Genomic DNA, 57,671 nt, shown 5'->3' with positions numbered 1-57,671 from the left:
ATATTCGGTAAATGATTTTTTATGACCTTCACTATAGCCTTTTGAGGTAATGGTTCTATCATTTCGTTTACCATGAATGACCATATCTGAAACCACAATTTGGGTGTCTGAATTAATATTGTCATCTACTTTGTTGATGATTTTTTCAGCAGAAATTATTTGTGCTTGCATTACAAAACCAAAAGTTGCTATGGTGATAATTGCAAGTATGTATTTTATTTTTTTCATTTTTATTGGATTTAAAATTTTAGTCTTATTCATGAAATCTCCGCTTTTGTGAAGATTACACTTCTAGCTCTTTAAATAAATTAGCGGTTTCACGTTTATATATACCAATACCTGCAAGCATGGTTCCAAAAACCATAGCCAAAACACCAGGGATAAACCCAATGTAAAATAAATTAGGCATTACTTTGGCTCGTAAAACCGATGGCATAATCATAGACGAATTTTCCAAATAACTACTAATGTCAATACCGACTACTTGCATATAATATGTGATTCCTGGTCCGATAATAGTGCCTAAAATTGAACCTATCACTCCAATTAGAACTGCTTCTAAAACCATAGACCAATATATTTGTACTTTGGCTTCACCAAGTGCTAAACGGATTCCAAATTCTTGATAACGTCTTAAACCTCCTAACAAACCAGTATTCCATAGCACGATAGACATGGCTAACACAAAAACAAAGATGAATAAAGCCGACATCACATCTGCATAATCCAATAAACTAGCTAGATTATTTTGCTCTCTTAAAGTGAGCATTTCTGGAGAAAATTCATCGGTAGATAGTTTGTGTTTGCTATTAAATATTGTTGCTATAGTATTTACTTCAGTTTGATCGTACACTCCTGATTTTAAATAACCTAAAATTTCACCTGTCGCATCATTCATATCTAACATCAATTGTGCATCGGTTATATCTACAATTAAAGCCCCTTTATCCATGGCAGATGTTCCAAATCTTATGGTACCACTAATATTAAACGTCTTAAAAGTCATACTCCCGTTCATGGTCGATCCAAAAAAGGTGATCTCGTCTCCTAATTTTAAATTTAATTTTTCGGCAAAATCATGTCCAATAATGGCTTCTCCAGAATGTTTAGGAATAGTACCCGTAACTAAAGAGGCTTCAATATTCATGCGTTTATTTTCGCCACTTTTTCCTGAAAATAAATCGAGAGCCATTCCTGTGGTTGGTCCTTGCGCCCGGGTATTTCCGTTTTTATCTGGCACGTCTATCAATCCACCGAACTTAATGCGTTCTATCCATTGCATTTCTGGGATTTCGGTATGAAGCGTATCCAGCCATTCCGAAGCATCCAATAACGCCAAATCGTTTGGAATTTGATCTTTGTTTTCAGCATAAGCTTGTGTCATCACTTTTACATGACCCGTATCAAACCGTGCATTTTGGTCAACAATATCGCCAAAAGCACCCTTTAAATAACCACTTAATAAAACGGTTAAACCAACACCTAAGGCTGTGATTATGATAGGAAGCAAACTTCGGCTTCTATCTCTTAAAATACCTTTTAATAAAAATTTTATCATTGTAATTTTCCTTTTAAAGCTAATACTGGATTCATTCTAGCAATTTTTCGTGCTGGTAAATAACTCACAATGGCTGAAGCTAAAATGATAAACAATATGGTTAATAGTATAATACTTGGGTTGTACACTGGAAATATGGCTTTGTCGAGACCAATGCCCATGCTTCCAGCAAAATCAGGCATGGTTATTCCAGATTGATTGAGATATATAAAAATCGGCACACCATACATGCAACCTACAATAATGGCGAAAATGCTATGCATGGTGCCTTCAATAGTAAATAGACTAACTACTTTTGGACGGGTCATACCAAGTGCTACATAGGTTCCAATCTCTTTTTGTCTTCTGAAAATAGATAATACTTGTGTGTCAAAAATGGCCAACAATGCAATTAATAGAAAGACTAAATACATGACTGCCGAACCAATGGATTCTGTTGCAATAACGTCTTCAATATCTTTTAATAATGTTTTTTGTTTGACAAATTTCCAATTATCTAAAGTGTTTTGTTGGTAGTTTTTATTGACCACAAATAGAGTGGCTTGGGTTTGTAAATTAGTCATTTTTTGAAGTTTTTCAAGCGGAAGCCATATTTGACCAGCATCAATTGATGGTACTGTTGTATCAAAAACATCAATAATGGAAATATATGAAGCATCAAAAACACCATTCTTATCACGCCAACGCAAAATAACTTCGTCACCAACCTTTAAATTAGCTGATTCAGCCATGCGTTTGCCAATAATTGCAGGAATAGCGGCTGTAGTGTTTTTAAATTTAGCTGAAGGGATTTTAAGAATGTCTTGGTTGGTATCAATTCCTTTTAAAAGTACGGAAACCAATCTGCCATCAGGATAAATGGAGCCTTGTTGAATTAGAATAGGCGTAGTATTTTCAAGGTTTTTTGGAATGATGTCGTGTCCATCTTGAATGGTAAACGCATCATAAGGGTCGTAATTTCTGTTTAAAATATGACCATAGCCAAAATCCCAAGCAATGCCATCTTCCTTGGCTTGATTGCTCCAACCTTGTAATAAGGCATTAAAAAAGATGATAATTATAAATGCAAAAGATAGAACGATTACGTTTAGCCAAGTACGTAAACCTGCTCCTATTAAATTTTTATATGCTAATTGAATGGCTAATTTCATCTATATTATTTATTGTAGTTTTCCTTTTAAGGCTAAAACCGGATTCATTTTAGATATTTTTTTTGCTGGTAAAAAACTCACTATGGTTGCTGAAATGGTTACCAATAAAATGGTTCCAATGATTAATTGAATTCCAAATATGGGGTAAATTTTATCTGCTAAAGAGAAGCCCATATCTTGTGAAGCTTGTGGCATACCAATGCCTGTTTTATTTAAATAGATAAACAAAGGGACTCCATAAATGCAACCAACAATCATGGCTAAAATGCTGTACATACTGCCTTCAACCGTAAATAATCTTACTACTTGAGTTCTTGTCATGCCCAAAGCTATGTAGGTGCCTATTTCTTTCTGGCGTCTAAAAATGGAAAGCACTTGGGTATCAAAAATAGCCAATAATGCAATGGCCAATAACAATAAATACAATATGGCCGTGCTATATTTTTTCATACTTATAATGTCGTCCAAATTTTGCAACATGTCTTTCTGAGTTTCAAAATTCCATCCTTCAACAGCTTTGTATGTATAATTGGAATCTGCAATGGCAATGGTTGCATGATTTTGCAAACCTGTCATGTCCCAAAGTGTTTCAATGGGCATCCAGATTTGCCCGCTATCTACGCCTGCAACTGTGGTATCGAATATGTCTATAATCGTGACATTCGAAGCGTCAAAAGTGCCATTTTTATCTCTCCAGCGTAGCAATACCTCGTCCCCTATTTTTAGTTTTGCAGATGATGCCATTCTGTTTCCTATAATAGCAGGAAATCTAACCGAACTTGTTTTAAATGATGCTGTTGTGATTTTTATGATGCCTTGGTCTGGACTAATTCCCTTTAATAACACAGAAACCATTCTGCCTTCAGGATAAATGGTTCCTTGTTGAATAAGAACTGGTGTGATGTGGTTTACTCCTGAAGGAATTTCGGCATGACCATCTTGCAAAGTAAATGGGTCGAACGGGTCGTAATTATTATTACGTAAATGTCCGTTGCCATATTCCCAAGCAATGGAATCCTGTTTGGATTGCTGGTTCCAACCGTCCATTAAACCATTGAAGAAAATAATAATAACGAACGCAAAAGACAGAACTGCTACATTCAGCCAAGTACGAAGTCCTGCCCCTAGTAAGTTTTTATATGCTAATTGTAAAGCGAGTTTCATAGGGCATTCATATCAATTATCGTTTTTTATTTTTCTTTTAACCATTGGATTGCTTCTGCTTCTTCGTTTTCAGAAAAGCCTTTTAATGTAATACCCGGAAGCACTTTAGATTCAAATTCAGCCATCATTTTCACCCATTTTTTATCGGTAACAATGGCGAACTTTTCCAAGTTTCCAAATGAAGCCATATCCACTTTAACGCCTTCGCTAAACGCTTTAAAGCTTTCAAAACCATCAAAATCTTTATAATAACCTAATAGGTTTATTTTACATTGTTGGCTTTTGTCCTTTAAAATATTATAAAGTGCTGTCATGCCGCCTTCATCAATTTTTCCATCCACCGTAAACTTAAAAATATTGGTGTCCTTGATCTTTTGTATGTTCATTTTAGAAAGATAATCGGCTTCAGAAACAGAACGCTCTTTACCCTTTTTTAACCATGTGATTGCTTCTTCGCGCTCATCAAGGTCAAAATATTTAATGGGGATGCCTGGTGTTACAAAATTGGCAATGGGCATTAGGGTTTCCATCCAATGGCGGTTTGAAAGCACTGCGTATTTATCAATGCTTGTAATAGCTGCTGCTTTCATTTTAAAGGTTTCACCAAAGGCCTTAAAAGATTCGAAGCCATCTATATCATGGATCTTGCCCAATAATTTAATCTTTTCACTGTTCTTTGATTTTAGCTGGAAAAGTTTATAGATATTTTCAATACCTTCTTTGTCAATTTCTCCATCAATGGAAAATTCATAAATATCCGTTCCTTCTATTTTATTCAGATTTATCATAAAATTTAAATTTTGTTTTTTTTAATTTATTACATGTAAGCTTCTTTAGCTATGATTTCGTCTTTTTCAACACTACCATCACGCAAAGACACCATTCTATTGAGGTATTTCATAACCTTTTCATCATGTGTAGAAAACAAAAAAGTGGTATTTAATTCTTTATTTAATTTTTTCATCATTTTTAATATGATGTGCGCATTTTCGGCATCTAAATTTGCTGTTGGTTCATCAGCAATTAAAATTTCAGGTCGTTTAACCATGGCTCTGGCAATAGCCACACGTTGCCCTTCGCCACCAGAAATTTTATCTGGTTTTTTATCGGCCATATCTGTTAAACCTACCCATTCCAAGGCCTCCATAACCATTTTTTTACGTTCGGTTTTGGTATAATTTTGAAGTAGCAGAGCAAACTCTACATTTTCATAAACCGTATATACTGGCAGCAAATTATACACTTGAAAAATAAATCCAATATGATGGTTACGAAGTTGTGCAGATTCCTTATGTGACAATTTTGATATGTCATTTCCCATAACCAATGCTTGACCTTCCGTAGGGCTATCCAAGGATCCAATAATATTTAACAAAGTTGTTTTTCCAGAACCACTTGGACCAACTAATCCAGCAAACTCCCCTTTTTTAAATTCGAGATTGATATCTTTCAATGCCGTAAATTCGCCTTCGCCTACTTTAAAACGTTTGGTGATATTTTTTAAACTTATAATGTGATTTTCCATATTAGATTTTTTTTAATGATTATATACCAGCATAAACCGGATGCCTGGACCTGAAAAATTACTTACCAAATCATTTTCTTGGATGGCTTGTTGTGTTTCAGGATTATAAAGCAGCATCAAATAGCCAGTTAATTTCTTGAATTGATGTTCATAATTTACAAAAAACGTCATGTTTTCAGATTCCCAATCATAATATAAAATAGTACTTAGGTTGTCGAATATATTAAGAGGATATGAAGCTGTTAGAGCAGAAATATTACTCGTGTTATTAAAACCAAAATCTTTCTCATCAAAAGATGAAATAAGGTGTTCTCCCGCTATATTAAGCCCATTACCAATTCCAAAAGTATAGTCACTACCCATACTTAACAGTGTTTGATTGGTTAATTGTCCAATGTTTTTAGTTTTTTGGGAGTGAGCAGCTTCAAACCAAAGCCCCACGGTGACATCCCATTTACCATCAATACCAAATTTATTTTCTTCTACTTCTTCATATTGAGGAACCCCAACCAAATTTGTTGAGTTAGCGGTACGATGGTGATAAGAAAAGGCTATCTCACCTTTTGGCACAGGATACTGGATTCTACCTCCAAATTCTGGGATTTTCTTATTGGTTTCAACCACATCGTAACCTCTGGTTTTTTCATTCCCAATTAAACCCCAAACCCAAATATTGGCGTTGTTTAAAAAATAATAACGTGCCAAGGCACCATATACCCCGTTGGTTAATTGCAACGGGTCGCGAGGATCAATCTGGTTAAACCATTGAACTGGTCTAAGCATAGTTGCAGAGCCAAAATCTATTTTTTGAAGCCCCAAACGTAATTCTAATTGATTTCTTGAATATCTGGCCCATAAACGATAAGGTTCGATATCGCCCTGCGTATCAAAAGCATTAAAAGGATGAAAATTGGTAGTGCCCCATATATTAGCGGCAGCATTAAAATCGACAAACTGCATGGTGTCTAAAGGGATTTTATAAGACAGCTCAGGTAAATAACGAGCCCCAGCAAACCAATCCAAATCATTGTCGGGACTAAAACTTGTAATACCCGAAAGTTGACCTTTAAACGCCACTTTTTCTTGTGAAAAAATGGCAAAAGGCAAGAGTATTACTAGTATGGTTTTATTTAATTTCAAAGTTTTAGTTTATTAAGGTAGTATGCCATAAAAAAAGAAATTGGTCAATTGCATAATCAAGTCTTCTTTTTTAGGAAACATTTTATTTAGTTTTTCATCTAAAATTTTATCATTTATATCATTAAGCATGTAAAGCATAAAGTCCAGATTCAGGTCTTTTCTTATTTCGCCTTTAATTTGAGCTTGTTTAAACTCAAACATCATATCACTAATTACCGTGTTCCTGAAATTTTCAAGCTTATCAATTAATTTATTATGATCCTTTTGATATATATCTTTGATAAATTCCTGACTGATGCCAATAACAGTTTCATGTTCTAGCTCAACTAGTTTTTGAGCTTTGAATTTAAAAGGAACATCATTATCCATAATGCGCTGATAGTTATCCAAATAACTTTGTGTAAAATTTTCGATTACTTTTTCGGCTACTTCATCCTTGTTTTTAAAATATCTGTAAAAAGTCATTTTGCTAATACTGGCTTCCTTACAAATTTCTTCAACCCTTACTTTATGAATACCATATTTCCAAAATAATTTTTTAGCCGATTTTATAATGATGTCATGGCTTGTCATATCTGATTTCATAACTATAATATTACTAATATTATATAAAGTTACGAAAAAAGTAACATTAATATATAAAAGTAACATTATTTTTAACATTGTTAAAAAAATCCTCATATATTGACATAGACTTAATATGTTTGTCTTTGACAAATAATGTAAAAGTTCCATTTTGTATTCTATTATGTTAATTGACATTTACATTTTTACAAGCATAACGGGAACATCTATTAGATTGAATTTATCTACATATACACATATATAAGTATATAAATAAACCCATTTTCAATAAACGGAAGAAAACGATAATGTTTCCATATAATTCAACATTTTTGTTATCTTTGCTAAAGTAAAACGCCAAAAGAACTGAATGAAACCAAAATTTGACGTTGTATTTCTTGAACAAGCTATTGACTTTATGTCCAAATTAGATTCAAAAGCCAAAAAAAAAATCTATTACAATCTGGATAAAGCAAAACATGAAAATGACCCAAAAATATTTAAAAAACTTACGGACGATATATGGGAATTTAGAACACTTTACCAAGGAATTCAATACAGACTTTTTGCTTTTTGGGACAAAACCGACAAAACCGAAACACTTGTTTTATCTACACATGGAATGGTTAAAAAAGTGATTAAAGTACCAATATCAGAAATTGAAAAAGCATTAAAAATTAGAGCGGAATATTTTGACGAATAAATTCAAAGTTATGGAAAAAAACAAAAAAAGAATGAAGATGATGACACTTGACCAAATGAAGGACAAGGACATCGGGGAAATTGGAACTCAAGAGCGAGATAAATACGAATTTGACTTGAAAATGGAAGTTCTTGGAGATATGATTAAATCTGTGCGAAAACAACGAAATTTAACTCAAGAGCAGCTCGGAGAGTTAATTGGAGTTCAAAAATCACAAATATCTAAATTAGAACGAAATACTAAAAATGTGACTGTCGAGACCATTTTAAAAGTGTTTAAAGCATTAAAAGCAAATGTTCGATTTAGTGTTGAAATGAACGAATCTGAATTCAAAGTTGCATAAAGCATTACTCTTTATCTTTAGAAAAATATATTTTTACAGAACAAAAGCATATACAAACCAGAAGTCTTTGTCTGTTTAAAATACTATTTTTAATAAATAAAAAAAACAGACACAAGTTAGAACTAATATAGAACTAATAAATATTATATATTACATAAATATTTGATTTTAAGATGTTAATGTATAAAATAACGATATACAGAATGTATATCACACCATGGAGGAAACTGAAGAGTAATTGAATTAATTATATCATTATAAACAAGAAAGAGCGATGAAAAACGCTCTTTTTTTTGTTTAAATATTAAATTATGAAAAACATATAAAACCCTATTTAGGTTATCTTCTCTTATAGCTAATTATAGAGTCGCAAATATTTTTACTCAATAATTGAGCAGAATTTGTATTTAGATGATGCCCATCAAATGCAAAATAAGTACTATCAGTTGTTCCAAAATTAAAATAAGCTATATCATTCTTTTTGGCAACAGCTTCTACGCTATCGTTGAAATTTTTAAAATAAAGATTTTCTAATTCTAAAAAATCTTGATCAATTGGTAACCGAAGTAAATAAACATCTCCAAAGTCTTTAAGCGTTTTAACCAAAGTATCTAAACTTTTAATACGATAATCGGATGGTTTACTGCTTTTAGCCATCTCTTTAAACCTGTCCATTTGTGTGCTTTTCCACGATTTAAGTTGGTAGGGATCATCTGAAATATGGTTGATTTCCATCCAGCCATCATTATGTACCGTAAATTCTTTTTTAAATATTCCTTTAAACTCAAAATAATTAATGTTCTTTATAAAGTACTCGTAATTAGGCTTTTTGTCATTAAAACACATATTATGTGGAGGTGCCCCAGTTTCAATAAACTCACCATTATCGTTATTATTTTCAATGCTAGACGATAACATTAAAGGCGTTAAAGAAATTAAAAACAAACCTTTTGTTTCCTGTTGTGTTAACTTCTTTAAAATACTTTTTCTATAAAGTGGCCCTATATGTGCTTGATCGATTGTAAAAGCATAATTATAAATGGGCAATTTATAATCTGAATTTGCCAATGAATTGTTAATTATACTGGGCATTAAATCTTGAAAACCTCTTGAGTCTCCAACTATAATTGAGTTTACTTTTGGCGTTGTAAACTTTTCATAAAAAGCATCAACATGGCCGCCGTTAGTTTCCAAAATAAGCGTTACGATTGCTAAGCATATTAAAATGTATATTGCCAATTTCTTTATAAGCTTGAGTACCATAATTTTTTAGAATTGAAAATAAATAAATGCCTCGGCTGTTCTACCTGCAAATAATAATAAAATAAATATTATAATGTAGAAAAACCATCTAATATACAGGGGCTTACCACTGATGTCAAATTCGTGTGATTTTGTTTTATGAAACCATTCAACAGTTATAAAAAAGGCAATGAACATGAAAATTAACGCATTTCTGCCATTGATTATTGAGCTTGGTAATGAGATTAACGATTTTGAAAATATTCTGGACAGATAATTTATGGCTTTAATGACTGTTTCTGATCTAAAAAACACTGAAGCTAGCATAACCTGAACTAACAAAACTAACATTTTAAAAAGTTCTACTACAGAAGGTAAATACTTGTTTTCTGTCATGGTGTTTGATGCTTTATTTACAGAAGTTCCTTTTAAAATAACGGGTATAAAATAAATACCATGAATAAGTCCAAACACAATATAAGTCCAATTGGCTCCATGCCATAACCCAACAATCAAAAAGGTAATGATAACTGATATAATTAACCCTATTTTTTTATAAGCCCGGAGTATAAATGATAATGGCGTAAAAATATAATCCATCATCCAGCTGGTTAAAGTCATGTGCCACTTTCTCCAAAACTCGCTAATATTTAATGAAAAGAAAGGCGTTGCAAAGTTTCTTGAGAGTTTTATGCCTAAAAGTTTTGCGACACCAATAGCCATATTTGAATATCCTGAAAAATCAGCATATAATTGAATCATATAAAAAAAGCTAACAAATAGTAAGGTACTCCCCGACTCATTGTTATAGTTTTCAAAAACGGGGTCTACAATAACGGCGCAATTTTCGGCTATTACAAGCTTAGCAAATAAACCCCATAATATTTGACGTAAACCATCTGCTATTAATGGATAATCAAAAACGCGTTTACTTACTATTTGTGGTATAAATTTCTGAACTCTTTCAATGGGGCCAGAGAGCAATTTCGGAAAAAACACCATATAGGTGGAAAACAGCATTAAATCATTGTAAGGCTCAACTTCCTCATAATAAACATCAATAATATAACCCAATGATTGAAAGGTGAAAAAACTAATACCCAAAGGAATAAGCAAATCTAAAGCTGTAAATGTTGTTCCAGAGCTAAAGATGTTAATTAAGTTTTCATAAAAGAAGTTGAAATACTTATAATAACCTAAAATACCTACATTAATTAATATACCAAACCAGAGAATTTTCTGTTTTACAGCCACTTTGCTTGCCTTAAAGATACTTTTTGCGAGATAGTAATTAAATAATATATTGAATATTAATATGCCTAAAAATCGCCAATCTGCCCAGGCATAAAAAAATAAACTAGAAATTAATAACAGTACGTTTTGTGCTTTAGCAGTTTTATTAAAAACAAACCAATAAAGAATGAAGACTACTACAAAAAAAACAACAAAATCGTAAGAATTAAAAATCATAATTATTTAGATTATAATTTGGTTTGAATAACATCAATTAAAGCACCTACATTATCAAGTTTGTTTAAATCCCTTAATTTGAATTTAATACCAAATTCTTTTTCTATTTGGGTTATAATTATCATATGTGATAATGAATCCCAACCATCTACATCCTTTGCTGTTAAGGCATCATTGATTTCAAAATTAGTATGCTCTAAGGTTTCAGCTAATATGTTTTTTAACTTCAAGACGATATCGTTTCTTTCCATATTTTATTTATTAAATAATGTTCTTAATTTATTTCTATCAATTTTTCCATTGGAATTTAAGGGAAATTGGTGTATAAATTTAATTTGAGTTGGTATCATGTACTGAGGTAATTTTGTTTTTAAAAACGATAATAAAGGTGTTGTTTGAATGTCCTCAGATTCTATAACCAAACCTATTTCGGTATTGTTTAAATCATTAGTTATGGCTACACATACTGCATTTATTTTATTTAAATATGATTTTACCTGAAATTCAATTTCAGATAATTCCACTCTATAACCTTGAATTTTTGCTTGAAAATCGACTCTTCCTACATATAAAAAATCTCCATCTTCATCTTTAAAGCAGGCATCACCAGTTCTGTAAAACCTAATATTTTCATCATTATAATTTTTATAAAAAAAAGAGGCCTCGTTTCTTTCGTCATTTTCCCAATAACCTGGTGTTACTTGCTTTCCGCTTATACATAATTCTCCTGTTTCACCTACTGCAAGTTCCTTTTCATCATCTCCAACAACAATACTTAATGTGTTTTCCATATCCTTTCCTATACAAACAATTCCGTTATGGGTTTTATTCTTTTTTGAATTGCTGAAATGATAACTTGTACAAATAATTGTTGTTTCAGTTGGTCCATATGAATTCACTATGGTGGCATTAGGCAAGCATTTTTGCCATTCCTCTAATACATCTAAATAAAGAGCTTCACCGGCAAAAAGATTGAATCGAACATCTGGACAGTTTATTTCATCAAAATAAGGTCGTAAATAATTTATAATGGAAGGCACCATAATAGTTATGGTTAGTTTATAATCTTCCATCATTTCAAAAATATGACTGTATTTAATTTTGTTTTTAGGAATTGTATAAACGCAAGCACCGCCCAATAATGGTGCTAAATATGAAACCACAGACATATCAAAAGTTAATTCAAACATTTGAAGAAACCTGTCTTTACTATTTATATTAGGACATAATTTATTAAATGCATTTATAAAATTTGACAAATTATCAAAAGTTATAGGAACGCCTTTAGGCGTACCCGTTGTGCCAGATGTAAAAAGTATATAGGCATTCGTGTTTTCTGAAAATTGAATTGGTGTTAAGTCAATTTCACAATTGGGTAATTGTTTTGTAAGTATAGATGACATACCAGAATTAAATACAGCATTAGATGATGAATCTAATATTGTTTTAATATGAGACTGGTTTATAATATTCTGATTTCTACTTTTAGGGAATTCTGGATTTAATGGCACATAAGTTTTACCTTCCAACCATAAAGCTATGATAGATGCGTAGGTTTCAATATCATCATTAGTTACTAATCCAACATTAAAATTTTCATCGCTAGAAATTTTTTTTATAGATTTCCTTATGTTGGAAATAATTTGAGAATACTCTTGGTAAGTATAATATTTTTCATTTATGAAAAAAGCATTGTTGCTTAAATTATTCTCAATGGCATTTTGTATATCAAAAATTAATGGCATATTAAAAGCACGTTAATGAGTATTAAATTATATTCCTGAAAAAAAATACTTAGTGATTAATTAAACCAACAAACATGACACAAAAATCAAAAAAAATCAAAAATCTTCTTTAAAAAGGCAATTAAAACTTTAATCTACATAATATCAAATGAAAAAACATAAAAAAAACCTAATTATGAAAGGGTTTATTAAATTCGAATATTTTTAACAAGTTTGCTGTTAATTGTTTTATAAAGCCATTGAATATTAAAAACACTCTATAAAATAAACTACCTCAGGGCAAGCCCATGAGGTATTAAATTCCAAAAAAAAAAAAGGAAATTCCAAATTCCATAAATGAAGACGAGGCAAGTCTCGGGGTATTAAACCCTAAAAAATCAAAAAAATTAAAATCTTAATGCTTTTTTTACAATACTCTTTAATTTATAAAACACCATATAAGCCATGGGCAATAGGTCTTTTTTATAAAACTTTAAAGGTGTATTATTTACTAAAAATTTGAACTTGAATATAAAAAACAGATTTTTTTTAATTGCTTTGTTTAAACCTACTAAGTTTAAATATCTAATATTTTTATATTTAGGGACTTCAAACTCCACTCCTTTGCTAGCTAAACAATAAAAATGGGTGAAATTTACACCAGCCATTAACGATGCGTCTAAGCTTAACCAAAACCTAGGGTTTATTTCAATAATTTTATAGGAATTGTCATTGGCATCATATCTCATATCAACATGTGCAACACCAGACCAATTAAGAGATATCATTAATTCTTCAATTATAGCATATACTTCTTTGTTATATAAAAATTCAACACCTAATGGCGGCATAAAATCACTTATATCTTTCATTGTTGCTTTTTGTATTGTAAATGCCAAAATTTCGCCATTTTCACATAAAACGCTACAATCTATGTCATAACCCTCAATATAATCTTGAATTAGATAAGGAAATTCAATTTTATTATTTAAAAAATAGTGATTTAACGATTTTTCATCATTAAACAGTATAATTCCAGCACCTCCACCTATATAATCCTCAATTAATTTCATGATTACGGGGAAATTTATTGGAGACTTTTCACAAATTTCATGCTCAGAAAACAAAAAAGTGGTAGGAGAAGGTAACTGATTATAAGTGAGGTATTTTGATAACTCTCCTTTATTAATAGCCTTATTAAAACTCTCAATTGGAGGCACTAGCCCTAATTTATTAGGTGTTACATGCCATTTGTTCTTCGATAAACACCTAATAGCCTTTTCATCAATGGGTAAAATAATATCAATATTGTGTGTTTCTACAACATTATTAATGCCATATATCCAGTCTATTTCGTTTTCTTTATTAAGATTTGGGAGAGCATGTATTTCAGTTATTTTATTTGAACATGCTATAGTCTTAGGCAATTCAGATGCAATAACGTGTATCTTCCAGTTTTTGTTTTCCGACAGACAATTAAGAACAATCCTCAACGTGTAACTATCTCCATCTGGTATAAGTACAGAGAGGTTTCTGTTTAATGCTCTCATATTGAATTGATCACTTTAATTAATTTACAAGATTAAATTTTGAAAATAATATAGATGTTTGCAATGCAAATATGCATCCATAATTGGGTTTATAAAAAAAATAATCTGTTAAAAAAGCAAAAAAAAAAGCCGCTTCAGTCAAGAAACGGCTTTTTTTTTAATTATTACAATCTACAATTCATTAAAAATAGAGTGCATTAATCGTTTTTTATCGTTAATACTTTCTTCTAAGGAAATCATGGTTTCTGTTCTATAAACGCCTTCAATATCATCTAACTTAAATATAATTTCTTTAGCGTGTTCTGTACTACGGGCTCTAACTTTACAGAAAATATTAAACTTTCCAGTAGTAATATGCGCTACAGTTACAAATGCAATTTCATTGATACGTTCAAGTACAAATTTTGTTTGCGATGTATTATTCAAATATACCCCCACATAGGCTATAAATGAATACCCTAATTTTTTATAATCTAACATCAATGAGGAACCTTTTATAATACCTTGCTCCTCCATTTTTTTAACACGTACGTGAACTGTACCTGCCGATATTAATAATTTTTTCGCAATATCTGTGAACGGAATTCTTGTGTTATCAATTAACATGTCAAGAATTTGATGATCAATTTCGTCTAATTTAATTTTACCCATAATTAACTATTCTTAAATATTAAGCAAAATTAATACATTTTCATTAATAATTATGCATTTAACGTACACTTTATTTCGGTAATAATGAGATTTTTTCATTATTCATTATTACGAAAACGTTTTCGTAATCTTGATTCAATAATTCTCCTTCAGAATTAAATACCTCTAAATTATTAGCTTGAATTGTTTTATGTGCAAAATAAGCCTCTAAATTTTCAATTTTTTCAACTTTGGGAATAAAATGAATTTTATTGTCAATTAATTTTTCTTGATATAAAATACCAATATCTGTAATGGCCTCTCCTATTTTGGCATTTTTTATAATAATGTCTAAAAATAATTTTTCATTTTCTGGAATTTTCAAATAAGAATCATAATGAACCCCCGTTACCTCGTTTTTTGAAATATAATCCAACGAAGCTATATAGGCTATATAAATAAAGCTTCTCGTTTCTTCTCTTGCATAATCGTTTGGATAATGTCCCGCTTCAAAAAGAATAGTTGGAACGTTTTCGCTTTGAAATGTATCTCCAACACAGTTAATATTAAAAGCATCATCATAAACCCCAACTTGATGGGGTATCAATTCTTGCAAAGCCTTATCCATAACCGCGATAATCTCCATCGCTATTTTTCTATTGGGCGTTATAGTACATGCTTTGTCTTGAGCAGGCGCTAAAAATGATACGGTGGCAGGGTTATTAGTCTTTCCTGCACTAAAAATAGTGCGTTGCCCATGTAGATTATAGCAATAATGAGGTTTAAAGGCTTCAAATGCGCTTCTTAGCACTTTGCTTTCTGGTTGGGTTAAATCTTGAGCATCTCTATTTAAATCTATTTGATTCGCGTTAATACGTGTATACGCTTGGGCGCCATCAGGACTCAAAATGGGTATAATATATAAAGTACATGAATTTAATATATTTTTTACAGACAAATCATCACTTAAAAGCGTGTTCAAAAGGTCGAACAGCGCTTTTGTGGTTGTAGATTCATTTCCATGCATTTGAGACCACATAAGAATACGTTTGTCTCCATGACCTATTTTAACTCCATAAATATGTTGGTTTAAAACAGAGGCACCTATAGTTTCAACTTGCAATTTATTAGCCATGTTTTTCAACAAAGGTTCGATATGTTTATTGGTAATGTAGCGGTGGTTTAAACCTTGTTCTTTATACTTTGAAAAAAGTGCTTTAATATGTTCAGTTAGCATGATAGAAATTTAGAATACAAATGTAAACAATTACAAATTTACAAATGTAAACAGATTAAAATAGATATTTGTTTACAATGTTATACAGTGGTTAGTTGGATTTGTTTAATAATGTAAACACTTAATCGAAAAATCTTTTAAAACAATGTTAATTAGCTAAATTTCAGCTATTTAAATAACTTTATATGAAGTTTATATTTATATATGCAAAATTTTAATTAAAAACTCATCGCTATGTTTGTTTTTAATTGGTTACATTTGTAACAATTAACACATTTGTAACATTTACAATGATAAACACAGAAGCTTTTACTAAAAGACTCCAACAAGTCATAGATTATTATGGAGAATCCGCTTCTTCTTTCGCTGAAAAAATTGGCGTACAGCGCTCTAGTATTTCACATATTTTGTCTGGTAGAAATAAACCTAGCTTAGAGTTTGTTTTAAAGATACTCTCTACTTTTCCTGAAGTTGAATTATATTGGCTATTAAATGGTAAAGGCGAATTTCCAGCAACAAAAAAAACCATAGTACAAAATACTATACCCTTCACTTCTTCAGAAGCACCACCACCATCACCAATAATTGAAAAAGAAATCGCTTCAGAAATTACACAGGACAAAACAATTGAAAGAATTGTTATTTTTTATTCTGACGGAAGTTTTAAAAATTTTCAGAATTAACACATTAAGTTTAGTATTTTTACTTCGAAATAATAAACTCATGAAATTAGTATATCTTTTAGTTTTATTGACTTTTTTTAGTTGTTACGAAACACAACGCCGTTGTACCGATTATAAAACGGGGGAATTTTATAGTGAAGTAACTATTGATGGTGAATTGTTCAAATCTAAATTTAAACGTACGGAATCACTTCAAATTGAAGTTTACAACAACAAAACCGATTCTTCTCAATTACGTTGGATAAATGATTGTGAAGTTATTTTTAAAACCATAAACCCAAAGAATATGGCAGAACATAAGGATATTCACCTAAAAATTCTAACAACAACTGATTCTTCATACACCTACGAATATTCCTATGTAGGCGAAACAATAAAACAAAAAGGCGTTGCTTATAAGGTACAGGCTAATTAAAAGGGTATAGAAATGATTCTACCAAACTAAATGTCAATTGTTTATCTTGGTTTATTTGGTAGGTTATAAATAATTCACCCCAATAATGGCCATCTGAAAAATCGGCAATAATCCATTTGTGGTTCAACAATTTAATGGTATTGATCATCATGCGTTTCCCTTCTTCAGAAGCATATGGAATGATAGGGTGTTCTCCTTTTTCTTCATTTAATTTATAAAGTTCATCTTTTATTAAAGGAACCAATTCTGCCACATTATAGCCTTGATTTTCAAAATAGCTAATAGCATCTTCGTTTCTTTCAAAATTAAAATGTGATAAATCTAAATTTTCATCTTGTAAAACAGATATAGAATCCTTATAACGCTCTGCTTGCGCTTTGTAACCGTCTAGTTTATGGTTCATGTCTTCAAAAACCCGTTTAGAGTTCACATATTGGAACAATATCAATAATATGGAAAAAACGAATAAATAAATAAAAATTTTCTGTTTCATTTGATTGTGTTTATTGTTTTATTGGACAAATTTTGTTTGCTATGAATTAAACCTTTAATACTAATCCTTTTAGCATGCCCGTTTCATTTTGTGAATTTTAGATTGTTATTTCTAAACCATCGTAAGCTAAAAACACATTTTTTGGTAATGTTTTTTCAACAGCATCATGAAATCCTAACATATGGCTAATATGAGTTAAATACGCTTTTTCTGGTTTTACTTTATTAATAAATTCAAGTGCTTCTTCTAAATTAAAATGCGAGTGATGTGGATCAATTCTTAAAGCATTAATCACCAAAATTTTTACATGTTTAATTTTTTCAATTTCTTTATCACTCACCGTTTTCATATCGGTTAAATAAGCAAAGTCATTAAATTTAAAACCAAAAACCGATAAAGCATCATGCTTACCTTTTATAGGCATTACCTCTATGTTTTTCAAAATAAAAGGTCTGTTTTTAATACGATTTGTAATGACCGTTGGTGCTCCAGGATATTTGTTTTTTGTAACAAAAATATAATCAAACCTTTTTTTAAGCGATTTCAATACCCGTTTATGTGCGTAAATAGGGATATCACCTTGTCTGAAATAAAAAGGTCTGATATCATCCAGCCCCGAAGTATGGTCTGAGTGTTCATGTGTAAACAAAACGCCGTCAATTTTTGTGCAATTGGAACGTAGCATTTGATACCTAAAATCGGGACCACAATCAACAACATAGGTATATCCATCCCATTCTACTAAAACAGAAACACGTAAACGTTTGTCTTTTTTATTTGTGCTTAAGCATACGGGGTGCGTGCTTCCTATTATGGGGATGCCTTGTGAAGTTCCAGTACCTAAAAATGTTATTTTCAAAAAAATTAATCTTTAATTTATTTTCACTTAATAAGTTGTTTTTTAAAATTTAAATCATTAAAAACAGATATAATTAATATAATCCATAATTATGGTCAAATATTTACTAGAAACCAAAAAATGACACTTTCATTTTATATGTTCACTAAAAGGATTCAAATCTACCAACAAAATTAGAGTTATTTTTTTATTTGTTCTATTATTTGATACCTTTGTTAGTATAATTTTGTAACCCAAATAGTAACATGGAAATTACCTTAAAGGGAGATAGGGAATTTGAAGAAATTCCGTCATTAAAAACCAAAGCTCTACGTATAAACCTAAATGAAAACATTTACGGTACTTTTGCTGAAATTGGAGCTGGACAGGAAACAAGTAGGCATTTTTTTAGAGCAGGTGGTGCTTCTGGTACCATTGCAAAAGCGATGTCTGCTTACGATAAAGCTTTTAGTGATTCTATTTACGGGGCGGAAGATGATGGACGCTACGTTACGGAAGCTCGGTTAAAAAAAATGCTTAACCATGAAATTGAGCTTATTGAAAAACGTCTTAATAGAAAAGATTATCCTAATAAAATGTTTTTCTCATTTGCAAATACGGTAACTACTATCGATTTTGCAAAACAATTTAAAGGCCATGGATGGCTTGGTATTAAATATCAAATAGATCAAGGTCAAGAATACAACGAAATTCACTTACACATACGTTTTAAAGAAACCGATGCTAGATTACAACAAGAAACACTTGGTGTTATTGGTACAAACCTAATTTATGGTGCTTTCTATAAGTACAATGAACCAAAAAAATTACTACGCTATTTATACGATCATTTAGATAAAGACCAACTTGAAATTGATACTGTAAACTTTTCTGGGCCTCTATTTAAAAATGTTGATAACCGATTAATGAGTTTACAACTTGTTAAAAATGGGATGACGGATGCTGTAATGTTTGGTTCTGATGGAAAAAATGTCCTTCCTGCTCGTGAATTTTACAAGAAAAACATTTTAGCTTTTAGAGGTAGTTTTAGACCTGTAACCCAAGTTAATATTGATATGTATGAAAATGCATATAAAATGTTTATTGAAGAAAAGAAAGTTGATCCAGATAATACAGTAGTGGTTTTTGAAATTACACTATCAAATTTACGTGCTGAGGGTGAAATTGACGAACAAGATTTCATGGATAGAGCAGATTTGTTATGCTCTCTAGGACAATCGGTTATGATAACCAACTTTCAAGAATACTATAAGGTAGTCGAGTATTTCTCAAACTACACAAAAGCACGAATGGGACTAGCTATGGGTGTTAGTAATTTGGTAGATATCTTTGATGAAAAATATTATCGCCATATGAGTGGTGGTATTTTAGAAGCCTTCGGCAAACTGTTCTTTAAAGATTTAAAAGTATATCTATACCCAATGATAGATGTAGAAACGAACGAGTTGATAAATAGTGAAAATTTAAAGGTATATCCACGTATGAAAGAATTATATAAATTCTTTAAATACAACGGAAAGGTTATCGATATCAAAGATTATGATGAAAAATGCCTTACCATATTTTCACGAGAAATTATGCAGCAAATTGCCAATGGTGAAAATGGTTGGGAAGATAAACTCCCTGAAGGCATTGCCGATTTAATTAAAGATTATCGAATGTTTGGCTATACACGAAAACCTTTAGTATTACAAAAACGAAGAAAAATAACTAAATAGAAAAAAAAACCTTCTTTAACTCAAGAAGGTTTTTTTTTATTCTAGTATTTGGGCTGCGTGAATTTTTGCTTTTACAGCATCAATAACACGATCTACCACACCTGCTTCATTAATAACAAATGTTTTACGATGGATACCATCAAAAGTACGTCCCATAAATTTCTTAGGACCCCAAACTCCAAAGGCATTAATCATAACTTTATCTACATCAGCAATCAAAGGGTATTGAAATTCATGCTTATTTTTAAAATTTGATTGTTTTTTCTGAGTATCAGCACTCACACCTAGTATTTCATAGCCAGCATCAGACAATTCCTTATAATGATCACGCAAATTGCAAGCTTCAACAGTACAAGTTGGTGTACTAGCTGCTGGATAAAAGAAAACAATTAACTTTTTTCCTTTATAATCAGATAATTTTATAACATTTCCTTGTTCATCAAATACTTCAAAATTTGGTACTTGGTCGCCTTGTTTTAATGTGTTCATAATAGTAACTTTGATTTTAACAAAAATACAACATGACAAAGGAAAATAAGGTAGAATTTGTAATTAAAACTCTTAAGGAAATTTATCCAACCATCCCTATTCCGTTGGATCATAAAGATCCTTATACACTTTTAGTAGCTGTTTTACTTTCAGCGCAATGTACCGATGTTCGCGTCAATCAAATTACACCTCTATTATTCAAAAAGGCAGACAACCCATACGATATGGTAAAATTTTCGGTTGAAGAAATTCGAGAAATCATAAAACCCTGTGGACTTTCACCAATGAAAAGCAAAGGTATTTATGGACTTTCAAAAATTTTAATTGAAGAGCACAATGGTGAAGTACCTAAAAGTTTTGAGGCTTTAGAAGCGTTGCCTGCTGTTGGCCATAAAACCGCTAGTGTTGTGATGTCACAAGCCTTTGGAGTGCCTGCGTTTCCTGTTGATACACATATACACAGACTTATGTATCGTTGGAATTTAACAAATGGTAAAAATGTAGTGCAAACAGAAAAAGATGCTAAACGTCTATTTCCTGAAGAAATCTGGAACGATTTACACCTTCAAATTATTTGGTATGGCAGAGAATATTCTCCTGCTCGTGGATGGGATTTGGAAAAAGATATTATTACAAAAACTATTGGTAGGCAATCTGTAATTAATGATTATTATAAATTAAAAAGCCCTAACAAATAATTGCCAGGGCTTTTCACTACTCAGTTTAGAAGCGCTTCAAACTTCATTTTATTACAATTTATAACACTTAAAGCTTTTGAGTAATTTAAAATAAAATTAACCGTTTCTTTTCTCGGTTCAAGTTCGTTCAAATTTTTAATAGAATTTTCAGAGTAAATTTTTGCCATTTTAATAATTTAAGGGTGAATTTAATTTATTAACGCAGCTAAATTTACTTTATTGCACTAATTCGTTAAAATTATATTATGCTTTTCTATAATTTTTCTAAGGTTGATTAATGCATAACGCATCCGCCCCAATGCCGTATTAATACTAACACCCGTTTTGTCTGATATTTCTTTAAAACTTAAATCTTCATAAATACGCATTAACAACACTTCTTTTTGGTCTTCGGGCAGTTCTTCAACCAAACGCCTTACATCTGTTTCTACTTGTTCTTTAATAATACTGTTTTCTGCATTTAAGCTATTGTCACTTAGCACAGAAAAAATATTAAATTCATCGGTATTGGCAAATTTTGGCATTCTGTTGTTCTTTCTAAAAAAGTCAATTACCAAATTATGTGAAATTCGCATAACCCAAGGCAAAAATTTGCCTTCTTCGTTATAAGCACCTCGTTTTAAGGTGCGAATTACCTTAATAAAAGTGTCCTGAAAAATATCTTCAGCAACATCTCTATCATAAACTTTAGAATATATAAAACTGTAAATTTTTTGTTTGTGCCTATTAATAAGAATTTCTAAGGCACTCTCATCACCTTTAATATAACTGCTAACTAACGTAGCGTCTTCTATTAGTTCGTATTGCATAATCATTACTTTTTAGGGCATAGAAATGGTTCTCTGCTTGGGGTTATTAGTCTAAAAGTAATGTTTTGCTATAAGCGTTAGGTGTTTAAAGTATTGATTAATAGAATCAAATATACCAATAATCATTCCGAAAAAACAAAATTATTTTAAATTATTTATAATTTAATTGATTTTTGGTCGTTGCTTACTACTTTTTTTCTTTCATTTTTAATTCGAAATTCATAATTCGTAATTGTTATAGTATCTTTGCAAAATTATTCCTTTAAAAACCTATGACTACTAACATTTCCGAAGTAAACCCGAAAGAAAACATCATTATAAAAGGTGCAAAACTGCACAATTTAAAAAATATTGATGTCGTGATACCCAGAAACAAATTAGTGGTTATTACAGGTTTATCAGGCTCTGGAAAATCAAGTTTGGCGTTTGATACGCTATATGCAGAAGGCCAAAGACGCTATGTTGAAAGTTTATCGAGTTATGCGCGCCAATTTTTAGGCCGACTTAACAAACCCAAAGTAGATTATATAAAAGGTATTGCACCTGCCATTGCTATTGAGCAAAAGGTAAATTCTACCAATCCACGCTCTACAGTTGGTACCACTACCGAAATTTACGATTACTTAAAATTACTGTTCGCTAGAATTGGAAAAACCTATTCGCCTATTTCTGGTTTGGAAGTTAAAAAAGACACAGTAACTGATGTTTTAAACTATTTAAAAACATTTAAAGAAGGTGAAAAACTACTGCTCCTCGCTCCTATTTATTTAGAAAACGGACGCACTATGGAAGACAAACTTAAAGTCTTACACCAACAAGGATATGCTAGGATTAAAGTTAATGATGCCGTTGTTAGAATAGATGGAGTGGGTGCTTTTGATAAGAAAGACTTTATTTTATTGGTTGTAGATAGGATTATTTATAAAGATGAAGAAGACTTTCAAAACCGACTTGCAGATGCGATTCAAACAGCTTTTTTTGAAGGTAAAGGCGAATGTTTAATCGAAACATTAAGTGATAACAAACAGCGTTCATTTAGTAATAAATTTGAAGCAGATGGTATTCTTTTTTTAGAACCAAATGTTCATTTATTCAGTTTTAACAATCCATATGGCGCTTGTCCAAAATGTGAAGGCTATGGTGATATTATTGGCATTGATGAAGATTTAGTGATTCCAAATACCGGACTTTCAGTTTATGATAATGCAATTTTTCCATGGCGTGGTGAAAGCATGAGTTGGTTTAGAGATCAATTGGTTAATAACTCCCATAAATTCGATTTTCCCATTCACAAACCTTACTTTCAGTTAACCGATGCACAAAAGCAACTTATTTGGGATGGCAACAAACATTTTGAAGGTTTAAATTCGTTTTTCGCCGAATTAGAAGCTAAAGCCTATAAAATTCAAAACCGTGTAATGTTATCGCGTTACCGCGGAAAAACCAAATGTAAAGCCTGTAATGGTAAACGTTTAAGAGTTGAAGCTAATTATGTAAAGGTTGGAGATGCTACCATCACCGATTTAGTAGAAATGCCGTTAAATAAATTGGCAAACTTCTTCAATCTATTAGAGCTAAATGATTACGATACACAAGTAGCGAACCGTCTATTAAAAGAAATTAATAACCGTTTATCATTTTTAGCAAACGTTGGGTTAGATTATTTAACACTAAACAGAAGGTCCAATACGCTTTCTGGTGGTGAAAGTCAGCGTATTAACCTCGCTACTTCTTTAGGTAGTAGTTTGGTGGGTTCGATGTATATCTTAGATGAACCGAGTATTGGCTTGCACCCAAAAGATACGGAACGCTTAATTGTGGTTTTGAAACAATTACGCGATTTAGGAAATACCGTTATTGTTGTGGAACACGATGAAGATATTATGAAAGCTGCCGACACCATTATAGATATAGGTCCGGAAGCTGGTACTTTTGGCGGCGAATTGGTTGCTCAAGGTACTTTTAAGGATATTCTTGCTTCAAATTCATTAACTGCTCAATATTTAAATGAAACATTAAAAATTGAAGTTCCTAAAACCCGAAGAACTTCAAAATATTATATTGATATTATTGGTGCTCGTGAAAACAACCTAAAAAATATCGATGTTCGTTTTCCTTTAGGCATGTTAACTGTTATTACAGGTGTTTCTGGGAGCGGAAAAAGTACCTTAATTAAAAAAATATTATTTCCTGCACTTCAAAAAAAGCTAACCGATTTCTCCGATAAACCTGGTCAGTTTTCGAGTTTAGAGGGTAATTTCAGCAATATAAAACATATTGAATTTGTTGACCAAAACCCTATTGGAAGGTCTTCTCGCTCCAATCCGGTAACTTATATTAAAGCTTATGATGATATTCGGGCGTTGTTTGCAAACCAGAAATTAAGCAACATTCGTAACTACCAAGCGAAACACTTTTCTTTTAACGTAGATGGCGGACGCTGTGAGACTTGCAAAGGTGAAGGTGAAGTAACCATTGAAATGCAATTTATGGCAGATGTGCATTTAGAATGTGAAACCTGCAAAGGAAAACGCTTTAAAAAAGAAGTACTTGAAGTCACGTTTGCAAATAAAAACATTGATGATATTTTAAATCTAACCATTGATGATGCCATCACATTTTTTGAAGCTAACAAACAAACAAAAATAAAAACCAAATTACAACCGCTTCAAGATGTTGGTTTGGGCTATGTTACATTGGGACAAAGTTCGTCTACCCTTTCTGGTGGCGAGGCGCAACGTATAAAATTGGCAACCTTTTTAGGAAAAGGTGCTAATAAAGATAATGCTCTTTTTATTTTTGATGAACCTACTACGGGCTTGCATTTTCATGACATTCAAAAATTATTAAAATCATTTTACGCCTTAATTAAAAACGGACATTCCATTATTGTTGTAGAGCATAATTTGGAACTTATTAAATGTGCCGATCATATTATCGATTTAGGACCAACTGGTGGTGAAAATGGCGGGAATTTGGTTGCTACGGGCACACCTGAAGCTGTTGTTAAAGTAAAAGCTTCGGAAACTGGCAAATACTTAAAAGATAAACTTTAACAAACAGAATCATTCTTATTATATATTTCTTTCCCTTCATAAAGAGGCGAAATTGAGACATCTTTCACGGTGAATCTTAATCATTTTATACCTTTAAACTATTTAATTCCCCCTAACGTCGAAATTAACCCACTTTCAAATATCTAAAAATATTTTTGGCACGCATCTTGAAAACTACTTTGCAATAGCGTACGCCGAAAAGCTAAAAGAGTAGGCAAATATTAAATATTTAAATTATGAAAATAAAAATTACTCTAATCACTTTTTGCTTTATTATAGCTACAGGTTTCACTTTTGCTCAAAAAAAAGATGAACAAAAAAGTATTATAAGCCCAAAAGTGCAAATTAACAAATATCATCAAATAGATGAATTAGAAAAGCTGCCTAAAGGAGAATTACTACATCTATACACAGAAAGAATTCAAGCCTTAACTAATGCCATACCTTATTTAGCACTTGCAACAAAACCAGGAGCTACTATGACTACTCTTGGTATCCCTAGTACAAATGAAAACATAAAAGCACTTGAAAATCAAATAGAGAATACGGATGATTATGTTGAAAATACTTTAGAATTTGAAAAAGTAATTCTACCTTATTCAGACACCAAAAACTTAATGCGTGCAATCATATTTTATGAGGACATCATGAAATCGCTTAACACATATGATGATCTTTATTGATTAGGGAAAAATCGATTTTATCAATTAATAAAAACCCCAAATAAACTTTTTATTTGGGGTTTTATATTTATAATTTATTTTTCAAAGTCGCTAATAGTCAACCCATTATTAAATTTAATATCAGTCCAAGTTACATTGATCCATGGTTCTTCATTTACATCGGCATTCCAAGTAGATTTTTTGTATTGGCGTTTTGTTGGAATTAACATGCCTTCTACTTCTTCGTATTCAAGTTTCATCAAATTCGGAATTTCCATAGCCCCAAAATCTGCTACAGTAAACAGGAATTGATCTACTAATAAGGTTTCTTTGTTAATATAAAGCTGATAAATATCCGTAGGCTTATCATTAATGGATTGAAAAGTGATTTTAACAACCTCGTATACTTTATTATTTATTGTTTTTTCTCCAATATATTCATAATTCAAACCTGGATCCATTAATTTTTGAAACATGGCAAACCAATAAAAATTAGTAGGTCGGTTGAAGGCGACACGTTTCAATCGAACGCTATCCGTTAAAATTTCACCATTATGCTTCAGCCAATACTCATTACCATCATAACCCTGCTCAATAACCCCTTCTAAATCAGGAAACGTGCGTTCATGCTTGTTGTAGGCGCCGTAAGACAATTCACCTTTAAATAAATATTTTTCTGTTGAAACATCTATTTTTCCATCTGGTGTTAGATAGGTATAAGTATAAACAACGTCCTTTTTTTTAAGTAATGTTTGATAATTGCCTACTTTTTCAACCATGTTATATACCAATTCTTGACCTTTATTTTTATAGGTTGGTATAGGTTCTAGAACTGTTTCGGACTCTTTTTTGTCTTTACAAGACAGAAAGAATACACTTAAAAAAATAGTTGATAATAAAGTAAATTTCATATTATATAATTTTAGTTATTAAAATTAAACCAAAGCACCATTCGCGCCTATTACTTGTCCAGATATCCATTTTGAATCATCACTTGACAAAAACAATACAACACGTGCAATATCAATAGGTTTTGCAATTCTATCAAATGCCGTCATAGCTCCTAATTTATCAATAGTTTCTTGTGATTTTCCTGTTAAAAATAATTCAGTTTCTGTAGCTCCTGGAGCTAATGCATTTACGGAAATTCCTCTGCCTATTTCTTTTGAAAACACACGCGTCATTTGCTCAACCGCTGCTTTTGATGCTGAATATAATGCATAGGTTGGAAACATTAATTTTACGGTACTCGATGAGAAATTAATAATATTTCCATTATCGGCTAATTTTTTATCGGCTTCTTGTAACGTATTGAAAATTCCTCTAACATTCACATCAAATTGTTTAGTGAAATCTTCCTGTGTATTATCTTTTATTTTTTTGGAAATCATCACACCGGCATTGTTGACTAAAACATCTATTCTACCATAGGTTTCAATAGCCTTGTCAAACAAGTGTGTAACCTCTTCCCTATTACTTACATCTGCCTTTACAGCAATGGCGCTACCTCCATTATTTATTATGGTTCTTACTGTTTCATTCGCTTCTTTTTCACTATTGGAATGATTTACAATCACTTTAGCACCATTTTTAGCTAGAAGGATCGCAATTTCTTTTCCTATGCCTTTGGAAGCACCTGTTACGAGAATAACTTTGTTTTCTAATTTCATCATGTTATTTTTAGGAATTACTAAACTTTTTTTAATTGTTTTAAATATAATGCCAATCCTGAGATGTATTCATCAAGAATCAGATCGTCATCATACAATTTTCTAATACCTCGAATACCTTCAAAAGCACTAATTAAAAACACTGCCACAGCACTACTTGAAATATATTCATGAATAACACCTTCCTTTTTCCCACTTTCAATCAATTTTATTAATGCTAATTTCCAGGACTCTATAATATTTTTTAAAGCAAATTGGTAGGCTATTTCAAAATCACCAATCTCATTAATAAGATTATTCATAGGGCAACCATGTTGCTTATCATATAATGAAAAGGTTTTAATGCGGTGCAAAAATGTATTTTCCAAAACATTAAACACATCCCCAAGTTCGCCCAATGGTTCTATCATAGCTTGATGTACCCTACTTTGCAATTTTGAACTTATAACTTCTAGCCCTAATTCCTTTTTGCTTTTATAATGATGATAAAATGCGCCTTTGGTAAGTTTAGTGGCTATCATTATTTTATCAATACTCGTGGTTTTAAATCCATTTTCATGAAATAGACGAAATGCTTCATCAATAATGACTTGTTTAGTAAGCTCCGACTTTAAATCTTGTTGCATCCTGCAAAGGTATTTAAAAAAGATACTAACTAGTATGTTTTGTGTTTTATTTAACCTATCTCCTATCAAAAAACATAAATATAACTGATTATCAGCAACTTAATATGTGCCTAACATTTTTGGCACGCTGTTTGTAATTATCTAATCGTATAACAATTAATACCCACAATCATGAAAAAGTTTATATTCTTATTAGCAGGTTTAATCCTTACCGGATTCACCGTTAATGCAGCCACAAATATTACCGACAATACAAATACGATTAATAACAGAGGATATGGTAACTCATTCATTTTTGTTGAAGATGGTATTGAGTTTTCAGTTTTCCCTGATGGACAATTCGATTTTAATATTTTAAGAGGTAATTCCAACTTAAATGTCTCCATTGGTTCGCCTCATGTAAATATCAGTTTTAACTCTGGTTACGATTATAACGCATATGTGCAATACGATGAATATGGTGCCATTATTCAAATAGAAAACACACCATTATATTATGATTATTATGGACGTATTACACAAGTTGGAAATGTAAATATTAATTACAACAACAATGGTTATGTAAACCGTGTAGGTGGTCTATATGTTCATTACAACAATTATAATGTGTTTTCATACTGTACTGGCTATATAAATGTTTATAACAGAAACTATATTTACAGACCTTGGCATAATTATTATAGCATACCTGCATATAATTACCGTGTAGTTTACAACAGGCCATACAGACAGTATTATACGCCTGTTCGTTATACCTACTCTAGACCTTTTTATAACAACCACAGACCTAAAACTGCTGTTTATAGCAGACGTGGTGAAACTATTTCAAGAAATAGAGATTATGCAACCGTAAACAGAAGTTCTAGAAACGTAACTCAAATTAATAGAAATGTAGCTTTTAATAGATATGAAACTTCGAGAAATGACATTGGTAGACGTGACAATAATAATAGAAATTCTGAAGTAGTAAACAGAATTGATAATTCTAGAAATAATTCGGTTTCTAGAAGCAATGATTCAAGAAATAACAATTACAGAAGTAATGATGTTATAAGAACAAGAGAAACCGGTAATAACAGAACCGTTATTCAAAATAACAATACAAGAACAAATGATGTAAAACGCACAAGAGAAAACACTGTTACACAAAAACCAAATAACAATAATACTCGTACATATACTAAAAGCAATAGCACAACCCGAAGCACACCTAATGTAGCACAGCGTACAACAAGAACAACAGAAAGTCGTACTGTTACTAGATCTACTCAAGGCAAGCCAATGGCTACACAAAGTAGAAGTAATTCTGGAGATAATAATACAAGATCTGAATCTACATCAAGAAGAAGATCATAACAAGTTTGGTTGGTTAGTTTGGAAATCCCTGCAATAAGTTTGCCTCAAAGCAACATTGCGGGGGTTTCTGTTTTTAATTCCAACGAAAGTGGGAATCTCTTTTTTAGAAAAAGGCGATTACTTAAGTTTCAAATACTTTCTAATAACTCCTGAAATGTCTTCGGAAACATTCAGCTTCAAAACAATTAGAACATAAACGAAGGTTGCTAATAACGATTTTAAAGCTATATTTATAATAGGATGAAAAGGAAATTCCCAAAAGTAAAAAAGTAAAACACTCAACACAATCAACCCTAAAACTTTGGCGGTATCTTTATTAAAAGGCATCATGTTAAACTTCACTTTAACAAAATAAATTTTAATCGTATTATAAATAGAAATAGCTAAAAATGTAGCAAATGCCGACCCATTAATTCCATACAAGGGAATAAATAAAATGTTTAGAAATATGGTTAAAATAGTTAAAACAACACCAAATAACAGCACCATTCTGTAATAATCACTATTAAATAATACCACATTATTACAACCCATCAAACAATCGTAAAGTTTCGCTATCCCCACCAGAAACACTACTAAAAGTCCATTACTAAATTCTTTAGGAATTAAAAGGTATAAAGTGTTTATGTTTATGATGATAATTATAAAGATGAATCCACCAATAATAAACAAGGTCTGTGAACTTCTTACATATAAATCGTTGAGCGCTACTTTGTTTTTATCGTTTAAATATTGTGCTGTTAATGGTTGAAGAATTTGCTGCATAGAGCGTGATGGCACTACAATAACCGTTGCAATATATATGGCAACACCATAATAAGCTACTTCTTGAATTGGGATATACATGCCCAACATAAACGAATCGATATCCAAAATAATAGTCGCAATAGAACCCGCTATAATAATAAGTGATGAGTATTTTAAAATAGCACTCAATCCTTCTATTCTGTAAAACTTTAACACAGGGAATTTGATGGTGAAGGCGTAGAATTTCATAATAATCATTCTGATAATGTAAACCCAAACCACGCCCACAACAAATTGTTCTACATCAAGCCATTTGAAATACACAGCAAACAATAAAAGCATGACGCCTACTCTATGAAATACTTCTTTCATAAAGTTACCAAACACCGTTTGCAATTGCGTTTTAGACCATGCAAAAAACACTTCGAAATACGCCATGGCTACTGCCGAAACAAAAATGTACCACACATAACCTTTAACAATCTCGTTTTTTTGTGATAACAACTCACCAATAGCTTCATAAGTAAAAACACCAATTAAGCTAACAGGAATAATCATGGCTAGAGGCAAAAACAGCATCAATGTTAAAAAGCTATTGAGGGAATTTTTTGTTTTAAAAGACGAATAGAATTTTATAATGGTATTATGAGCACCAAAAGCCATTAACGGCATTACAATATTGGCTGTAGATAAAATAAAAGCCACCAAACCATAATAAACATCGGAAATAAAATAAGTGTATAAGAATAAGGTATTAAGTGCACCAATACCAAAACCTAAATAGGTTGAAACCGTGTTCTTAAAAGATTGTGATGTTACAATACCCATTTATAATAATTTCGATAATGTTTCTGTGAGTGATTTCCGGCTGTATTTTTGTAACCCAATGGGGTGTACTTGTAATGTGTTTTTTTGATATGAATTATAATGCTCTAAGATAACAGTTTTTAAAGAATCATAATTCTGATAATTAAAGTAGTGTCCCGTGTTGGTTTCTTTAATTATTTTTTCAACATCGGAATCGTTTGGACCGATTGCAATTATTGGTCTATTGGAAACCATATATTCAAATAATTTACCTGGAATAATACACTTAGTATCCTCTGAATCTATTTCAATTAATAATAAAACTTGTGATTTTTTTTGAAATACAATAGCTTCTTTATGTGATACATATCCTATCTTATTTATATAATCACTTAAATTGTAATTTTTAATAGATTCAAGTATACTTTCGCTTATAAATCCTATAAAATCAAGTTGGAAATCTTTTGAAAAAGACTTGTTTTCAGCGATTAAATCCCTTAAAACTTGCCATAAAATTTCTGGATTTCGTTTAGATAACAACGAACCTATATGTGCTAAAGTGAATTTTGAATCCATTTCAAACGGAGCTACAGATTCGTAATCATAACCATTTGTAATCACCTCAATAGGTTTGTTTGTTAATTGCTGAAATTCCTTTTTAGTTGTGAAACTTGTTACAATAATTTGGTTGGCGGTATTTAAAACCTGCTTTTCTAAAGCTTTATGTTTTGCTTTTGAGGCTTCGGTAAGCATTAACTCTTTATGGTATCCAATGGTTGTCCATGGGTCTCTAAAATCGGCAATCCACTTCACTCCTAGCTGTTCTTTTAATTGCAATCCAATTAGATGCAAACTATGTGGCGGACCTGTAGTGATAATCATTTCAATGTTTTCTTTTGAAATATATTCTAAAAGAAATGCTACAGATGGTTTTACCCAAGCCTTACGAGCATCAGGAATAAAATAATTGCCTCGAATATAAAGCATCACTTTTTCAACAAAACTTTGGGTTTTCTTTTCAGAAATAATGCCTTTGCTAATGGTTTTTGATGTTTTTTTTGAAAATAAACCAGCTAACTTATAAGGTTCTTTAATGGGTTGTTTTAAAATAATAAGATTACTTGAAACTTCTGTATTTAAATGAGCATCAACAATAGGATAATTAGGATTTTCAGGAATATAAACTACAGGTTCTATATTAAAATCGGGTAAATATTTTACGAATTTTAACCAACGCTGTACTCCAGGACCTCCTGCAGGTGGCCAATAATAAGTTATTATGAGTGCTTTTTTACGCACTTTCTTTAGATTTCTTTTTAAACTCGAAAAACAAACCACCTACCAATAGTAACCCTAGTAAAATGGAACTTGCCAACGCAATACGACTTCCCGTTTTAACAACATCGGGATCGAATTTAAACTCAATAGTATGTTTTCCTGCTGGAACTTCCATACCTCGCAACGTGTAATTAACACGCATGTGTGTTGTTTCTTTACCATCTAAAAACGTTTTCCAACCATTGCCATAATAAATTTCAGAAAACACCACAAATCCTTTGCTAGAGTTATCAGACTGATATTTTAAATAGTTTGGCTTGTAAGAAACCAATTTTATTGTAGCTAAAGAATCAACAGAATATTTAGTTTCTAAGTTTTTATAAATTTCAGAATTAAACACTGCTTTGTTTTTGTTATCCAAACTATCTAAAGCTTTAATTTCTTCATTTGCAGTTGTTATGGGTTTTAATTCTTTCACAAACCACGCATGTCCATTGGCTTCATCGTTTTTGTAAGGAAATAAGTTTCCTTCATTGTCTTGCGCAATCATATACTTCGTGTTAAGCATATTAAGCACGTTAATATTGTTTTTGGCTACATAAAAATCAAACAATTCGCTGTATCGTTTTAATTCCGCAGCATTATACCCATTCAATGAATTATGAAAATACGATGGTTTTGCAGCACCACCAACCAAATCGAATACTCTATAATAACCTTTGTCTTCTAAAATATAATTATCAATCTCAGTCGCTTGGAATGGTTTATTAACTTCAATGGACGAAACAAAATCATCATTATTAACGTAGCGTCTATCAACACCTACCAAATCAAATAAAATAAGAATTCCTAAAACAGCAACAACCCATTTTTCTTTCAGTTTGTTATTCAAGTACATATAAATAGCACCCGCAGAAAACAATACTAAAATTAAAGTTCTTAAAGTATCGGTGGTGAAAATCGATTTTCTATCCTCTTTTAAAGCATCTACAAACGCTTCCCCGTAATTCTGACGATAAAAACCATCATTCACACCAACAAAATCAAATAAAGAAGATTTGAATAATAGAAATAACAAGGCTAAACCACCTGTTATTATAGCTGAATATTTTAAAGCTTTTAGTTTTTCTTCTTTCTTTTCAAAATCGTTAAACAATTTTACCAATCCGAATATCGCAAGCACAGGAATACATAATTCTAATATAACTTGAATGGATGTAACGGCTCTAAATTTATTATACATAGGCACATAATCGATAAAGAAATCGGTTAAAAAACCTAAGTTTTTTCCATAAGATAATAATAGTGACAACATTGAACCTCCAACTAACCACCATTTCAACCTGCCTCTAACTAAAAACAAAGCAAACACAAATAAAAACAACACCACAGCACCAATATATGCTGGTGCTTCTACAATAGGCTGGTCGCCCCAATACATAGGCGCGCGTTTCGCTTCTTGTGCTGCTTGGGTTGTAGTAGCTCCTAACGTTCTAAAAGCTTCATATGTCGCAGAATCTTTCCCTACATCTTCACCATTGCCACCGCCCATAAAGCGAGGAATAAATAAGTTAAACGTTTCGGCAAATCCATAGCTAAATTGGGTAATATAATCTCTATCCAAACCAGAACTCACTTCTTTTGGTGATCCATCAGGATTTATAGTTAATTCGCTTTTTCCACGGGTACTTTCTTTCACATACTCTTGGGTAGCCAATACATTGGTTGCATTTAGCGCAATTCCTAAAATAACGGCAACCATTAAAATACCCACAGTTTTAAAGTAATGTGGAAGTTCTTTCTTTTTATATGCATCAATTAAATAAGCGATACCCAAAACAACAACCAACATCATTAAATAGTATGTCATTTGAAAATGATTCGCGACCATTTCAAGGCCCATAGCTATTGTTGTGAGTAAAAAACCTGCGACATAACGTTTTTGGAAGGTTAGCAAAATGCCACTCAAAACCAATGGCATATAAGCAATGGCATGCGCTTTACTGTTATGCCCCACCCCTAAAATTATTATTAAATAGGTAGAAAAACCAAAAGCTAATGCCCCAAGAGTTGCTAATTTAAAATCGACTTTTAACACCAATAACAGCACATAAAAACCTAATAGATAGAGAAATAAATAATCTGCTGGTCGGGGTAAAAACCGAAGTGTTAAATCTAATTTTTTAATATAATTGTGAGGATATTTTGCTCCTAATTGATAGGTTGGCATACCTGCAAAGGCACTATTGGTCCAATAAGTTTCTTCGCCTGTAGCTTCTCTAAAATCGTTTTGTTGCTTGCTCATGCCAATATATTGCATGATATCGCTTTGAAAAATTTGTTTTCCTTGTAAAACGGGATTAAAATATGCTAAAGAAATAATAATAAATCCCAGAATAACTAGAATGTGTGGAAGTAGCTTTTTTATTGAAAACTGCATGAAATTATTTTAAAAAAAGAATGGTTGTGAAATTAGTCAATTTCTTCGTAATCCACATATTCACCAACATCTTTATTTGAAGTTTTTGTGTTTGGCATTTTATCAATGGTTACTTCACCCTCTTTTTTTGGTTGCTGCTGCGATCTTTGGTTAAATTGACCACCAAATTTTTCTTCAGCTTTTTTAGCTAAGAATTTTAAAAGTAAGGGAGCAAAAAGTCTTGAAAGAATCTTCAATCCATAATAAATAAGCAAGATAATTAATATGACTCTTAAAAGACCCGTTACAGATGCTTGTTGCAACATAAAAAATAATTTTTAGCAAAAATACAATTCTATATGTTTAAAAAACGTTCAAAAATGATAAAAAAAGTATAAAATATCTATATTTGAAAACCCTTAAGTAAGTATTTTTTTAAGCATTGGTAAATAAAAATAATTTACGATAACTAAAAACACCGTTATGAACCCAATCAAATCTACTCTATTTTTAGTGCTAAGTTTAGTAACTATGCAAGCCTTTTCGCAATATACCGATGTTATCAATTCCAACAGACCTGGTGTATCAAGAAGTGCCTTTTCAGTGGGCACCAATGTGGTTCAATTTGAAGTGGGCCCGTATATGATTAAAGAAAAACGAACACCAGCAGCCAGTTACAAAGTTGATGGTTTTGGTGTTGATTTTGCTGCACGTTACGGCTTACTATGGGAACCTTTAGAACTTAATATTGAAGGGGCTTTTCAAAGTGATACCAAAACATATACAACTAGTATTTCAGCCGAAGACGATCGTGCTAATTTTAAATTCTTAACGGTTGGAGCTAAATATTTGGTTTACGATCCTTATAAAAAAGGAGAAGACAAGCCAAATTTATACAGTTGGAAAGCAAACCAACGCTTTAAATGGAAAACCTTAATTCCCGCAGTATCAATTTATGCGGGGGCTAATTATGATATTGAAAACAACCCCTACACCGATGAAGGAATTGAAGGTTTTAGCCCAAAAGTTATGATTGCTACTCAACATAATTTTAGCGGCGGTTGGGTATTTGTAATGAACTTTATTAAAGATAGAATTGGAACGGATCAATCTGACTTTCAATATATATTAACACTTACACATTCATTCAGTTCGCAATGGGTGGTATTTGGAGAAACCCAAGGCATACAAAGTGATTTTTATGCAGACAACTTGTTTAGATTTGGTGGTGGCTATTTATGGAGTAAAAATTTCCAATTAGATACCGCTGTAACGCTAAACACAAAAGATACACCTTCTGTTTTTGGTGTTAATTTGGGAATGTCTTACCGTTTAGATTTCCATAAAGACAAAGAAATAGACAATGGCACATCGGCTAAAGACGAAGGAAAACGACGTGCAAAAAAATCAAAAAAATCGACTGAGGTTATGGATAACTATGATAAAAAAAATAAAAGAAAAGACCAAAATTTCAACTAAAAAACTCACTACCAACTACTAATGATTTCAATAAAAGAAGTAAAAACAAAAAGTGATTTAAAGGCTTTTGTTAAATTTCCGTTTAAACTTTATAAAGACTCAAAATATTGGGTTCCTCCTATTATTAGTGAAGAAATAAAAACATTCGACACAAAAAAAAATCCCGTTTTTAATGATGCTCAGGCACAATTGTTTTTGGCATATAAAGATAATGTTATTGTAGGTCGTGTTGCTGCCATTATAAATTCCTTGGAAGTTGATAAGCAAGGCATTAAAAAAATGCGTTTTGGTTGGTTTGATTTTATTGATGATTTTGAAGTATCAAAAGCACTTTTAAACAAAGTAGAAATTATTGGGAAAGAACATAATTTAGAGTACACTGAAGGGCCTGTTGGGTTTTCCAACTTAGATAAAGTTGGGGTTATGACCGAAGGTTTTGAGCATATATCAACTATGGTTACCTGGTATAATCATGCGTACTATATAAAGCATTATGAACAGGCTGGTTATGTAGTTGAAAAATCATATATAGAAAGTGAATTTCCTTTTGCTAATGTAAAACCTGAATTCTTTTTTAAAGCACAGGAACTTATTAAAAAACGCTATCAAATTAAAGCTTTAAAATTTACCAAAACATCTGAAGTCATGCCTTATGCTGATAAAATGTTTGATTTGTTTAATGAAAGTTATGCGTCATTATCCTCTTTTGTAGAGATCACCGAGATTCAAAAAGAGTATTTTAAAAAGAAATTCATCAGTTTTATAAACCCAGAATATATCAAATTTGTTGTTGACAAAGATGACAAACTAATTGGGTTTGCTATTGTAATGCCGGCTTTTGCAAAAGCTTTACAGAAAATGAACGGAAAACTTTTTCCTTTTGGTTTCCGACATATTTTACAAGCTAAAAAGCACAGTAAAGATGTTATTTTCTATTTAATTGGTATTCATCCCGAATACCAAAACAAAGGCGTTCATGCAGTTATTTTTAATGAATACTATAATACGTTTACCGAGAAAGGCATTAAAACTTGTATTAGAACGCCGGAATTAGAAGATAATCATGCAATACATCAAATATGGAAACATTTTGATCCAGTTGTTTATGCGCGCCGAAAAACATTAAGAAAAAATTTATAACAAAAAAAGAGCTTCAAATTGAAGCTCTTTTTTGTATAAAATATAGTTTTATATTATTCGCCCATAGCAGCCATTACAGCGGCAGATAAGCGTTGGTAAGTTCCATTTTCCAAACGTGCTCTAATAGCATCAAAAGCATCTAAAGTAATGGAAACATCTTCTAATGTATGTGTAGCTGTTGGTATTAATCTTAACAAGATTAATCCTTTAGGTATTACTGGATAAACTACTATAGAACAGAATATTCCGAAATTTTCACGTAAGTCCTTAACCAAAGCCATAGCTTCTGGAATACTACCTTTTAAATACACAGGCGTTACACAACTTTGTGTTGTTCCAATATCAAAACCTCTTTCTTTTAGTCCGTTTTGTAAAGCATTCGTGTTTTCCCAAAGTTTTTCTTTTAGCTCTGGCATAGTTTTAAGCATTTCTAAACGCTTTCTAGCACCTACCACTAATTGCATTTGCAATGATTTTGCAAACATTTGAGAACGAAGATTGTATTTTAAATAATCCATGATTTCTTTGTCACCAGCAATAAAAGCACCAGTTCCAGCCATAGATTTTGCAAACGTAGCAAAGTAAACATCAATATCATCTTGTACACCTTGCTCCTCACCTGTACCTGCACCTGTTTTACCTTGTGTACCAAAACCATGTGCATCATCAACTAAGAATCTAAAATTGTATTTTTTCTTAAGAGCTGCAATTTCTTTAAGTCTACCTTGTTCTCCACGCATACCAAAAACACCTTCAGAAATAACCAAAATACCACCTCCGGTTTGTTCAGCCATTTTAGTAGCTCTATCAAGATTCTTTTCTAAGCTTTCAATATCATTGTGTTTGTAAGTAAAACGCTTACCCATATGCAAACGAACACCATCAATAATACAAGCGTGAGCATCAACATCATAAACAATAATATCATCTTTAGATACTAAAGCATCAATAGTAGATACCATGCCTTGATATCCAAAATTCAATAAATAAGCAGCTTCTTTACTAACAAATTCCGCTAACTCATTTTGAAGTGTTTCGTGAAGATCTGTGTGACCAGACATCATTCGAGCTCCCATAGGATACGCAGAACCATACGCTAAACCAGCTTCACCATCTACTTTACGTACTTCTGGATGATTTGCCAATCCTAAATAATCGTTAATACTCCAAGTAATAACGTCTTTTCCTTGAAACTTCATTCTGTTTGATATATGTCCTTCCAATTTTGGAAATACAAAATATCCTTCAGCTTGAGACGCCCATTTTCCTAACGGGCCTTTGTCTTTATAAATTTTTTCGAATAAATCTTTCATTTATTATAAATCTTATTGCTATTAAAATTAAGACTTAACTATCAACTTGAAACGATATAAAAATTTAAAAAACACAATGCTACGTGTTTAAATAAATTGATTGAAAGCTCTTTAGTTTTTAATTAGTTCGGGCAAAATTAAATATTTATATTCTTTGTACATAATTTTTAGCCTTCAATTATTTATAAAATATAAAAAGAGTCGACTTTTTGCTAATAATACAAATGTCAACCCTTTATTATGTACGTTTTATTTTATGTACTCAATGTTCTGTGCTGCGGCTTCATTGATGCTGTCAAAGAAACCTTGTTCTTGCATCCATTTATCACTGTAAACTTTACTCATATAGCGCGATCCATGATCTGGAAAAATGACTACTACGTAATCATCCTCATTAAATTCTCCTTGCTCCCCTAATTGCTTAAGTGCTTGAGTTGCAGCTCCTGATGTGTAACCTACAAAAAGACCTTCTGTTCTAGCTAATTCTCGTGCAGTATGAGCGCTTTCTTCGTCGGTTACTTTTACAAATTCATCTATAACATCAAAATCTGTGGCGGTTGGAATTAAATTTTTTCCTAAGCCTTCAATTCTATAAGGATAGATTTCTTTTTCATCGAATTCTCTGGTTTCGTGGTACTTTTTAATTACTGAACCAAAAGCATCTACACCTATAACTTTTATATTTGGATTTTGTTCTTTTAGATATTTAGCCGTTCCAGAAATAGTACCTCCTGTTCCACTACATGCTACTAAATGCGTTATTTTACCTTCGGTTTGCTTCCAAATTTCTGGACCAGTTGATGCATAATGAGCGTCAATATTAAGCTGATTAAAATACTGATTAATATAAACCGAGCCTTTCATCTCACTATGTAATCTTTTTGCAACTTCGTAATAAGATCTTGGATCATTGGCACTTACATGTGCTGGACACACATATACTTTAGCTCCCATGGTTTTTAGCATATCAATTTTATCTGCTGAAGATTTTGAACTTACAGCCAATACACAATCGTATCCTTTAATAATACTTACCATAGCAATACTAAACCCTGTATTACCAGATGTAGTTTCTATGATGGTAGCGCCTGGGGTTAAAATACCCTTGCGCTCTGCTTCTTCTATAATATATGTTGCTATTCTATCTTTTGAAGATTGCCCCGGATTAAAAGATTCTACTTTTGCGTAGAAGTTACCTTTGAATTTTGAAGCGACTTTATTAAGTTTGATAAGTGGTGTATTACCTACTAAATCTAATACATTATCAAAAACTTGATTTCTGTGTTTCATAAATGTCTTTTAGGGAGTTACCATAATATTAATGAAAATAATTGTAACTTAAAACCTGACAAAAGTAAAACTTTTTTTTATTAACCACAAATTCCCTCTAAATCCAGCAAAAACGCATACTCTAGGGCGACTTCCTTTAAACTTTCAAAACGCCCTGAAGCCCCACCATGACCAGCATCCATGTCGGTGTGTAACAACAATTTATTCGTATCTGTTTTTAATTCTCTTAATTTAGCAACCCATTTTGCAGGTTCCCAATATTGCACTTGAGAATCATGCAACCCCGTTGTAACCAACATATTTGGGTAGTTTTTTTGTTCTACATTATCGTAAGGGGAATATAATTTCATGTAATTATAATATTCAAGTTTGTTTGGATTTCCCCATTCATCATACTCGCCAGTTGTTAAAGGAATGGAATCGTCCAACATCGTGGTAACCACATCTACAAAAGGAACAGCCGCGAGAATTCCATTATATAGTTCTGGATTCATATTTATAACAGCACCCATTAATAAGCCACCTGCTGAACCTCCATAAGCATATAAATGTTTGGCAGATGTATAGTTTTCTTCTATTAAATATTTTGAACAATCTATAAAATCATGAAACGTATTTAATTTGTTTAATAATTTGCCGTTTTCATACCAATCTCTACCTAAATATTCACCACCTCGAATATGGGCAATAGCATAAATAAACCCACGATCGAGAAGACTTAAACGTACCGATGAAAAAGAAGGATCGATTGTAGAACCATAAGAACCATAGGCGTATTGCAATAACGGATTTGTACCGTCTAACTTCACGCCCTTTTTATAAACTAAGGACATTGGTACTTTTACACCATCTCGTGCCGTTGCCCAAATGCGTTTAGATTCGTAGTTTTCCTTTTTAAAGTTACCTCTTAAAACTTCCTGTTCCTTTTTAATTTCGCTTTTTTTTGTTTTGAAATTATAATCAATTACAGAACTTGGTGAGGTTAAAGAATTGTATGAATAACGCAACACATCACTATCAAAATCGGGGTTACTTCCTATGTATGCAGTGTATGTTTCACTTTCAAATGGAAGGAAATAATCTTCCTTTCCATCCCAACTCATAATGCGTAAATTATTAAGTCCGTTTTCACGTTCATTAACCACTAAATAATCTCTAAAAATTTCAATATCTTCTAATAAAACATCTTTTCTATGAGGAATTACCTCTTTCCAATAACGTTTTTCAGTTTTAAGTTCACTTGTTTTTAGTAGTTTGAAATTGGTGGCGTCGTCACAATTTGAAATAATGTAAAAGCTATCATTATAATGAGCGATGCTGTATTCAAAATCACGTTTTCTTTTTTGAAATATTTTAAATTCAGCATCAGGCGTGTCGGCATTTACAATACGATATTCCGAAGATAATGTGCTTGAAGATCCAATAATTAAATATTTTTTTGATTTTGATTTATATACAAACGTGTTGAATGTTTCATCTGCTTCATAAAAAACTTCTACATCATCTATAACTTCAGTATGTAATTTATGCTTGAAAATTTTATGTGAACGCAACGTTACGTCATCTTTCATGCAGTAAAACAAGGTTTTATTATCATTCGCCCACGTAGAACTGCTTGTTGTGTTTAAAATTTTATCTGTATAGATTTCACCTGTAACTAAATTTTTAATTTGAATGGTATATTGTCTTCTTCCAACAGTATCGGTAGAAAAACTTACCAATGTGTTATCTGGACTAATAGCCATACTTCCTAAATTAAAAAAAGGAAGTCCTTTAGCCATCTCATTACAATCGAAAAGTATTTCTTCGGGAGCTTCTAAAGATTCCTTTTTACGCAAATACACAGGGTAATCCTGCCCTTTTTCAAAACGCGTTATGTACCAATAACCATTTAATTTATAAGGAACAGAAGAATCATCTTCCTTTATCCTACCCTTCATTTCTTCAAATAAATCCTTTTGAAATGCCTCGGTATGCTGCATAACTTCCTTTGTGTAGGCATTTTCAGTATTCAAATAATCAATAACTTGCGGGTTTTCCCTATCGTTTAACCAATAATAATTATCAACTCTAACATCTTTATGTTTCGTTAACTTTTTTGGAATTTTGGTTGCTTGAGGTATTTGAAGTGCGTTTTTTAAGGACATATTATTTTTAAATTAAGGTGGCAAAAATATAAAAATTAAATAGCTTTGTAGGGAATTAAAAATTATAAAATTATGTTTGGAGATATGATGGGAATGATGGGAAAACTTAAAGAAACCCAAAGAAAAGTTGAAGAAACTAAAAAACGTTTAGATACGGTTCTAATTGATGAAAGAAGCAGCGATAACAAACTTAAAATCACGTTAACAGCCAATAGAACCATAAAATCTATTGAAATTGATGAAAGCTTGTTTGAAGACAAAGAACAACTGGAAGATTACTTAATTCTTACCTTAAATAAAGCCATTGAAAAAGCAACTAACGTAAATGAAGCGGAATTGGCAGCCGTAGCTAAAGAAGGCATGCCGAATATTCCGGGAATGGATTTATTTAAATAGACCTCTTAGGTTTTTAGACTTGTTAGACGGTTAGATTTTTTAGAATTTCTATTACTTTATTATGCATCGCATCGGTATAATCGAGGTGGGTAACTATTCTTAATTTATTGGTGCCCATACTTATAATGTGAATATTCTTGTCAATTAATTTTTGAATGAATGTTTTTTCATTTACATCTTTATTAAGTTCGAATATTATTATATTCGTCTCAATAGGCTCAACGGTTTTTATGATTGATAATTTAGATAAAGTTTCGCCTATTTCTCGCGCTTTTTTATGGTCATCAACTAATCTATCCATATTATTATCTAAAGCATAAAGTGCGGCCGCAGCTAAATATCCAGCTTGCCGCATATTACCTCCAAAAACTTTTCGAATTCGAAGAGCGTTTTTCATAATAGCTTCATCACCCACTAAAACGGACCCAACGGGACAACCCAAACCTTTACTTAAACAAACCGAAATAGTATCGAAAACTTCACCATATTGCTCGGTCGTTTCATTTTTTTCAACCAAAGCATTCCATATTCTAGCGCCATCTAAATGAAATCCTAAATCTTGTTCATCACAAACCTTTCTGATTTTTAAAATTTCATTAAAATCCCAACAAGAACCTCCTCCTCTATTGGCTGTGTTTTCGATTTCAACTAATCGGGATGGACTATAGTAATAAGCTTCTGGGTTTATGGCATCAATAACTTGTTGCGCCGTAAACATACCTCTATGTCCTTCAATTAATTTGCAAGAAGCACCACTATTAAAAGCAACGCCTCCAGATTCATAATTATAAATATGCGCATATTTGTCGCAAATAACTTGGTCGCCGGGGTTTGTATGCAGTTTTATAGCGGTTTGGTTTGCCATGGTGCCACTAGGAAAAAATAAGGCGGTAGTTTTACCAAACATGTTGGCAATACGAGTTTCTAATGCATTTACAGTTTCATCTTCTCTAAAAACATCATCACCAACTTTTGCAGCCATCATCGCTTCCAACATGGCTTTTGATGGTTTGGTGACGGTATCGCTTCTTAAATCTATTATCATATAAAAAAAATATAAGGTAAAGCTAAAAAATTCCACCGCGAATTTGCAAATTATTGTTGTTATAGATTATAATAATTTTACAAATATTTATTAGTAAAATTGAAATTAGTGAATTAGCGGTGAATTTAATTTCTTTAAACTTTTTAAAATTCTATTTTTGTTCAAAATAAAATGACTATGATAACTTCCGATCAAATTAAAGATCTTAATACCCGCCTCGACAAACTTAGGCACTATCTTTGACTTAGATAGAAAACTTATTGAAATAAAAAACGAAGAAGAAAAAACCTTCGATCCCAATTTCTGGAACGATGCCAAAGCTGCTGAAGCCATTATGAAATCGCTTCGTGTCACTAAAAAATGGGTTGAAGATTACAATAAAGCCAAATCCCTTACTGAAGATTTAGAAGTTCTTTATGAATTTTATAAAGAAGGAGAAGCTACCGCAGAAGATGTTGAACAGCAATATGATAAAGCATTTACTCTGCTTGAAGATATCGAGTTTAAAAATATGCTTTCTGAAGAAGGTGATAGCTTAAGCGCCGTTTTACAAATAACTGCTGGTGCTGGTGGTACCGAAAGTTGCGATTGGGCAAGTATGCTAATGCGCATGTACCTTATGTATGCCGAAAAAAGTGGATTTAAAGTAAAAGAACTCAACTTTCAAGAAGGTGATGTTGCTGGTATAAAAACGGTGACTTTAGAATTAGAAGGCGATTTTGCTTTTGGTTGGTTAAAAGGTGAAAATGGCGTGCATCGTTTAGTGCGTATTTCACCATTTGATAGTAATGCTAAGAGACATACTAGTTTCGCTTCGGTTTATGTATACCCTTTGGTGGATGATACTATTGAAATTGAAATTAACCCTGCCGATATTGAAATAACAACGGCTCGTTCTAGTGGTGCTGGTGGACAAAATGTTAATAAAGTGGAGACGAAGGTTCAATTAACGCATAAACCAACAGGTATTCAAATTCAATGTTCTGAAACCCGTTCACAACATGATAACCGTTCTAGAGCGATGCAAATGTTGAAGTCTCAATTATACGAAATTGAGTTACAAAAGCAAATGGCACAACGTGAAGATATTGAAGCCGGCAAAATGAAAATTGAATGGGGAAGCCAAATTAGAAACTACGTGATGCAACCTTACAAATTGGTTAAGGACGTAAGAACAGCCCATGAAACCAGCAATGTAGATGCCGTTATGGATGGAAATATTGGTCCGTTTTTAAAAGCCTATTTAATGATGATGGGACAAAAAGTTGAAGATAATACTAATTTATAAATTTAGAAAAAGTCCCTCCTTTGGAGGGATTTAGGGAGGATTATGAAACAAATAGATACTATAATTTTTGACCTTGGCGGCGTGTTAATCGACTGGAACCCCGAATACGTTTTTTTAGATGCTTTTAATGGCGATAGAAAAAAAATGGAATGGTTTTTCGAGAACATTTGTACACACGATTGGAACGAAAACCAAGATGCAGGTTATCCATTAGCACAAGCAACACAAGATTTAGTTGACAAATTCCCAGATTACGAGCATTATATTAAAATGTTTTATGGCGAATGGGAAAACATGTTGGGTGGTGCCATTGATGGTACTGTTAAAATTCTGGAAGCATTTATCAAATCTGATAAATACAAAGTGGTCGCTTTAACAAACTGGAGCAACGAAACCTTTCCTATTGCACAAAAACATTATGAGTTTTTGCACTGGTTTGATGGTATTGTGGTTTCTGGTGATGAAAAAACCAGAAAACCTTTTAAAGAAATTTATGATATTACTTTAGAGCGTTTCAATATCACTCCTGAAAATGCTATTTTTATTGATGATAATTTAAGAAACATTCAAGCTTCAAGCGCATTAGGTATTAATAGTATTCATTTTGAAAGTCCAGAAAAACTAATCGAGCATTTAAAACAATATAATATTCATTTATAATGATTAAAATACTTCACAATAACAGATGCAGTAAATCGCGTTGCGGATTAGAGCTTTTAGAAGCATCTGGGAAAGAATTTCAAATTGTAAAATATCTTGAAGACAATTTATCAACCAAAGAGTTAAAAGATATCATCAAACTTTTAGGCATAAAACCCATCGATTTAGTAAGAAAAAATGAAGCCATTTGGAAAACAGAGTTTAAAAATAAAACTTTAACCGATGACGAAATAATTGATGCGATGGTAAAAAACCCAAAACTTATTGAACGCCCCATAGTTATAAATGGTAATAAAGCGGTTATTGGAAGACCTACCGAAAAAATCTCTGAAATCATCTAAAAACATCATAAAAATCAAGTTAAGTTAATTAACTTTTATTTAACAAAACATGATTAAACCATGGTTATTTTTGCGAGTCTAATTCGCAAAAACGTAATTATGTCAAAAATTTCAAACTCCTTTATCATATTCTTTTCTTTCATGTCGTTAGCATTTGCGCTACCAGTAAATACCAACCCAACATTAGATAAAAACATAACCATAACAGGAAAAGTTATTGATAAAGAAACTAAAGACCCTTTAGAATATGCAACTGTTGCTTTTTTTAGTAAAAAAGAAAATAAAATAATAGACGGAGGTATTACAGATATCAATGGAAATTTCAATATCAAAATAGCACAAGGAGTTTACGATATTACCATAGAATATATTTCTTATAGAAAAATAACACTGCCCAATAAAAAGTTAAATTCAGATTTAAATTTAGGCACCATTTCTTTAGAAATAGATTATGCCGCTTTAGGTGAAGTTGAAATTATTGCAGAACGCACCACTGTTGAAATTAAACTCGATAAAAAAATATACAACGTTGGTAAAGACCTTACAGTTAGAGGTGGTACAGTAAGTGACGTTTTAGATAATGTTCCATCAGTTTCTGTAGATGTTGAAGGTAATGTAGCCCTTCGAGGACAGGACAATGTGAAAATTTTAATAAACGGTAAACCGTCTGGTTTGGTTGGTTTAAACTCGGCCGCGGCATTGCGCCAATTGCCCGCCGAAGCCATTGAACGTGTAGAGGTTATTACATCTCCATCGGCTCGATATGATGCCGAAGGTACTGCAGGTATATTGAACATTATTTTACGAAGAAGTAAATTACAAGGACTTAATGGAGCCATTACAGCCAATGTAGGATCTCCACTTTCTGCAGGACTTTCGGGTAATATAAATTACAGAACTGGCGATTTTAACTTTTTCAATACTACAGGCTACAACTATAGAGAATCACCAGGAAATTCAAAAACAGAAACCGAACAATTTAATGACAATGGTTCAATCACTTACTCAGATGAAAAGCGTGAATTTGAAAGAAAAAGCAAAGGCCTTAGTACCAACTTTGGTGTTGAATGGTATATTAACGATACTGCTTCTTTGATAACATCTGTTGTATATAGGGATAGTGATGAAAATAATGATGCCACTAACGTTACTAAACTATTTAATACCGATACAAATATTACCAAAATCATTAACCGCCTTGACCCTGAAGATGAAATCGACAAAAACATTCAATACGCTGTAAATTTTGATAAACAATTTAATGGTAATATAGACCATAGATTTACTTTCGATTTTCAATATGAAAATAGTCAAGAAGAAGAGAAATCACTAATAGTACAAAATGATGAAGATGTAGAACGTGTACAAACCATTGAAGAACAAAATAGCATTCTATTACAAAGTGATTATGTGCTACCTATTGGAGAAAATAGCCAGTTTGAACTTGGGTATCGTGGTAATTTTAGCGAATTGAATACAGATTACACGCTATTAGAATTTAATGATGATGGCAGTATTGATGATGATGGTAGCAATAATTTAATTTACAGAGAATACGTTAATGCCGTTTACTCACAATTTGGAAGTAAGATAAAGGATAAATTTTCCTTTTTGTTTGGATTGCGAATGGAAGCTTCTAGAATATCTGTCAATCAATTAACCAGTAACGATTTTGAACGCAAAAATTATAATGGTTTTTTCCCAACTCTAAATTTAGGTTATGAAATTTCAGAAAAACAAAGCATTACCCTTGGATATAACCGAAGGTTAAGTCGTCCTCGTTCTCGCTATATCAATCCATTCCCATCTCGTAGTAGCCCCATAAACTTATTTCAAGGGAATCCAGACCTTAACCCAAGTTACTCAAATTCTTTTGATTTAGGTTATTTAAACCAAATAGGGAAACTAACCTTGAATTCATCTATTTATTATCAACACGCTACAGATGTTTTTTCATTTATTGCCTTAGGGACAGATAATTATTACATTTTTGATACATCTCAAACGGTTAACATAAATGATTCTAATTTTGATGATTTAAGCGATCAATATACGTTGGTTCAAGTTATTAAAAGGTCGCCTGTTAATTTAGCCACAAACGACAGATTTGGTTTTGAATTCACAGTTACTCACAAACCAACCCAAAATTGGAATATCAACGGAAATTTCAACTTATTTCACTCAACTACAAAGGGGTTTTATGAAGGTACCGATTTTGGTGCTGAAAACATAAGTTGGTTTGTGCGCTTAAATAATAAATACACCTTACCTTCAAAAATTGACTGGCAAACAAGAGTGTTTTATATGGGGCCATCTGAAGATGCTCAAAACAAAAACAAAGGTATGTTTTCGGCTAGTATGGCATTCAGTAAAGATTTGTTTAAAGAAGCGGCATCTATTTCATTAAGTGTTAGTGATATTTTCAACTCAGAAAAACGCAGAAGTGAAGCAACAACTGCGGAGTTTTATAGTAACTCTGAATTCCAAAGAAGACAACGTAATTTTAACCTAACATTTACTTACAGATTCAATCAACAGAAAAAAAGAGATTCTGGCGAAAGAAACGGAAACAATGGAGGCGATAATTTTGATTTTGAAGGTTAATAGAATATTGTATATAAACAAAAAAGGGAAGCTAAAATTTAGCTTCGCTTTTTTATAAGTATAATTTTTAATTATGAGTTTTGACGTTTTGCCTTTTTCTCTTCTCTAATTTCTTTTAATCTTTCAATTAAAGCACCACCTATCCAATAAGGAATTACGAAGGTTAATAAGAAAATCATTAACCAGAAACCTAATGTTAAAATGGTTAAAAAAGCTAAAAATCCTAAATATTGGTCAAAATCAAACATAATTGTATGTATCTATTAAAAAAATCTTACGCAAATATAATGCATCGCTTTTTGTTAAACAATAGTTAAACTAAAAATTATTAACACTGTATTGTTAATCCAAATTAGGTTGCGGCGTCATTCTTAAATAAGGTTTTATTTCTTTATGCCCTTTTGGGAATAACGATGGTATTTGCTCATTTGTAACAGCAGGAGAAATAACTACATCTTCACCATTTTTCCAATTGGCTGGTGTTGCAACTTTATGGTAAGCAGTGAGTTGTAAAGAATCTATAACTCGTAATAATTCATCAAAATTTCTACCTGTAGATGCAGGATAGGTTATAATTAGCTTTACTTTTTTATCATCTCCTATCACAAAAACAGAGCGGACAGTAAATTTCTCACTCGCATTTGGATGAATCATATCATAAAGTTCAGATACTTTTTTATCTTCATCTGCTATAATAGGGAAATTTACTGTGGTGTTTTGGGTTTCATTAATGTCCTTAATCCAGTCTTTATGAGATTCTAAGCCATCAACACTTAACGCAACCACTTTTACGTTACGTTTATCAAATTCTGCTTTATATTTTGCTACGGTGCCTAATTCGGTAGTGCACACTGGAGTATAATCTGCCGGATGTGAGAATAAAATACCCCAACTCTCCCCTAACCAGTCATGAAAATTAATTTTTCCTTCGGTAGACTCTGCTGTAAAATTTGGAGCAACGTCTCCTAATCTAATTGTTGCCATAATATTTAATTTTTAATTAGTGTTAATAAATATAATTCTTATAAGCTAAATTACTTTTTTTTATTCAATTAATAAAAATGGGGTCGTTATAACTCTGTTAAAAAAACTTATGAAAAACTAACAAATATCATACTTATAAAAAACTTAAAACAGTTAACTTTGTATCTTACATTAAAATAGTTAACAATGGCTTTTAGAATAGAAAAAGATACCATGGGCGAGGTAAAAGTACCTGCCGATAAACTTTGGGGAGCACAAACAGAGCGCTCTAGAAATAATTTTAAAATAGGAGCTTCGGCTTCTATGCCTTTAGAAATAATTTATGGCTTTGCTTATTTAAAAAAAGCTGCTGCTTACACCAATTGCGAATTGGGCGTTTTGCCAATTGAAAAACGCGATTTAATTGCAACTGTTTGCGATGAAATTTTAGCAGGAAAGCATGATGATCAATTTCCGTTGGTTATTTGGCAAACAGGTTCTGGAACACAAAGTAATATGAATGCAAATGAAGTGATTGCCAACAGAGCGCAACAATTAGCAGGCAGAGTTATTGGTGAAGGCGAAAAAGCCATTCAACCTAATGATGATGTTAATAAATCGCAATCATCAAACGATACGTTCCCAACAGGTATGCACATTGCTGTGTACAAAAAAGTTGTAGAAGTTACTATTCCTGGAGTTAAACAACTACGAGATACGCTTAAGAAAAAATCGGAAGCATTTAAAAATGTAGTTAAAATTGGTCGTACCCATTTAATGGATGCGACACCACTAACTTTAGGTCAAGAAATTTCTGGTTATGTAGCACAACTAGACCACGGTTTAAGAGCCTTAGAAAACACGTTGCCACATTTAAGCGAATTGGCGTTGGGTGGAACAGCTGTTGGAACTGGTTTAAACACACCAAAAGGCTATAGTAAACGTGTTGCAGAATATATTGCACAGTTTACCGGACTTCCCTTTGTTACTGCTCCTAATAAATTTGAAGCTTTAGCGGCTCATGATGCTATAGTTGAAACACATGGTGCTTTAAAACAATTAGCTGTTTCTTTAAATAAAATTGCAAACGATGTTAGAATGATGGCATCTGGACCAAGAAGTGGCATTGGTGAAATTATTATTCCTGCAAACGAACCAGGTAGTTCTATTATGCCAGGAAAGGTAAACCCAACACAATGTGAAGCCTTAACAATGGTTTGTGCACAAGTAATTGGTAACGATGTTGCTATTTCTGTTGGTGGATTACAAGGCCATTATGAATTAAACGTATTTAAACCTGTAATGGCTGCAAATGCATTACATTCAGCGCAACTAATAGGTGACGCTTGTGCCAGTTTTGATGAACATTGTGCGGTAGGCATTGAACCAAACTATGAAGTTATTAAAACATTATTAAACAATTCACTGATGTTGGTTACTGCTTTAAATACTAAAATTGGTTATTATAAAGCTGCTGAAATCGCCAATACAGCTCATGCCAACGGTACAACCTTAAAAGAGGAAGCCATTAATTTAGGCTATGTAACTGCCGAAGATTATGATGCTTGGGTAAAACCAGAAGATATGGTTGGTGGTTTAAAATAAACTATTCAATATCTATATAAATAAAAAAACAGGTAAAATTATTTACCTGTTTTTTTTTTGGTTGGCTAGCTATCAATCCTTTTTAAAGTTCAAAGGAAATCGAGCCAAATATATAATTTAACATATTCAATAATGTTAACAAATGTTAATTAATATCAATTTTCTTTCTTATCCTACTTAATTGAACGGCTGTAATACCTAAATAAGAAGCGATATGATACTGAGGTATTAAGGTATCTAAATTGGGAATTTGTTTTCGTAATTCGGTATAGCGGTCTTTAGCATCCAATGAAATTAATTCTACAAGTCTTTTTTCATAAGCGATATACACTGTTTCTAAAATTCTGGAATATAGAGTATTAAGTGATTCGTGCTTTTTACATAATTCTATAAGTTTATAATAATCAACTTCATACATTTCAGAATCTGCTAAAGCTTCAAAAGCAAATAGTGAAGGACTTTTTTGTATTAATGAGGTTAAAGGTCCAACAAAATTATATGGCATATAAAAACTTTTATTAAATTCTTTACCAGACTCTGTACTTAAATAACATCTTACAACACCAGAAATTAACATATATACCTTTGAAGGCACTTCGTTGAACTTAACCAATTGTTTTCCTGCTTTAACTTTTTTATACTCAGATATTTTTAAAAGTTCCACTACAATTTCTTCAGAAATATTACTAATAGAGTTTAAAAAATTGGCATGAGACTGTGTTTCACCCATATAATAAGGCATTTTAATTGCTTAAAATTTTTGTTTTATATTAATTGGGCTTAAAATTACATCTTCTATGCCTTCTACAATTAAAATCTCCATAATTAGCATATAAATTTGTTTAGCTGTAATTATGTTTCTTTTAATAATTTTAAAATAAAAAAAGCCTTAGGAATTAACCTAAGGCTTAATAATTAAGTGCTTATAAATTTATTACTTCACTTCTTCAAAGTCAACATCTTCCACATCACTACCTTCTGCTTGTCCACCTTGACTTGCATCTGGTCCTGGTTGTGCGCCACCTTGAGCATCAGCTTGGGCTTTGTACATTTCTTCACTAGCAACTTTCCAAGCTTCATTTATTTTCTCTAAAGCTGGGTCAATAACCGCTAAATCCTTCGTTTCAAAGGCTGTTTTAAGTTCTGCTAATGCTTCTTCAATTGGTTTTTTCTTATCATCAGATAATTTATCACCAAATTCAGCTAACTGACTTTCTGTTTGGAAAATCATGGCATCAGCAGCATTTAATTTTTCAGCTTTTTCTTTCGCTACTTTATCAGCTTCTGCATTTGCTTCTGCATCTGCTTTCATTTTTTTGATTTCTTCTTCAGTTAAACCAGAAGATGCTTCAATACGAATATCTTGAGTTTTACCTGTAGCTTTATCACCTGCAGTTACGTGGATAATACCATTCGCATCAATATCAAACGTTACTTCAATTTGAGGTGTTCCTCTTCTTGCTGGCGGAATACCATCTAAATGGAAACGTCCAATCGTTTTATTATCAGCAGCCATCGCTCTTTCACCTTGTAACACGTGAATTTCCACAGATGGTTGGTTATCGGCAGCTGTTGAGAATACTTGCGATTTCTTAGTAGGAATCGTAGTATTTGCTTCAATCAACTTAGTCATTACATTACCCATAGTTTCAATACCTAATGATAATGGTGTAACGTCTAATAACAATACATCTTTCACATCTCCAGTTAAAACACCACCTTGTATACCGGCACCTAAAGAAACAACTTCATCAGGATTTACCCCTTTACTTGGCGCTTTTCCAAAGAATTTCTCAACAGCAGCTTGTACCGCAGGAATACGTGTAGAACCCCCTACTAATATAACTTCATCAATATCGCTTTTGCTTAAACCTGCAGCTTTTAAAGCCGATTCGCAAGGTGCGATTGTACGTTTAACTAAATCGTCAATTAATTGTTCAAATTTAGCTTTAGTTAACGTACGCACTAAGTGTTTTGGGCCACTAGCAGTAGCAGTAATATAAGGCAAGTTAATTTCTGTTTGTGCAGAACTTGATAATTCAATCTTCGCTTTTTCAGCAGCTTCTTTTAAACGTTGTAAAGACATGGGATCTTTTCTTAAATCCATAGCTTCTTCCGCTTTAAACTCATCAGCTAACCAGTTAATGATTTTTTCATCAACATCATCACCACCTAAATGGGTATCACCATCTGTTGATAATACTTCAAAAACACCATCACCTAATTCTAAGATAGAAACGTCATGTGTTCCTCCACCAAAGTCAAAAACTACAATTTTTTGGTCTTTACCTTTTTTGTCTAAACCGTAAGCTAATGCCGCAGCAGTAGGCTCATTTATAATACGTCTAACTTTTAAACCAGCAATTTCGCCAGCTTCTTTAGTGGCTTGACGTTGCGAGTCGTTAAAATAAGCAGGCACTGTAATAACCGCTTCTGTCACTGTAGTTCCTAAATAATCTTCAGCCGTTTTCTTCATTTTTTGAAGAATCATAGCCGATAATTCTTGTGGTGTATATAAACGACCGTCAATATCTACACGTGGTGTATCGTTATCTCCTTTTACTACTTTATAAGGTACACGATCTGCCTCTTTTTTTGACTCAGAAAACTTGTTCCCCATAAAACGTTTAATAGAATAAACCGTTTTTGTTGGGTTAGTTACCGCTTGTCTTTTTGCTGGATCACCAACTTTAATTTCACCGCCTTCAACAAAAGCTATTACCGATGGCGTTGTTCTTTTTCCTTCTGCGTTTGGGATTACAACAGGCTCATTACCTTCCATTACCGAAACGCAAGAGTTGGTTGTTCCTAAATCGATTCCAATTATTTTACTCATAATATGTTTTATTTGTTTTGAAAATTCATTTTTAAATTCGATATGTTAAAGTCAATGATTGTGCCAACACACACAAACTGACAAGGTGTCATAAAACTCAAGTTTTCAATCGCAGCCTCTGTAGAGTTCAAGTAATCGTAAATCATTAATCTAAAATCATAATTCATTGGGCGCATCCCTATCGGGTCGGGCTATCCGCTGCAAGTCCTCGCTCCTGCGTCGCTGTGGGCTTTCCACTACTATCCCTTGCGCACCTATTCGCAGCAACAATACCTTTTACTAAGTTAACAGTTGCAGTTTTCAATCTACAGAAAACTTTGAAACTTTGCGACTTTGAAACTATGCTACTTTCCGAAAAAAAACACCCTATATTTGTAAAACAAACTATTAGCCTCATGGAATGTATCTCAGTTTTCGACATGCTAAAAATTGGAGTTGGTCCTTCAAGTTCCCACACTTTAGGACCGTGGCGCGCTGCAGAACGTTGGATAAAAGAATTAAAAGATGATAATAAATTTGATGCTGTCGAAAGCATTTCAATAGATTTATACGGGTCATTATCCTTAACAGGAAAAGGACATGCCACCGATTATGCCATCATGTTAGGTTTAAGCGGCGCCAACCCAGAAACCATACCTGTTGAAAACATAAGCGATATCATTTCAAAAATAAAAGATACCAACATCTTACACTTTAATAACGAAAAAGAACTTGCATTCAACCCCAAAAAGCAAATTGTTTTCAATAAAAAATTCTTGCCGTTTCATGCCAATGCACTTCGTTTTACTGCCATTATTAATGGCGAAAAAAAAGAAGCCACTTACTACTCTATTGGTGGTGGGTTTGTTGTTCAAGAAGAACGAAAATTAGCGAAAGCTAAAAAAATAATCTTTCAATGTACGTTTCCTTACCCTATTGAAACAGGTGTCGATCTTTTAAAATACTGCAAACAACTTAATAAATCTATTTCTCAAGTTGTTTTAGAAAACGAAAAATCAATAAACACTGTTGAAACCATCGATTTTGAACTGCAACGCATTTGGAATACCATGCTAGAATGCATGTATATTGGTTGCCATACCGAAGGCAATTTACCAGGAGGCTTAAATGTAAGACGACGCGCTTTTGACACCTACCAAACTATAAAAGGCGATTTACAATATACTAATCCAAAAGAATGGCTAGAATCCATTCGGAAAACAGAAGTCAAGTTTAGGCAAATACTAAAATGGGTAAGCTGTTTTGCATTAGGTGTTAACGAAGTGAATGCCTCGTTAGGTCGTGTGGTAACTGCTCCAACAAATGGAAGCGCTGGCGTTATACCTTCTGTGTTAATGTATTATATGGTTATTGAAAATCATGATGCCGATTTTAGTCATATTAGACAATTCCTTTTAGTTGCAGGCGAAATTGGTAGTATTTTCAAAAAAGGAGCGACCATTAGTGCTGCCATGGGTGGTTGTCAAGCCGAAATTGGCGTATCATCTGCCATGGCGGCAGCAGCCTTATGCGAGCTTATGGGAGGCTCCCCAGAACAGGTTTTAGTAGCTGCCGAAATTGCCATGGAACACCATTTAGGTTTAACCTGCGACCCTATTGGAGGCTTAGTGCAAATACCATGCATTGAACGCAACGCCATGGGTGCCATAAAAGCCATAAACGCCGCTGAAATGGCTTTAGATACGGACCCTGAAAATGTAAAAGTACCATTAGATAAAGTAGTAGCAACCATGTGGGAAACCGCCAAAGACATGAATAAAAAATATAAAGAAACCTCCAAAGGCGGATTAGCTGTTGGGGTTAATATGTCCGATTGTTAGTTTTTTTAGTTACAAAGTTTCAAAGTCGCATAGCAACTAATAATAAAGCCTCATAAAACTTTACTTCTTTGCAACTTTGAAACTTTGAAACTTTGCTACTTTGAAACTTTGCTACTTTGAAACCTAACATATCTACTTAATTCATTACTTTTGCACTCTATTTTTAAAACAAAAAAGAATGTCCGCAGCCAAAAAAGAATATAAACGCATCACAGTGAAAACTTTAATTGATATGAAAGCCCATGGCGAAAAAATATCAATGCTTACTGCTTATGATTATACCATGGCGAAAATAGTTGATGGTGCAGGTATTGATGTTATTTTGGTAGGTGATTCTGCTAGTAATGTTATGGCAGGTCACGAAACGACGCTTCCCATTACATTGGACCAAATGATTTATCATGCATCATCCGTAGTTCGAGCCATAGACCGTGCTTTGGTTGTTGTAGATTTACCTTTCGGAAGCTACCAAAGTGACCCTAAAGAAGCCCTTCGTTCGGCCATTAGGATCATGAAAGAAAGTGGCGGACACGCTGTAAAACTAGAAGGTGGTAAAGAAGTTAAGGAGTCCATCAAACGTATTTTAAATGCTGGAATCCCCGTCATGGGGCATTTAGGTTTAACACCACAATCCATTTATAAATTCGGAACATATACCGTTCGAGCCAAAGAAGAAGAAGAAGCTGAACGCTTACTTGAAGATGCAAAAATCCTTGAACGCATAGGCTGTTTCGCCATTGTTTTAGAAAAAATTCCCGCTGCTTTAGCAAAACAAGTTGCAGAAAGTGTAAGTATTCCAATTATTGGTATTGGTGCTGGTAATGGTGTTGATGGTCAAGTTTTAGTATTACATGATATGCTTGGAATGACTCACGAATTTCATCCCCGTTTTCTTAGACGTTATTTGAATTTATATGAAGATATGACAACTGCAATATCACAATATGTTGATGATGTAAAAACGTGTGATTTTCCTAATGATAGTGAACAGTACTAGTATTCAGTCTCAGTTTTCAGTTTTCAATCAAAATAATTGAAAAGCCTTAATAATTACCAGGAAATTCGAGTAAATCAGTGAAATCCGTGTCTAAAATACTTTCAAATAAAAACAACCTTCAAATATTATTTGAAGACAATCATATAATAATAGTAAATAAGCGTGCTGGCGATATTGTACAAGGTGATAAAACAGGCGATAAACCTTTAAGCGAAGTTGTTAAAAGCTATATAAAAGACAAATATAACAAGCCCGGAAACGTATACTTAGGGGTTGTGCATCGTTTAGACAGACCCACAACAGGACTGGTTATTTTTGCAAAAACAAGTAAAGTGTTACCTCGGTTAAATGCACTATTTGTTTCAAAAGATATTGATAAAACCTATTGGGCCATTGTTAAAAATGAACCACCAAAAACTGAAGACACTCTTATTGATTGGCTGAAAAAGAATCCGAAAAACAACAAATCTACAGCCTACCCAAAAGAAGTAAAAGATAGTAAAAAGGCCATTCTTCACTATAAAACATTACAAAAGTTAGACAATTATTTTCTACTTGAGGTAAATTTAGAAACTGGTAGACACCACCAAATACGTTCTCAATTATCAAATATTGGTTGCCCTATAAAAGGTGATTTAAAATACGGTTTCGATAGAAGTAATAAAGATGCCAGCATCCATTTACATGCCAGACATATTACCTTCGTTCACCCCGTAAAATTAGAAACCTTAAATATTACGGCACCACTACCCCACGATCCCATTTGGGATGCTTGTAATGGTTAATTTCATATCTTTATGAAAAAACATTTTGGATCGTATTAATAACATTCACTCATCACACAAAACATTTTTTAATTCGCAAAATGCAAAAAACGGGCATAGTATACCACCCACAGCGGATTAAAGTGAGCATAGTGCGGCGGGTGAAAGTGAACCACCCACAGCGGACGAAAGTGAAC

At 32.3% G+C, this 57,671-nt stretch carries 55 protein-coding genes (1 of these 55 running past the window's edge); 20 read left to right on the top strand and 35 right to left on the bottom strand.

Annotated features, from left to right (window positions below; translation table 11 throughout):
- The 8 genes in view from EV196_RS12705 to EV196_RS12670 are tightly spaced (at most 55 nt apart) and all read right to left on the bottom strand, a layout consistent with a single transcriptional unit that may run on beyond the window.
- Nucleotides 1-228 carry the beginning of an outer membrane lipoprotein-sorting protein gene (locus EV196_RS12705; RefSeq protein ID WP_207902863.1) on the bottom strand. It extends 522 nt beyond the left edge of the window, so the window shows 228 of its 750 coding nt (coding positions 1-228); it begins with the start codon at nt 226-228; the stop codon falls past the left edge of the window.
- Nucleotides 229-283: 55 nt separating this feature from the next.
- Nucleotides 284-1,558, bottom strand: coding sequence for an ABC transporter permease (locus EV196_RS12700; protein ID WP_132218149.1), 1,275 nt, complete (start codon nt 1,556-1,558; stop codon nt 284-286).
- Nucleotides 1,555-2,709: an ABC transporter permease gene (locus EV196_RS12695; protein WP_132218148.1), complete on the bottom strand. Its 1,155-nt coding sequence runs from the start codon at nt 2,707-2,709 to the stop codon at nt 1,555-1,557. Before EV196_RS12695 ends, EV196_RS12700 begins: the two co-directional genes overlap by 4 nt.
- Before the next feature lie 9 nt (nt 2,710-2,718).
- Nucleotides 2,719-3,873: an ABC transporter permease gene (locus EV196_RS12690; RefSeq protein ID WP_132218147.1), complete on the bottom strand. Its 1,155-nt coding sequence runs from the start codon at nt 3,871-3,873 to the stop codon at nt 2,719-2,721.
- A gap of 26 nt (nt 3,874-3,899) precedes the next feature.
- Nucleotides 3,900-4,661, bottom strand: coding sequence for a SpoIIAA family protein (locus EV196_RS12685; protein ID WP_132218146.1), 762 nt, complete (start codon nt 4,659-4,661; stop codon nt 3,900-3,902).
- A gap of 29 nt (nt 4,662-4,690) precedes the next feature.
- Nucleotides 4,691-5,398 carry an ABC transporter ATP-binding protein gene (locus tag EV196_RS12680; RefSeq protein WP_132218145.1) on the bottom strand — a complete coding sequence of 236 codons (708 nt, stop codon included), beginning with the start codon at nt 5,396-5,398 and terminating at the stop codon, nt 4,691-4,693.
- 12 nt (nt 5,399-5,410) lie between these two features.
- Nucleotides 5,411-6,538 (bottom strand): hypothetical protein, encoded by a 1,128-nt coding sequence (locus EV196_RS12675; protein ID WP_207902862.1) that lies wholly within the window; start codon nt 6,536-6,538, stop codon nt 5,411-5,413.
- A 12-nt stretch (nt 6,539-6,550) separates the two neighbouring features.
- Nucleotides 6,551-7,123, bottom strand: coding sequence for a TetR/AcrR family transcriptional regulator (locus EV196_RS12670; RefSeq protein ID WP_132218144.1), 573 nt, complete (start codon nt 7,121-7,123; stop codon nt 6,551-6,553).
- 349 nt (nt 7,124-7,472) lie between these two features.
- On the opposite strand from EV196_RS12670, the gene EV196_RS12665 reads away from it, so the two are divergent.
- Both EV196_RS12665 and EV196_RS12660 read left to right on the top strand, forming a co-directional pair.
- A complete protein-coding gene (locus tag EV196_RS12665; RefSeq protein WP_132218143.1) occupies nt 7,473-7,805 on the top strand; it encodes a type II toxin-antitoxin system RelE/ParE family toxin in 333 nt (110 codons plus the stop codon).
- Between the two features lie 10 nt (nt 7,806-7,815).
- Entirely contained in the window at nt 7,816-8,148 is a 333-nt protein-coding gene (locus tag EV196_RS12660; RefSeq protein WP_132218142.1) for a helix-turn-helix domain-containing protein, read from the top strand.
- Nucleotides 8,149-8,487: 339 nt separating this feature from the next.
- On the opposite strand, the gene EV196_RS12655 is transcribed toward EV196_RS12660, so the two are convergent.
- The 7 genes from EV196_RS12655 to EV196_RS12625 all read right to left on the bottom strand — a co-directional run bounded on the left by EV196_RS12655 (nt 8,488) and on the right by EV196_RS12625 (nt 16,001).
- Complete coding sequence (locus EV196_RS12655) at nt 8,488-9,411, bottom strand: hypothetical protein (protein WP_132218141.1); 924 nt, start codon at nt 9,409-9,411, stop codon at nt 8,488-8,490.
- Between the two features lie 6 nt (nt 9,412-9,417).
- Nucleotides 9,418-10,860 carry an MBOAT family O-acyltransferase gene (locus EV196_RS12650; protein WP_132218140.1) on the bottom strand — a complete coding sequence of 481 codons (1,443 nt, stop codon included), beginning with the start codon at nt 10,858-10,860 and terminating at the stop codon, nt 9,418-9,420.
- 11 nt (nt 10,861-10,871) lie between these two features.
- Nucleotides 10,872-11,111: an acyl carrier protein gene (locus EV196_RS12645; RefSeq protein WP_132218139.1), complete on the bottom strand. Its 240-nt coding sequence runs from the start codon at nt 11,109-11,111 to the stop codon at nt 10,872-10,874.
- Nucleotides 11,112-11,114: 3 nt separating this feature from the next.
- Nucleotides 11,115-12,605, bottom strand: a complete 1,491-nt coding sequence (locus EV196_RS12640; RefSeq protein ID WP_132218138.1) for an AMP-binding protein — start codon at nt 12,603-12,605, stop codon at nt 11,115-11,117.
- Between the two features lie 386 nt (nt 12,606-12,991).
- Nucleotides 12,992-14,134 (bottom strand): ATP-grasp domain-containing protein, encoded by a 1,143-nt coding sequence (locus tag EV196_RS12635; protein ID WP_132218137.1) that lies wholly within the window; start codon nt 14,132-14,134, stop codon nt 12,992-12,994.
- A gap of 171 nt (nt 14,135-14,305) precedes the next feature.
- Complete coding sequence (locus tag EV196_RS12630) at nt 14,306-14,785, bottom strand: Lrp/AsnC family transcriptional regulator (protein ID WP_132218136.1); 480 nt, start codon at nt 14,783-14,785, stop codon at nt 14,306-14,308.
- A 70-nt stretch (nt 14,786-14,855) separates the two neighbouring features.
- Nucleotides 14,856-16,001: a M14 family metallopeptidase gene (locus tag EV196_RS12625; protein WP_132218135.1), complete on the bottom strand. Its 1,146-nt coding sequence runs from the start codon at nt 15,999-16,001 to the stop codon at nt 14,856-14,858.
- Between the two features lie 290 nt (nt 16,002-16,291).
- On the opposite strand from EV196_RS12625, the gene EV196_RS12620 reads away from it, so the two are divergent.
- Complete coding sequence (locus tag EV196_RS12620; protein ID WP_132218134.1) at nt 16,292-16,684, top strand: helix-turn-helix domain-containing protein; 393 nt, start codon at nt 16,292-16,294, stop codon at nt 16,682-16,684.
- 40 nt (nt 16,685-16,724) lie between these two features.
- Complete coding sequence (locus EV196_RS12615; RefSeq protein WP_132218133.1) at nt 16,725-17,099, top strand: DNA topoisomerase IV; 375 nt, start codon at nt 16,725-16,727, stop codon at nt 17,097-17,099.
- Here the strand turns inward: EV196_RS12615 and EV196_RS12610 are convergent.
- The gene (locus EV196_RS12610; RefSeq protein WP_132218132.1) at nt 17,092-17,592 is read right to left on the bottom strand and encodes a hydrolase; all 501 of its coding nucleotides are present in this window, start codon (nt 17,590-17,592) and stop codon (nt 17,092-17,094) included. The genes EV196_RS12615 and EV196_RS12610 overlap by 8 nt on opposite strands.
- 97 nt (nt 17,593-17,689) lie before the next feature.
- Complete coding sequence (locus tag EV196_RS12605) at nt 17,690-18,451, bottom strand: MBL fold metallo-hydrolase (RefSeq protein ID WP_132218131.1); 762 nt, start codon at nt 18,449-18,451, stop codon at nt 17,690-17,692.
- A 245-nt stretch (nt 18,452-18,696) separates the two neighbouring features.
- On the opposite strand from EV196_RS12605, the gene EV196_RS12600 reads away from it, so the two are divergent.
- Complete coding sequence (locus tag EV196_RS12600) at nt 18,697-20,169, top strand: TonB-dependent receptor (RefSeq protein WP_132218130.1); 1,473 nt, start codon at nt 18,697-18,699, stop codon at nt 20,167-20,169.
- A gap of 36 nt (nt 20,170-20,205) precedes the next feature.
- On the opposite strand, the gene bcp is transcribed toward EV196_RS12600, so the two are convergent.
- Complete coding sequence (bcp, locus tag EV196_RS12595) at nt 20,206-20,658, bottom strand: thioredoxin-dependent thiol peroxidase (protein WP_132218129.1); 453 nt, start codon at nt 20,656-20,658, stop codon at nt 20,206-20,208.
- A 32-nt stretch (nt 20,659-20,690) separates the two neighbouring features.
- Here bcp and EV196_RS12590 point away from each other — a divergent pair, with 32 nt between their 5' ends.
- On the top strand, nt 20,691-21,356 hold the full coding sequence (locus EV196_RS12590; protein ID WP_132218128.1) for an endonuclease III domain-containing protein: 666 nt from the start codon (nt 20,691-20,693) through the stop codon (nt 21,354-21,356).
- Nucleotides 21,357-21,376: 20 nt separating this feature from the next.
- On the opposite strand, the gene EV196_RS19935 is transcribed toward EV196_RS12590, so the two are convergent.
- Both EV196_RS19935 and EV196_RS12585 read right to left on the bottom strand, forming a co-directional pair.
- Nucleotides 21,377-21,523, bottom strand: a complete 147-nt coding sequence (locus tag EV196_RS19935) for a hypothetical protein (protein ID WP_165876167.1) — start codon at nt 21,521-21,523, stop codon at nt 21,377-21,379.
- A 57-nt stretch (nt 21,524-21,580) separates the two neighbouring features.
- Entirely contained in the window at nt 21,581-22,165 is a 585-nt protein-coding gene (locus EV196_RS12585) for an RNA polymerase sigma factor (RefSeq protein WP_132218127.1), read from the bottom strand.
- 272 nt (nt 22,166-22,437) lie between these two features.
- Here EV196_RS12585 and uvrA point away from each other — a divergent pair, with 272 nt between their 5' ends.
- The gene (uvrA, locus tag EV196_RS12580) at nt 22,438-25,221 is read left to right on the top strand and encodes an excinuclease ABC subunit UvrA (protein ID WP_132218126.1); all 2,784 of its coding nucleotides are present in this window, start codon (nt 22,438-22,440) and stop codon (nt 25,219-25,221) included.
- A gap of 236 nt (nt 25,222-25,457) precedes the next feature.
- A complete protein-coding gene (locus EV196_RS12575; protein ID WP_132218125.1) occupies nt 25,458-25,904 on the top strand; it encodes a hypothetical protein in 447 nt (148 codons plus the stop codon).
- A gap of 74 nt (nt 25,905-25,978) precedes the next feature.
- On the opposite strand, the gene EV196_RS12570 is transcribed toward EV196_RS12575, so the two are convergent.
- The 3 genes from EV196_RS12570 to EV196_RS12560 are packed head-to-tail and all read right to left on the bottom strand — an operon-like array spanning nt 25,979 to nt 28,179.
- Complete coding sequence (locus EV196_RS12570; protein ID WP_132218124.1) at nt 25,979-26,794, bottom strand: DUF6503 family protein; 816 nt, start codon at nt 26,792-26,794, stop codon at nt 25,979-25,981.
- 24 nt (nt 26,795-26,818) lie between these two features.
- Entirely contained in the window at nt 26,819-27,556 is a 738-nt protein-coding gene (locus tag EV196_RS12565; protein WP_317128018.1) for an SDR family oxidoreductase, read from the bottom strand.
- 17 nt (nt 27,557-27,573) lie between these two features.
- Nucleotides 27,574-28,179 (bottom strand): TetR/AcrR family transcriptional regulator, encoded by a 606-nt coding sequence (locus EV196_RS12560; protein WP_132218123.1) that lies wholly within the window; start codon nt 28,177-28,179, stop codon nt 27,574-27,576.
- A 171-nt stretch (nt 28,180-28,350) separates the two neighbouring features.
- On the opposite strand from EV196_RS12560, the gene EV196_RS12555 reads away from it, so the two are divergent.
- A complete protein-coding gene (locus tag EV196_RS12555) occupies nt 28,351-29,535 on the top strand; it encodes a hypothetical protein (protein WP_132218122.1) in 1,185 nt (394 codons plus the stop codon).
- Nucleotides 29,536-29,652: 117 nt separating this feature from the next.
- On the opposite strand, the gene EV196_RS12550 is transcribed toward EV196_RS12555, so the two are convergent.
- Genes EV196_RS12550 through EV196_RS12535 form a run of 4 tightly spaced genes read right to left on the bottom strand, consistent with a single transcriptional unit; the run spans nt 29,653 to nt 35,112 of the window.
- Nucleotides 29,653-31,110: an oligosaccharide flippase family protein gene (locus tag EV196_RS12550; RefSeq protein ID WP_132218121.1), complete on the bottom strand. Its 1,458-nt coding sequence runs from the start codon at nt 31,108-31,110 to the stop codon at nt 29,653-29,655.
- The gene (locus tag EV196_RS12545) at nt 31,111-32,388 is read right to left on the bottom strand and encodes a glycosyltransferase family 4 protein (RefSeq protein ID WP_132218120.1); all 1,278 of its coding nucleotides are present in this window, start codon (nt 32,386-32,388) and stop codon (nt 31,111-31,113) included.
- Complete coding sequence (locus tag EV196_RS12540) at nt 32,381-34,807, bottom strand: YfhO family protein (RefSeq protein WP_132218119.1); 2,427 nt, start codon at nt 34,805-34,807, stop codon at nt 32,381-32,383. Before EV196_RS12540 ends, EV196_RS12545 begins: the two co-directional genes overlap by 8 nt.
- Nucleotides 34,808-34,839: 32 nt before the next feature.
- The gene (locus tag EV196_RS12535; RefSeq protein WP_132218118.1) at nt 34,840-35,112 is read right to left on the bottom strand and encodes a DUF4834 family protein; all 273 of its coding nucleotides are present in this window, start codon (nt 35,110-35,112) and stop codon (nt 34,840-34,842) included.
- Between the two features lie 157 nt (nt 35,113-35,269).
- Between EV196_RS12535 and EV196_RS12530 the strand changes: the two genes are divergently transcribed.
- Nucleotides 35,270-36,265 (top strand): transporter, encoded by a 996-nt coding sequence (locus tag EV196_RS12530; protein WP_132218117.1) that lies wholly within the window; start codon nt 35,270-35,272, stop codon nt 36,263-36,265.
- A gap of 21 nt (nt 36,266-36,286) precedes the next feature.
- Nucleotides 36,287-37,405: a GNAT family N-acetyltransferase gene (locus EV196_RS12525; protein WP_132218116.1), complete on the top strand. Its 1,119-nt coding sequence runs from the start codon at nt 36,287-36,289 to the stop codon at nt 37,403-37,405.
- A 53-nt stretch (nt 37,406-37,458) separates the two neighbouring features.
- Here EV196_RS12525 and EV196_RS12520 read toward each other — a convergent pair whose 3' ends face one another.
- The 3 genes from EV196_RS12520 to EV196_RS12510 form a co-directional block, all read right to left on the bottom strand.
- Nucleotides 37,459-38,718, bottom strand: coding sequence for an aminotransferase class I/II-fold pyridoxal phosphate-dependent enzyme (locus tag EV196_RS12520; protein ID WP_132218115.1), 1,260 nt, complete (start codon nt 38,716-38,718; stop codon nt 37,459-37,461).
- Nucleotides 38,719-38,967: 249 nt separating this feature from the next.
- Complete coding sequence (locus EV196_RS12515; protein ID WP_132218114.1) at nt 38,968-40,008, bottom strand: PLP-dependent cysteine synthase family protein; 1,041 nt, start codon at nt 40,006-40,008, stop codon at nt 38,968-38,970.
- A gap of 80 nt (nt 40,009-40,088) precedes the next feature.
- Entirely contained in the window at nt 40,089-42,155 is a 2,067-nt protein-coding gene (locus tag EV196_RS12510; RefSeq protein ID WP_132218113.1) for a S9 family peptidase, read from the bottom strand.
- Nucleotides 42,156-42,227: 72 nt separating this feature from the next.
- Between EV196_RS12510 and EV196_RS12505 the strand changes: the two genes are divergently transcribed.
- Nucleotides 42,228-42,551, top strand: a complete 324-nt coding sequence (locus tag EV196_RS12505) for a YbaB/EbfC family nucleoid-associated protein (protein WP_132218112.1) — start codon at nt 42,228-42,230, stop codon at nt 42,549-42,551.
- 22 nt (nt 42,552-42,573) lie between these two features.
- On the opposite strand, the gene EV196_RS12500 is transcribed toward EV196_RS12505, so the two are convergent.
- Nucleotides 42,574-43,596: a threonine aldolase family protein gene (locus EV196_RS12500; RefSeq protein ID WP_132218111.1), complete on the bottom strand. Its 1,023-nt coding sequence runs from the start codon at nt 43,594-43,596 to the stop codon at nt 42,574-42,576.
- 177 nt (nt 43,597-43,773) lie between these two features.
- Here EV196_RS12500 and prfB point away from each other — a divergent pair.
- The 4 genes from prfB to EV196_RS12480 all read left to right on the top strand — a co-directional run bounded on the left by prfB (nt 43,774) and on the right by EV196_RS12480 (nt 48,489).
- Nucleotides 43,774-44,884, top strand: a protein-coding gene (gene prfB, locus EV196_RS12495; RefSeq protein ID WP_132218110.1) for a peptide chain release factor 2 whose coding sequence is annotated in 2 segments (ribosomal slippage) — nt 43,774-43,836 and nt 43,838-44,884 — 1,110 coding nt in all. Because the reading frame shifts where the segments join, the coding sequence is not laid out codon by codon here.
- Nucleotides 44,885-44,926: 42 nt separating this feature from the next.
- The gene (locus EV196_RS12490) at nt 44,927-45,544 is read left to right on the top strand and encodes an HAD family hydrolase (protein WP_132218109.1); all 618 of its coding nucleotides are present in this window, start codon (nt 44,927-44,929) and stop codon (nt 45,542-45,544) included.
- A complete protein-coding gene (gene arsC / locus EV196_RS12485; protein WP_132218108.1) occupies nt 45,544-45,885 on the top strand; it encodes an arsenate reductase (glutaredoxin) in 342 nt (113 codons plus the stop codon). Before EV196_RS12490 ends, arsC begins: the two co-directional genes overlap by 1 nt.
- A 99-nt stretch (nt 45,886-45,984) precedes the next feature.
- Nucleotides 45,985-48,489, top strand: a complete 2,505-nt coding sequence (locus tag EV196_RS12480) for an outer membrane beta-barrel family protein (RefSeq protein WP_132218107.1) — start codon at nt 45,985-45,987, stop codon at nt 48,487-48,489.
- 71 nt (nt 48,490-48,560) lie between these two features.
- Here the strand turns inward: EV196_RS12480 and EV196_RS19930 are convergent, their stop codons facing one another.
- Nucleotides 48,561-48,737 carry a hypothetical protein gene (locus EV196_RS19930; protein ID WP_165876166.1) on the bottom strand — a complete coding sequence of 59 codons (177 nt, stop codon included), beginning with the start codon at nt 48,735-48,737 and terminating at the stop codon, nt 48,561-48,563.
- Nucleotides 48,738-48,831: 94 nt separating this feature from the next.
- A complete protein-coding gene (locus tag EV196_RS12475; protein WP_132218106.1) occupies nt 48,832-49,473 on the bottom strand; it encodes a peroxiredoxin in 642 nt (213 codons plus the stop codon).
- A gap of 186 nt (nt 49,474-49,659) precedes the next feature.
- Between EV196_RS12475 and fumC the strand changes: the two genes are divergently transcribed.
- On the top strand, nt 49,660-51,057 hold the full coding sequence (gene fumC / locus EV196_RS12470; protein WP_132218105.1) for a class II fumarate hydratase: 1,398 nt from the start codon (nt 49,660-49,662) through the stop codon (nt 51,055-51,057).
- A gap of 145 nt (nt 51,058-51,202) precedes the next feature.
- Here fumC and EV196_RS12465 read toward each other — a convergent pair whose 3' ends face one another.
- Together EV196_RS12465 and dnaK are read right to left on the bottom strand one after the other, a co-directional pair.
- Nucleotides 51,203-51,787: a Crp/Fnr family transcriptional regulator gene (locus EV196_RS12465; protein WP_165876165.1), complete on the bottom strand. Its 585-nt coding sequence runs from the start codon at nt 51,785-51,787 to the stop codon at nt 51,203-51,205.
- Between the two features lie 204 nt (nt 51,788-51,991).
- Nucleotides 51,992-53,893 carry a molecular chaperone DnaK gene (dnaK, locus tag EV196_RS12460; RefSeq protein ID WP_132218103.1) on the bottom strand — a complete coding sequence of 634 codons (1,902 nt, stop codon included), beginning with the start codon at nt 53,891-53,893 and terminating at the stop codon, nt 51,992-51,994.
- Between the two features lie 395 nt (nt 53,894-54,288).
- Here dnaK and EV196_RS12455 point away from each other — a divergent pair, with 395 nt between their 5' ends.
- The 3 genes from EV196_RS12455 (at nt 54,289) to EV196_RS12445 (ending at nt 57,495) form a co-directional block, all read left to right on the top strand.
- On the top strand, nt 54,289-55,713 hold the full coding sequence (locus tag EV196_RS12455) for an L-serine ammonia-lyase (protein ID WP_132218102.1): 1,425 nt from the start codon (nt 54,289-54,291) through the stop codon (nt 55,711-55,713).
- Between the two features lie 178 nt (nt 55,714-55,891).
- Entirely contained in the window at nt 55,892-56,710 is an 819-nt protein-coding gene (panB, locus tag EV196_RS12450) for a 3-methyl-2-oxobutanoate hydroxymethyltransferase (protein ID WP_132218101.1), read from the top strand.
- Between the two features lie 86 nt (nt 56,711-56,796).
- Complete coding sequence (locus EV196_RS12445) at nt 56,797-57,495, top strand: RluA family pseudouridine synthase (RefSeq protein WP_132218100.1); 699 nt, start codon at nt 56,797-56,799, stop codon at nt 57,493-57,495.
- Nucleotides 57,496-57,671: the final 176 nt, after the last annotated feature.

The organism is Mariniflexile fucanivorans (assembly GCF_004341235.1).
Classification (GTDB): Bacteria; Bacteroidota; Bacteroidia; order Flavobacteriales; family Flavobacteriaceae; genus Mariniflexile; species Mariniflexile fucanivorans.
This window is presented reverse-complemented; position numbering and strand designations above follow the sequence as displayed.

Coding starts and splice junctions, on each gene's coding strand:
- EV196_RS12700 (WP_132218149.1), bottom strand. CDS start 1,558: ATGATAAAATTTTTATTAAAAGGTATTTTAAGAGATAGAAGCCGAAGT.
- EV196_RS12565 (WP_317128018.1), bottom strand. CDS start 27,556: ATGATGAAATTAGAAAACAAAGTTATTCTCGTAACAGGTGCTTCCAAA.
- EV196_RS12625 (WP_132218135.1), bottom strand. CDS start 16,001: ATGCTAACTGAACATATTAAAGCACTTTTTTCAAAGTATAAAGAACAA.
- EV196_RS12455 (WP_132218102.1), top strand. CDS start 54,289: ATGGAATGTATCTCAGTTTTCGACATGCTAAAAATTGGAGTTGGTCCT.
- EV196_RS12585 (WP_132218127.1), bottom strand. CDS start 22,165: ATGCAATACGAACTAATAGAAGACGCTACGTTAGTTAGCAGTTATATT.
- uvrA (WP_132218126.1), top strand. CDS start 22,438: ATGACTACTAACATTTCCGAAGTAAACCCGAAAGAAAACATCATTATA.
- arsC (WP_132218108.1), top strand. CDS start 45,544: ATGATTAAAATACTTCACAATAACAGATGCAGTAAATCGCGTTGCGGA.
- EV196_RS12530 (WP_132218117.1), top strand. CDS start 35,270: ATGAACCCAATCAAATCTACTCTATTTTTAGTGCTAAGTTTAGTAACT.
- EV196_RS12690 (WP_132218147.1), bottom strand. CDS start 3,873: ATGAAACTCGCTTTACAATTAGCATATAAAAACTTACTAGGGGCAGGA.
- panB (WP_132218101.1), top strand. CDS start 55,892: ATGTCCGCAGCCAAAAAAGAATATAAACGCATCACAGTGAAAACTTTA.
- EV196_RS12645 (WP_132218139.1), bottom strand. CDS start 11,111: ATGGAAAGAAACGATATCGTCTTGAAGTTAAAAAACATATTAGCTGAA.
- EV196_RS12520 (WP_132218115.1), bottom strand. CDS start 38,718: ATGAAAGATTTATTCGAAAAAATTTATAAAGACAAAGGCCCGTTAGGA.
- EV196_RS12475 (WP_132218106.1), bottom strand. CDS start 49,473: ATGGCAACAATTAGATTAGGAGACGTTGCTCCAAATTTTACAGCAGAG.
- EV196_RS12560 (WP_132218123.1), bottom strand. CDS start 28,179: ATGCAACAAGATTTAAAGTCGGAGCTTACTAAACAAGTCATTATTGAT.
- EV196_RS12685 (WP_132218146.1), bottom strand. CDS start 4,661: ATGATAAATCTGAATAAAATAGAAGGAACGGATATTTATGAATTTTCC.
- EV196_RS12555 (WP_132218122.1), top strand. CDS start 28,351: ATGAAAAAGTTTATATTCTTATTAGCAGGTTTAATCCTTACCGGATTC.
- EV196_RS12610 (WP_132218132.1), bottom strand. CDS start 17,592: ATGAAACAGAAAATTTTTATTTATTTATTCGTTTTTTCCATATTATTG.
- EV196_RS12680 (WP_132218145.1), bottom strand. CDS start 5,398: ATGGAAAATCACATTATAAGTTTAAAAAATATCACCAAACGTTTTAAA.
- EV196_RS12665 (WP_132218143.1), top strand. CDS start 7,473: ATGAAACCAAAATTTGACGTTGTATTTCTTGAACAAGCTATTGACTTT.
- EV196_RS12695 (WP_132218148.1), bottom strand. CDS start 2,709: ATGAAATTAGCCATTCAATTAGCATATAAAAATTTAATAGGAGCAGGT.
- EV196_RS12515 (WP_132218114.1), bottom strand. CDS start 40,008: ATGAAACACAGAAATCAAGTTTTTGATAATGTATTAGATTTAGTAGGT.
- EV196_RS12660 (WP_132218142.1), top strand. CDS start 7,816: ATGGAAAAAAACAAAAAAAGAATGAAGATGATGACACTTGACCAAATG.
- EV196_RS12540 (WP_132218119.1), bottom strand. CDS start 34,807: ATGCAGTTTTCAATAAAAAAGCTACTTCCACACATTCTAGTTATTCTG.
- EV196_RS12505 (WP_132218112.1), top strand. CDS start 42,228: ATGTTTGGAGATATGATGGGAATGATGGGAAAACTTAAAGAAACCCAA.
- EV196_RS12480 (WP_132218107.1), top strand. CDS start 45,985: ATGTCAAAAATTTCAAACTCCTTTATCATATTCTTTTCTTTCATGTCG.
- bcp (WP_132218129.1), bottom strand. CDS start 20,658: ATGAACACATTAAAACAAGGCGACCAAGTACCAAATTTTGAAGTATTT.
- EV196_RS19935 (WP_165876167.1), bottom strand. CDS start 21,523: ATGGCAAAAATTTACTCTGAAAATTCTATTAAAAATTTGAACGAACTT.
- EV196_RS12590 (WP_132218128.1), top strand. CDS start 20,691: ATGACAAAGGAAAATAAGGTAGAATTTGTAATTAAAACTCTTAAGGAA.
- EV196_RS12535 (WP_132218118.1), bottom strand. CDS start 35,112: ATGTTGCAACAAGCATCTGTAACGGGTCTTTTAAGAGTCATATTAATT.
- EV196_RS12575 (WP_132218125.1), top strand. CDS start 25,458: ATGAAAATAAAAATTACTCTAATCACTTTTTGCTTTATTATAGCTACA.
- dnaK (WP_132218103.1), bottom strand. CDS start 53,893: ATGAGTAAAATAATTGGAATCGATTTAGGAACAACCAACTCTTGCGTT.
- EV196_RS12655 (WP_132218141.1), bottom strand. CDS start 9,411: ATGGTACTCAAGCTTATAAAGAAATTGGCAATATACATTTTAATATGC.
- EV196_RS12635 (WP_132218137.1), bottom strand. CDS start 14,134: ATGAGAGCATTAAACAGAAACCTCTCTGTACTTATACCAGATGGAGAT.
- EV196_RS19930 (WP_165876166.1), bottom strand. CDS start 48,737: ATGTTTGATTTTGACCAATATTTAGGATTTTTAGCTTTTTTAACCATT.
- EV196_RS12615 (WP_132218133.1), top strand. CDS start 16,725: ATGAAATTAGTATATCTTTTAGTTTTATTGACTTTTTTTAGTTGTTAC.
- EV196_RS12600 (WP_132218130.1), top strand. CDS start 18,697: ATGGAAATTACCTTAAAGGGAGATAGGGAATTTGAAGAAATTCCGTCA.
- EV196_RS12640 (WP_132218138.1), bottom strand. CDS start 12,605: ATGCCATTAATTTTTGATATACAAAATGCCATTGAGAATAATTTAAGC.
- EV196_RS12525 (WP_132218116.1), top strand. CDS start 36,287: ATGATTTCAATAAAAGAAGTAAAAACAAAAAGTGATTTAAAGGCTTTT.
- EV196_RS12620 (WP_132218134.1), top strand. CDS start 16,292: ATGATAAACACAGAAGCTTTTACTAAAAGACTCCAACAAGTCATAGAT.
- EV196_RS12570 (WP_132218124.1), bottom strand. CDS start 26,794: ATGAAATTTACTTTATTATCAACTATTTTTTTAAGTGTATTCTTTCTG.
- EV196_RS12465 (WP_165876165.1), bottom strand. CDS start 51,787: ATGGGTGAAACACAGTCTCATGCCAATTTTTTAAACTCTATTAGTAAT.
- EV196_RS12500 (WP_132218111.1), bottom strand. CDS start 43,596: ATGATAATAGATTTAAGAAGCGATACCGTCACCAAACCATCAAAAGCC.
- EV196_RS12670 (WP_132218144.1), bottom strand. CDS start 7,123: ATGAAATCAGATATGACAAGCCATGACATCATTATAAAATCGGCTAAA.
- EV196_RS12550 (WP_132218121.1), bottom strand. CDS start 31,110: ATGGGTATTGTAACATCACAATCTTTTAAGAACACGGTTTCAACCTAT.
- EV196_RS12630 (WP_132218136.1), bottom strand. CDS start 14,785: ATGGGTAAAATTAAATTAGACGAAATTGATCATCAAATTCTTGACATG.
- EV196_RS12490 (WP_132218109.1), top strand. CDS start 44,927: ATGAAACAAATAGATACTATAATTTTTGACCTTGGCGGCGTGTTAATC.
- EV196_RS12510 (WP_132218113.1), bottom strand. CDS start 42,155: ATGTCCTTAAAAAACGCACTTCAAATACCTCAAGCAACCAAAATTCCA.
- fumC (WP_132218105.1), top strand. CDS start 49,660: ATGGCTTTTAGAATAGAAAAAGATACCATGGGCGAGGTAAAAGTACCT.
- EV196_RS12650 (WP_132218140.1), bottom strand. CDS start 10,860: ATGATTTTTAATTCTTACGATTTTGTTGTTTTTTTTGTAGTAGTCTTC.